This window comes from Flagellimonas hadalis (assembly GCF_007785775.2).
In the GTDB taxonomy this organism is placed as follows: Bacteria; Bacteroidota; Bacteroidia; order Flavobacteriales; family Flavobacteriaceae; genus Flagellimonas; species Flagellimonas hadalis.
Genome location: NZ_VNIK02000006.1, coordinates 1 through 57671 on the forward strand (window position 1 = coordinate 1; position 57671 = coordinate 57671).

The window sequence follows — 57671 nt, forward strand, 5'->3', positions numbered from 1 at the left end:
CCGTCGTTGTCATCATCGTCATCGGCATTGTCACCAATACCGTCACCATCGGTATCGGTATCCTCGGAGGGATCTTTCGGGAAGTCGTCCTCATCGTCGGGAGTGCCGTCGTTGTCATCATCGTCATCGGCAGTGTCCCCTGTCCCGTCACCATCGGGATCGGTATCCTCGGAGGGGTCTTTCGGGAAGTCGTCCTCATCGTCGGGGGTGCCATCATTGTCGTCATCTTCGTCCTCATCATCTGCAATGCCATCGCCATCGGTATCTTGTGCAGCTGTGATGGTTGCGGAATAGGTGTCATTGCTCAACGCATTGGAACCATCCTTCACCTTGAACGAAAAGGAGGCATAGTTTTCACCATATTCACCTTCTTCGGTGGTATAGACAAGAAGGGCAATGTCATCGATCATGTCATTGAGGGAAACTGGATTTCCATTGTAGGTGAATGCGCCTTTGGCGGGAAGGGAAACGATCTGTATTCCATTAAAGCCATCACCTGGATCCACATCGCTGAAGGTAAAATCACTTACCATAAAGGCATATCCCAAATCCTGTATTACCTCCACAACAATGTTTCCACCTTCTGGGACATCGTTCATTGGATTGATGGTCAGCGTAACGGTCACGGTCTGGGAAAATGATACGGCATCCTCAAAATTATAGGTAAAACTATCGGATGTGGTTTCGCTTCCGTCATGCTCATAGGTAAAGGTCCCATCTGGGTCGAAGGTGAACGAAGCGGCATGGGAGGGCCCATCGATAAGATAGTAGATCAGCTCATCCCCATCAATCTCTACATCGTTGGTGGAGACATCCTCGTTGAGGGTCCCATTTTCATCCAGATTGAACGAATCGGCATTGGCAACGGGCAAGTCATCCTTTGGCAGAATGGACAAGGTGATATTGGCCGTTACTTTTTGCCCCTGGTCATCCAGTTCGTATGTGACGGTGTCCGTTCCATTTGCATTTGCATTAGGTGTATAGACCACTTGGTTGCTTCCGTTCACTACGGCATTCCCTTTTGTTCCCTGCACGGCTATGGTGACCGTTGGGGTAAATGCAGTGTCATACACATCATTGAACAGTACATCTATGGGGTTGGATGTGGTATCCTCGTCCAAGATGGCAAGGTCATCATCTGCACTGACCACCAAGGTGACAGTGTAAGGTCCAAAGCTTGTTGTTCCAACATTTCCGGCATTGTCCTTTACCTCTGTATGGATGTACCAGCCCGATCCTCCAGAAGAGAAAGAGGTCGTCTTGGACTGACTGTTGCTCCAAGAGGTCCACGCGGCATTGCCCGTTGCGGGTGGTGTGGCACTTTGTACTTTGGCAAAGCGTTGTACGTCGAAGCCACTGCCCCCATTTTCATCCTGGAACACGAGAAGAATGTCATCGGTCGTATCCAGGTTTCCGTTGGATGGGTTGGCCGTTACTGTTGGAGCGATGTTGTCGTCAACAATGGTCAATGTGCGGTAAAATGGAAGTGACCATACGCCCGAATCGGTCTGCGTCCTTAGGCTTATAATGTAATCGGCTGTTTTGTTGTTGTAGGCCGAGAAATCGGTCATAGGGGTCCCGCCACTGTAAATTTGCGTATTGGTCGGGTTCCCTTCGGAATCATAGGTGCGTTGTGTCACGATCCATTCCTGTGTGGACAAGGTTCTTCCGTAAGGGTCCACAGAGTTGTCCTCTACGGCAATGACCATATTCCCGGAATAAGTGTTGAGCATGTCGGGGAGGATGTTGAACTGTGCAATGGGCAGGTCCTCGGTTCCCCCTGAGCCGGATGTTTTCTCCACATAGATACTGGACGGCTTGCTCCAGGTGCCTTGGTGGTCCTGTACCTTCAGCATGACCAAGTATTGGCCTTCGGGAACTGCGCTTTTGTCAAATTGGCCAGCAATCCAATCATTGGTGGAGGCTGCATCCACAGATTTCCATTGCCATTCGGCCTGGGCTATGCCATTGTTGGCACCTCCGTCCAAATCGTAGGAAGTGTCGTTTATGAACCCGGTATCCGCGCTATAGGTAAAACTGGCCACTGGCTTGCGGTGAAAGTACAGTGTTGTGGGCGCAGTGGGCAGGTCTTCAAAGGTGAAGGTATATTTTCCGGTCTTTTCGTAAAACTCGGGCACATCCTCCAAATAAAGGCCGTTCCAGGAAACTTTACCAGTGTTGTTGGCGAAATGGGTCTCATCATGGGTTATCCTCCATCGCCCGCTTGGGTAGCTGGCATTGGCGGTATTGTTTTTCAACTGGGCTGGATCCACGTCAATTTCCACAGAAGTGCCCGCTATGAAAAATTCACCGGCGGTGACGGTGCCAAATTGATATTGCTCATAGATGTATTGCGCTATGTCATCGATCCACGATGACCAGCTGCCATTGCTCCTGTTGACAAAGGTTCCCTGGCTATTGTTCTGGGTTATAAAACGATCGAACTGGGTCTGGTTGGCATTGGTTCCCCATCCAATATAATGGATGTCCTCATTGATGGTACGCATCAATATTTCGGAAAGGTCGGTATCCACATCAAAATCGGCCACTTCGGCATCATCAAGGTTTACGTTGAACCTAAGGGCACTGTTCCTCCATTGTGGCTCACGTAGCACATCCTTGAAGGCTCGGAGCTCCAATTTTTCTATCTCGATATCCTTGAAATAGGCATTTTGTTGCTCATGCACATAGAAACCATAGCTTCCGGAGGAGAGGTTGGTGTCGGTTATGTCGAAGGCCTGTATCCAATCGGTTCCAGCGTTTCCACCACCGCCCCTGCGGGATACTTTGATGTTGTCGCCACTCATTTCTATTTTAAAGTCGATGCTCTGGCCGTTGAAGAAAGGCCCGAACATATCACCTCTATTGGTGTTCCAGCTAGCTGGTTTTCCTGTTGTGCCGCCAGTGGCGTTCACCGCCAAAATGGAGGTCACCCCATTTTTGCGCATCAAAATGGCCTCCGCAGGTGTGCCCTCTGCGCCGTATCCTGTTAGGTTGCCACAAGCGGTGTGGTTATCTATGAGGTATGCATAGAAATTATTGTTGTCTATCTTTCTAAAGATAAATCCTACCTCGGCATGCTGGTATGGATTTCCCGAAAGACCAAAAGTGGCGGAAATGGTGCCGTCGGCCACATCTCCCGTAGGGTCATACATGGCAACCCCGGAATTTCCCGCATTCCTTGCCACGGGATCGGCCAAAATCCGGTTGGTACCCGAATCAAATGAAAAGTAAGGACCAGTGTATGTGCCAGACCCGGTTCCACTCAAGTAGTTGTGTGAATTGGGCGGTTCGGCCCCATTAAAGTCCATGACGTTCCAACTGTTGAAAATGTCGCTGGCATCAGCTTGGTCCGATGATATGGAACTTCTTTGGAAAGCCTCTACCCTTAGTTTGCCCAAAGGAATTCCTTTGAGGTGCATGGCCTGTTCCAGGTCCTGTTCAAAGGTGGAAAGGTCCAGGTTGGCCGCACCCACGGTTACCATGACATCCACATTGGGCCCTTGCTTTACGGTCATGTCCACCGTTTGGGCCATTGCTGTCCCACATAATAAGAACAACAATAAAAATGAAAATAAGTTTGTTGAGATCTGTTTCATGGTTTTGCTATCTAATAAAAATTGAATTGGTTGTCGTTTGGTTCATTGTGGTATGGTCAAATACCAGATCACTTCCAAAAATTGAGTTACAATGGGTTGGCACCGCAATGTTGAAGTATGCCCTTTCACTGATTTTTTTGAGTAGCGACAGCCCCTCTGGATTGGAGCCCAAGTTGCAATCGTAGATCAAAAGCTGAATGTTGTTTCCTTGGTAGAGTCCTTCCAGCATGGGAAGCTCTAGCTCTTGTTCCGCTTCTTCCAAAGCATAGGTGGTGTTCCCCAATTGGAGTGCATTGTAGCTTGCATTTGCAAAAAGATGGATGGCCACTGTGGAACGGTTTTGTTCCATATATTCCCGGATTTGCTGCCACGGGTTCCCTTGTGTGCCAATCTCAAATACGGCAGTGCCCAAGGGCAAATTTCCCAGGACTTGCTGTTTTTGGGAATACTTGGAGTCGATCATTACCACCAAGTCATTGGATTGTGCAATCACTCCGCTGACCATCACGGTGCATAGGAGGAGAAAGATCGTAAAGGTTTTTCTGTAAAATGGATTTTTCATTGATTTGTTGATTTTGGTTTTTATACTGATTGAAAAGTCAATTCGGTTTTTGGTTTTCAAGTGGTTTGGGATTGGGCAAAGGAGGGTCAGGCCAGCAAAATAGTGGCATTTCACTTTGTTGTCCCTTGTTCCTTATTTGAGGTGTCCAGGACTCCAATACATACTTGAATGGATTTTTCCGGGGGTACTTCTGGGTAACTTTATGTCATGAAGCGAAAACTTTTTGGATTCATTTCTTTTGTTGTGATGGCCCTACTGTTTTCCCACAGGCATACCATCTAAAATTGTACAATTTTTCTTATTCTAAAGCTAAGAAACGGCGAGTGGATATTCTTATTTTATGGAATCGTTCGCAGAATTGACAAATATCAATTTCACATCATTTTCTTACAATAATATGTAGATATTATGATAGGGAACTTTGGGAAGTATAGATTTTGTGGGGATTTTTGGGTATGGTGAGAGTCTGTTGATTATTGGTTGAAAATCTAAAATTGTAAGAATTTACTTGTTCATTGGAAGTGGGGATATGCGTCAGAATTTTTCTTTCATCAATCTTGATAGTGTCTCAGGCCTCATTGCCAAGTAAGAGGCCAAATATTTTCTGGGAATCCTATTGACAATTTGGGGCTTACTGTTCTCCATGAAAAAGGTGAGCCGTTTTTGTGCATTGGGTATCCTGGCCAGATATACCCTATGTTCGGCTAGAATGTAATATTCCTCCAACATGATCCTATTGATCTGCCGCATTTCGGGGAAATTGTCCAAACAGTATTTGTAATCGTCATATTCCAAATAATCACAGTACGTGTCTTCCAGGCTCTGGATGTATTCACGGCTCTTTTCTTTTCTGAAGAAACCGGTTATGGACGTGAAGATCTCATTTTCAGCGTCGATCCAGGTAGTTATTTCTGTGGATCCACTGATGAAAAAGCCCCTTACCATACCTTGCTTGATGACATACAACTTGTTGCAGATTTCTCCCTCTTTGCTGATGATCTCATTTTTGGCAAAAGAACAGCTCTTTATCTTTTGGATCAAAAAGGCCTTCAGGCTGGGGCTGAGCGGGTAAATGGAGTTCAGGTAGAGTATGATGAACAGGTTTTTCTCAATGTTTTGGTTTGCAGACATGAAATGGGTCGGTTTTCTTGTTTGGTTAAATTGCCCCACAAAAATAACACATAGAAGTGACCTAGGGTTTGTATTGGACTCTGTAGATGAAAATTAAGGGATTTCTTCTTCAGGAATTTCAAAAAAAAGGATGATACAGCAGTTTTTATCACATTATCCATACATTTACTTGTTCAAAAGGGGGCTGGTTTGTCGGTCCCGATTTAGAAAATCGGAAAAAATAATTTTTTTGATTTGAAATACTCCAAGGCATTTTTTCAGGTAACGTTCTACACCAGTATTTTCGGGATATTGCTCTTCATTGCCGATTTTGGCTTCGATAAGCCCCGGGATGTACAGGAAGTATTCAACACAGTCTACTTTTTTGTGATCGGTCTGGGCATTGTCTCCACCGTTGTTCGGTATTTGGAGCGCCAAAAAGAGATGAAACGTTCCGTCATCATTTTCGATGCGGTCACCATTTTGGCCACACTGGTGATACTTTATGCCCATTTCTTGGGAGAAGAGGCCCATCGGCACATTTCGTTCCTTTATAATGACAATTGGGTGAAATTTGCCATAATCCTCACCTTCATCAGGGAGTTTTCCGAACGGAACATCAACTATAGGCGTACATTGCTCAACCCGGCGCAGTTGTTCATCGCAAGTTTTCTGGGTATCATATTTGTGGGTGCACTGCTGTTGATGTTGCCCAATGCGACACAGGAGGGGATATCTTTTTTGGATGCCCTTTTCACCTCCACCAGTGCGGTCTGTGTCACGGGCCTTATCGTTGTGGACACCGGAAGCTATTTTACCACATTCGGCCAATCCATCATTCTGTTTCTCATTCAGGCAGGTGGTATCGGCATATTGACCGTGGCCAGTTATTTCAGCTATTTTTTCAAGGGAGGGGCTTCTTATGAAAACCAGTTGACCTTGGGCGATATGACGGGGAGCAATAAGTTGGGAGAGGTGTTCTCCACCTTGAAACGTATTCTTGTCATCACGTTTTCCATAGAGTTGGTGGCCGCTCTATTGATCTATCTGAGCTTGGACAAGGGTCATTTCGGTTCTTTTTTTGAACGTTTCTTCTTCTCGGCGTTCCATGCGGTGTCCGCTTTCTGCAATGCAGGGTTCTCCACTTTGCCCAACAGCCTTTACGAAACGGGTTTCCGCTTCAATTATGCCTTGCAAGGGGTCATTCTATTGGCTTTTGTATTGGGAGGACTGGGTTTTCCCATTGTGGTCAATATCATAAAATACATTAAGTATTTTGTCCTTAGAAAATTGTTTTATTTGGCCGGGCACGAACAAAAGTACAGGCCTTGGGTGCTGAACTTGAACAGTCGCATCACGCTTGTCACCACGGCCACATTGACCATTTTGGGCACAGTAATGTTCTATTTCAACGAATATGACAATACTTTGGCAGAACATAGGGGAATCGGGAAGATAGTGACGGCCCTGTTCGGTGCCGCCACCCCACGAACGGCAGGGTTCAATAATGTGGACATGACGGCCTTGGATTTCTCCACTGTGATGATGATCTTTCTGTTGATGTGGGTCGGGGCATCACCGGCCTCCACTGGCGGTGGGATCAAGACCAATACCTTTGCCATTGCCACGCTCAATTTTTTGAGCTTGGCCAAAGGAAAATCGAAAATAGAGATCTTTAGAAGGGAGATTTCCGAGATATCGGTAAGGCGTGCCTTTGCTGTCATATCTTTGTCCTTATTGGTCATTGGGACCGGTATTATCTTGATTTCCATCTTTGATGGCGATAAAAAACTGTTGGACATTGCCTTTGAATGTTTTTCGGCCTATAGCACCGTGGGACTCAGTCTGGGCATAACGGCACAGTTGAGCGCTGCCAGTAAGTTTGTCATCATCGCGATCATGTTCATTGGAAGGGTGAGTATGCTCACGCTGTTGATAGCGATGTTCAAAAAAGTCAAGCAAAAACAATACAAATATCCTGTGGAGGAACTTACCATAAATTAAAATACAGCACATGAAATACATTATAGTCGGTTTGGGCAGTTTTGGGGCATCATTGGCAGAAAAATTGACAGAACAGGGAAATGAGGTCATTGGAATAGACACGAACATGGACAAAGTGGACAACTACAAAGAGCGCATTTCCCATACCATTTGTATGGATGCCACGGATGAGTTCACGGTTTCCGGTCTGCCCCTGAAGGATACCGATATTGTGGTAGTGGCCATAGGGGAGGACAAGGGAACCAGTGTGATGGCAACTGCCCTGTTCAAGAATTTTCAGGTAAAAAGATTGATCAGCAGGTCCATTGATGAGCTCCATGAAAAGGTATTGCATGCCATAGGAGTGGACGAAATTGTACATCCCGAGGAAGAGTCGGCCGAGCGCTGGGCCAAAAAATTATGTCTAAAGGGTGTGGTGGACTCGTTTGAACTCAATGATGATTATAGCATCGTGGAGGTCAGTGTTCCCCCACGTCTGCATGGAAAGACCATCAGGGAGAGCAATATCAGGGAAGGGTATAACTTATTGGTGTTGACCACCATTGCAAGCACACAGGAAAAAGCGCTGATTGGTAAGGTTAGGAACGTGACCCGGGTAAAAGGAGTGGCCCACCCCGATAATATGCTCAACAAAGCAGATATCGTCGTGGTCTATGGGGCCAACAAGGACATAAAAAAATTCTTGAAGGACGTTTGATCTCTGCCGACCTACCAATCTCTGTTCACCACGACCCTGAAACCGATGTCCTGTCTTCGCAGACTTTGAGGGAACTCTTTTCGAGAATCTACTTTGACATTATTGGCATCTTCAAAAAAACTGCCACCCATTACGGAAGGCCCCCATCGGTTTTCCAATTCCTTCAGTGTCCACTCCCAAACATTTCCGCACATGGCATACAGCCCCATTTCATTGGGTTGCATACAAGTAATGCAATTCGGTTTTTCCTTGCTGTTGGCGATATAGACCACGTATGGGTTGGGTAGTTCCGTATGGTACACAAAATCCTCGGTATCGAAGTTTCCGGCCCGGGCAGCGTATTCCCACTGTGCAACGGTGGGCAATGTAAAGGGAATCCCATATTTTTCCGTGAGCCAGGCACAATACTGAAGCGCATCGGAATAGGTGACGTTCACCACCGGCAGTTTGAGATCTCCCCAGCCCCAATCAGGTTCTGGTGGCATCTTGCGGTCGGTTTCCTTGCAGAATTGTTTGAAATCCTGGACACTCACTTCCGTATTGCTCATATAAAAGCTTCGGATGTCATGGGACGGATAGGTTTTGGTCATGTTGGTGATACTGTCATAGGTCTGAATGCCGTAGGTTCCCCCTTCTACATATACCATATCTACTGGCAGGTTGTTCTGGGCATGGAGGACCATTGGCAAAATGAAGAGAAGAATCAATAGTTTTTTACAGGTTTCCATGATGATTGTATTAGTGGTTCTGGTTTTCCATGAGTTGTCTTACAAGTTGTTCCAGTTCTTTGGCCAAGGAAAGTTGGGATGGGTCAAAACCGAAGGGAAGGCCAATGTAGGTGATTCTTTCCGTTTCCAGGGCGCCCTCTTGTTCGTATTCAAAGTTTTGCAGACAACACAAAACAATCTGATGGGTATCCTCATCCACAGTGATTGGAAAGCCTTCAGGAGGTGTGTCCCCATATCCCATGTAAAATTCCTCAACTTGCATATCATGCTCGTAAATGGTGATGTCTTCATTGGGCAGAAGTACCTTAACTATGGTATTGGCCCTGTTGATGTGCAATGTGGTCTCAAAATCATGGGTATTGGCCACAGGCCTGAAGCCTATGTTCATATCCTCCATGTCCTTGCTCACCACAAATCGTGTTTTGGGTGAAAGGTCTTTAGCCCGCTCTTGAAAATCACCTCCCTTGATGACAAAATAACGGTCATTTTCCTTGGGTTCGGAGGTTGAGGTCCATTCCCAAACGTTGCCCAACATACCATATAATCCATTTTCATTGGGCTTAGTACAATCTACGCAACGGATTTCCTTTGCCTTTTTGGGTGTGGTTGTCCCTTTGGCGGCCAATTCCCATTCGGTTTCGGAGGGCAGGCGGAAATGGGTGAGGTAGGTGTCCGAAATATGCTCCAAATACCTTTCTGCATCTTCTTTGTTCACCAAGACCGGGAGTTCTCCCTGTTCGTCGGTCAGGTTTTTATGTTCGCCCCAAAGTTCCAAAAAATCATTGTATTGCTCTCTGGTTATAGCATATTTGCTGATGTAGAAATGATGTTCTCCCGACTTTATTTCAACAAAATCGTTTAAGAGGCTATCCTGTTGAGCCATGGCATTCAGGCTTATGAAACAGGTTGTGAGGTACATTTTTACTTTGCTATTCTTTAATCTAAAAGTCATATTTCGTTTGTCATTCGGTCAAACAATTTTTTTATTCCAGCCCAGTCGGTTCTGTATTCTGCTTCCTGTTCTAGTAGAGCAAGGGAGAAATAAAACTCATCTATTCTTCCTTCATGTTCCTCAACCAACCATTGCTTGTCTAGCTCCACTTTTCCCCAATCCTTTTCAACGGCCAACCTGATTTGTTCTCCCATTTCAGCAAAGAAAGACTGGCCAAATGATTTGATTTTCTGCACAAACCCAGTATATTCCATTTCAACACTTCCGCTTTTCGCTGTCCAGACAGGTGTGCCATTTTTAAGCCTATGTTCTGTATCCCAAACAACCCTCACTTTATTGTTATATCTGAAAAAGGACAATTGTGGCCCGTAGTTTAAATGGGAAGAACTTAATGTTCTTGCATGCACCCATGAAATCAATGTATCATACACATCAAAATAAAAATCGTTGCCATTATCCTTATCCGTGTAGTGTTTGTCGAGCCATTTTTTTGTCCTGGATTGAAATTTTTTTAAATCTGTGGACAAGTTGTAAAACGCTTCGGGAATTGGTTCCCTTATTTTGTCAAAAAGCTCCGTAAAGTCTTCAATAAATCTAGATAACGGGTAGTCGTTGTATGGTGATTGGTTTCCCCAAAGGTCAATGGCTTCTTTGGTGTATTCATAAATGGTTTCATTCCCGAATGTAAGCCATAAATCCCCATCCGTGAGCCCAAACCAATGTAGTGACAGCTCCGGCTCTTGCCCCCAAGGTGAAATTTTGTCCAGTTCCTTTAATTTAAAGTTTATCATTGCCATTTTTTTAGCTCATTTATATGCCCTGAATGCCTAACGGTTCACTGATATTTGGAATGAAATTCATGGAACAATTTTCATGGCCATAGGGTATGTGTGCGCACTCCGGCAAAGCCCTTGCATTGGGTGGGAATGGCCAAAATGATCACTTTGGCATTCGGCAGCTTCATCGGTTCTGGTTGATTGAATTGTTCATGAGTATTTCTTCCCTAAGCCTCATTTGAACGTCTTTTTCCATTTCATGCAAATCGTCCTGTTCCAATAGTTCATACATTTTGGATTCCTTTACCTGTTTTTTGAAAACCGATCGGTAGATTTCCAAAAAGGTTCGGCCTTGGTAGCAGCAAATAAGGGTTGAGCAATAAATGGTCAGACAATGTCTGGATGGTTACAGGCTCTTTATTTTATTTTTTTGCCCTTTATGTCTATATAAAACCCTGCCCCTTTTGAATCCTTGACCCATGCCTTACCGGAATGAAAATACCCTGCTTCCTGAAACTTGAAGGGGATCACTGTTTTTCCTTCCCTATCAATGTAGCCCCATTTTCCATTTTTTTTGGCTGCGGTCACGCCCTGACTCCCAATAAATGCATTTCCATCCTCAAACTGATTTCGGATAACCATTTGGTTGGCGATATTGATATACCCTACCTTTCCATTCAATCTTACCTCCGCCAAGCCGTTGTAAAAAAAATCCGCTCTTTCATACATGAACGGAGTCTTGATGTTGCCATTATTGTCAATGTGTCCATATTTTCCGTTCAATTTTGCCACAATATATTGATTGTCATATTCATCCATTCTTAGTGCTTCATATTTGGGTGGGATGGTCTCCACCCCATTTTTATCCAAGGCTCCGTATTTTCCGTTGAGCCTTACGATTCCTTTTGCACCTCTGCCCACCAATTCGATGGACTCGTACTTAAATGGGACCACGAAATTGTAAACGGAATCCAGTAGGGCCATCTTGTCTCCCTTAAACGCAAAATAGTAACCTTGCATTTCCATATAGGGATTGGTCCTCATCGCTTTCGATATTGCATCGTATGGGCTCTGTTCCTTTCCATCTTGAATGGTTTCGTTGGTTTTTGCAACACTGGGATTTTCTTCTTCAAGAAATGAATAAAGGGCATCATGATCTTTCATGAATTCGGGGAAATGGCGCAGGAACAATTTGAAATTATTGTTGTAATACTCCATAAATCCCTCCTCGTCAGCCTCTTCGTAAGCTTCTTGAAAAAGGTCTTTGGCAAGTTGTTCATTTTTAGGCAAACCTTTACCGGTAAAATGGGCAACCGCCAAAAAGATATTGGCCTCGGGATATTGCGAAGATTGTTGCTCCCAAATGGCCACAGCCTTGGCATGGTCTTGTGGAACATCTTTTCCATCGTAATGATAAAAACCCGAATAGATTCCATCTTTATGGATATCAAAGGCTTTTAAGGAATTTTTCTTTTCCAGATAGCACAATCCCAACCTATCATCCACATCATACCCTTTTTCCTTTAAGATCAAATATTGTTCCATCGCACGATCTATGGTGGCGCCACAATTCTTTGTCCGTTCATGTTTGAACAAAATGGCATCGGCCATCACAACACGACAATTGTTTCTTTTGTCTTCAGGTTGTTCAGGGTTGTTGATGACATCTTGCAAAGGAGGAATCAAACAGGAAGACCATAACCCGACATCCACACTCACCATGGCGTATTCGTAAAAGGCTTCCAGTACCTTTTGATCGAAAATCAGTTCACTGAAATAGTCCCTCGATCTATCGGTGATTTTTAAAAAGCCGTTTTGTCCATAAGCGAAGGCCTTGGCCAGCAAAAGTTTGAACCGGTTTCTCACATCCATGGGCTGTTCCCCATTGTTGGTCACCTGCACCATCATCTTTTCGGCCAAAAGGGGACGGTTATTGTTGAAATAGTAAAGGGCCAGATCGCTTTCTGATTGCAGATCGCCCAATTCCACTGCCTTCGAAAGATAGGTGATGGCCTTTTCGGGGTTCTTTTCCGAGCCAATACCTGAAAAATACATTTGGGACAAAGTTCTTAGGGAATATACTGAACCATTTTCAGCGGCTTTTTCGAACCACTTTTTGGACTCGGTGTAGTTTTTTTGCAGATAGTGGATGTATCCAATAGCCTCCATGTCCGTGTTCATGAAAAGCCCCTTGTTAAAATTCCCACCATTCTGCTTGAGACCTTCCTTGTAGATCCTGAGTGCTTCGGGATAGTTTTTTTGATTGAAAAGCGTGGCGGCCTTTGCAAATAGTTGGTTAATGGGTTTCATGGCCTCGTTTCCCCCATAAACCACATTGGCGTTCTCCCCTTGATAATATAGCGATTTTGAATAGAGATCAAGGGCATTTATTTTGTTCTTGAACGCTGTGTAAGCTGAAATGGCCTCGGATTCGGATTGGAAATAGCCCACGATGTCATGATAAACATTGGTGTATTTTCGGGGGTCAATGGAAACTTTATAAATGTCTTCCATGATTTCCTTGCTATCGGGCCAACTGCCATCGGGGTATTGGCCAATGGCAAAAACATTGGATACGTTGATGTTTTCCAAATCCCTCAGCCCCCCGGTGTAGTGATAGAAAAAATAATAAAGTTTGTTATGGGTTGAATTGATTCCATTATAAGGCAATTCATTGCTGGGCAGGGCATAAAAATACGCTGCCCTTTGTTTGGCAAGCGCATCTTGTCTGGCATTCTCTTCTTGTTGCCTTATCCTTGCCAAGCGTTGCCTTCTTTGTCTTTCCCGCCATTCCCGATCTAACTGCTCCTCGGTTTTTCGATCGCGTTGTTCAATTTGGTCTATCAGTTTATTGAAACTGTCCCATGCGCCACTTTTTTCCAAATAGTATGCCCCCGGATTTGTGGCATATTTTAGTTTTTCACGCTGTTGCCTTATGTATGCCTCCCTTTCATATTCCATTTGCCTCAAGGTCTTGCCTGCCTCCTCGGCCTTTTTGTAAACATCCTTCGAAGCACTGTTGGATTTTGTAGAACTTTGGGGTGAAGGGGTACTCTTTCTTTGGGAAGTAGCGGTTTTGCCTGTTGTGGTGGACGTTGAGGTCAAAACCGGACCGATGGAAGATGAACTTTGGGAAGCACTACTGGTCGAATTTTGGTTAGCTGCGGCTTCTTTTTGCAATCGCTCCTGTTCTGCTTTATGGGTAATGGCCTTATCGGTATCTTCAATCAGCTTTAGGGTATTGGGGTTTTGGGTGAGGGCATAGGCTTTTTGGTAGTGTTCCTTTGCCTTTTTGTAGTTGCCTATCCCATATTCCACATGCCCGTAGCGCAAATGGGAATCTGCTTGTGCGCTGTTTTCCTTTTTCTTTTTATCGGCCTTTAGGGCAGAGGCAACTTTAAGGCTTCTGTCGCCAGTGGCGTCTCCCCTCAAAACCACTACATTGGTCAGCCGAAAATTGTTGACATTATTTTTGTACTCTTCTTTTTTGGGATCCTTCCCCACTTGTTTCAGGACATCAAAGGTTTCCCCGAAACAGCCTCCAAAATTCCCCACGATGTAATTGAGGTTTACTTTTCCAAAAAAAGTGTTCCCATAATACAGGTCGGCCTGCACTTCATCTATACTGACATTGGATGCAGAAGGCCAAATACCCGGAGCTATTTCATCAACCGTGCCTTTGTAATAGCGTTGGCCATCCATCATGAGGGCCGTGAAATTGGCATTTTTCGTATAGCCTATGCCCAGTTGCACATCGCCGCCACAGTTCACGAACTGGTACCGGAACTTCACACCGGAAAACTCAAATCCGGTTGCAGGACCTGTGTAATTCAATGACCCCCTGTTGACGTCCAAAGTCTGGCTTTTGACATCCCCTTTCTGGGAAAAGGTTTTTGTTCCTATCAGGACAAGGAACAGAAATGATAACAATCTTAATTTTATCATGCTGATGATACTGGTTTATTCCTTGATACACCTACAGTTCAACCCGCCCTTTGTTCCCGAAGGGGCAATGGAGAGTTTGGAGGCGTGCCATGCAATGGGCACGGAATACAGTCCGTAAGCGGCATCGGTATGTGGGGTTGATGTCCAAAAATAAGCCGCTTTTTTATATTCGTTGAACCCTCCATAACCGCTTTTTACACCGCCGGGCAATGCATTGAAACCAGAACTGTTGGTGCTGCTCCCATCGCTCCAGCCCTCTAGGCTTTTTAGTGCTTTGGGATCATTGCCCACATGACTGAAAAGGGTTTCCCAATCTTCCTTGGTCGGTACACGAAACCCTGCCGGGCAAGGATTGCCATTGGTCATAGCATGTATATTGTACAAATGCCCATATTGCTTTCCCGTGGTCTCGTCATAATACCATGCCCATGCAGGCTGCCCGTTATCTGTGGCCTGTTGCCACGCTTCCATACTTTGAGCATGCAAAATGGCGGTACCGTTCTGCATGGTCGATGATTCCAGGTTTTTGTCCATCCAAACCTGCGAACCTATGGTCACGGTCTGGGCATTGGCAATAAAGGAAAGTACAAAGGGAAAGAAAAAAGAAAACTGTCTCATAATCAGGATTTTTAAGTAAGAATTTAGGTTTCTTAACAAAAATAGCCCCATGCAGGTGTTGCCCGCAATACCCAATTTTGGGTATTTTGGTCGTGTTGGATAACGCTAAAAACGGTTGTTTTAATTTAGATGTACCCTTTCCTTATACATTCCGCGACAAGCTCGGAAGAGTTCTTTGCCTTGGATTTACGCAAGATGTTCTTTCGGTGGGTAAAGACGGTTTGGATGGAGATGTTCAATTCCTTGGAAACTTCATCCGTGGACAGTCCCCTTGCCAACAAGCGTATGACCTCCAGTTCCCTTTTGGTGAAGGATGGGCTGTATGCGTCAAAGTCATAGGGAACAAAATTTTCAAAAACTTGGTCCTCGAAAACATCGATTTCAAGAAACGAAGGTTCCCCGTTCAGGCCGATCAGCGACAGTTTTCGGTTGTTGACGGAAGTGATGTGGTTGATATCCGTATGGGTGCCGAAAACTTTCAGCAGCGCACCATCTTCCGTGGTCCTCAAGGTGATGGTCTGCATCAGGAACAACCGATAGTTCCCATTGGCCACCCTTTCCCTGAGACTATAATTGATTTTATAGTTCACCATTTTTTCCGGGGAGACGCAGTTTTTTAAAAAATAGGCCACCACATCCTCGCACCGCATAAAAAAATCAAGGTCGTCTGGGTGTATCAGATCAATGAACCTGTCCAGGGTAAGATCTTTCGGTTCGATGCCCAACAAGTCCCTCGTAGATTCACTCACAAGGTCCAGTGTCAGGGTAGGGGAGTCAAGAATGTAGTAGTAATAAGGCCCGGGACAAAAAAGATTGGCCATATAGTCAACAACGTTGACCGCTTTCAGTTCCACCGATTTCTTGGCCAGATAATTGCTGTGCGACTTCCAAATGTCCACAACGACTTCGTGGTTGGTTTTCATGCGTTTATGGATAAAATAGACTCTGTCCGTTCCATAAAAGAACAGGAAATGGTTGGTTTTTAGTATGTAATATAGGATAAAAAAGGCAAATTTTCGGTCCTCTTTTTGTGCTTGCCCTAGGCGTAATGTCTATGTTTTTATTGGGGTATTTTTTCTACCAGTACCTCATTCCCTTTTTTGTCATAATAGGTACAGGTCATTTTTTCCATGGACACGGCCCATTTCTCGATGCCCATTTCGGCACTCATACTTATAAAAGTGGGGTAATCCGTATTCCCTTTTTGGTGCTCTTTCAACTCAATCATGAACTGTTCCGAGTTGCATTTATCCGCAATGGCAACAGCCCCATATTTGGCAGGTGCCGTTATAGTGTATCCATTTGCACCATAATAATCTACGTGTCCATCTGTTACATAGGTTTCGTAATGGATGACCCCCATGGCTTTGATTTCCTGTATGTAAGCAGGGAAATCTGCTCCCGATTTTACTTTGCCATGTGCGGCTTTGATTTGTTCTACTGTAAACATGGTCCTCTATTGTATGGTTTGCGTGGTTTCTGTAAATGTAGTGGAAAAAGCAATTGGTAAAAGACCATCAAAAATGAAAGTATCCATTGGAAACCGATCCATTGACACAGTTTAATTTTGTTTCACCCACAAACAATCCACATTGGGGTGGAGCCATAAAAAAGTTACGGGAAACCGGGGAGTGACTTTTTCTTTCAGGAGCATGGTAGCAGCCTCTTCCTTTCCGTTCCCACAAATCAATAGGATGATCCTTTTTGCGGACAGGATATTTTGTATTCCGAGGGTCATTCCATATTCTGGTCTTTCGGGCAGTTCGCTTACCATGCCGTGAGCTTTGGATTCCTCTGACAGTTCGGCCACATGGCAAAAAGGATGGAGCGCTTCGGCAGGTTCATTGAAACCGATATGCCCGTTCTTTCCCAGGCCTAGAATGCATAGGTCTATGGTTTCTTTTTTTTCGATGAGCCGTTGAATCCGTGCGCATTCGGCTTCAGGATTTTTGGGATTGGGAAGAAAACCTGTATACCGATCGTTGCTTATTTTGAGGGGATTGAGCAGCTGTTCTTGCAAGTAGCGTTCGCAGGAACTTGGATGATCTGCAGAAAGTCCTCCCCATTCATCCAATTTTAGGACATGCAGGCCCTCAAAAAGCTTGGGGTCGTCCAGAAAGGCATCTGCCAATAGCTGATAGGTCCCCGTGGGCGAATTGCCCGTTGCGGTACAGAGGGCAAGGTCTTTTTTTCGTTCCAATTCATCCATGATGATCTTGGCGGCATGGGCGCTCATTTGCCCATAATGGTCAAAAGTGTGTATGTTCATTAGGCCCAGGCATTTTCACCATTGTACGGGATGCAGCCTTCAAACCTGCCCGGTACAGGGTTGTATCGAAGGGCCTTCGTGGCGCCGGGCTCAGAAGAGAAATACCCCCACAAGGTGAGTTCTTTCAGCATGCCAAAGAAATGGGGTTTGCCCGATGACCGGTAATTTCTTGCCTCATCATCAAACTGGGTCAACAGCTCCAGTTTTTGGTCCTTGTTCAGGTCAAGAAACGCATTTCCGTATATTTCTTCAGATTTTTCGGCTATGGTTTCGAGGCCGTTGATGAAGATGGAAGTCTCATCAAGATCATAACAATCGTTCACCATGGTTTTGATGAATGTCCCGACATGGGCCGCCTTGGCTCCAGGCGATTGGTCCGTGTCTGGGAGAATGGTCTCGCCGATTTCATCTAAAAATGGCACATCGGTATCTGTGATCAGTTGCGCTCTTTTTTTGGGAGGAGCGGAACAGCCCGACAAAAATAGTTCGGCTCCTATGATACTGCTGCCCAGCACAATGGTTGTGAGTTTTAAGGCTTCTCTTCTTTCCATGGTTTGTTCTTTATTGCTACTTCTTCCATAATTTATAAGGCTTGTCCACTTTGGTCTTGAAGGGCAGTTCCACTTTTTTCCCAGAACCTGCCGATTCGTAAGCTGCAAAAATGACCTCTAGAACGGCCTTGCCGTCCTCCCCGGTCACCAAGGGTTGCTTGTCGTTTTTGACACAGTCCACAAAGTGTTCAAACTCTTGGGGAAAGCCGTAGTTCCAACTTTCCTCATACATGGTGTAGCTCCATCCGATGGTATTACCCGCTTTTTCCACTGCGTAGCCAACCCCTTTGTTGCTGTAGGTCTGTATGGAACTGCCTTGGAGCAGGTCGGCATAGGCGACACCTTCCGAGCCATGTATTTCTGCCTTGTCATCCATGCCGCCTAGTTTGGTCCAACTTTCCTCCATCATGGCCACAACACTATCCTCAAATTCCAAAATGATGATGGCATTGTCCTCACCTTTGGTTTTATCGGCATGGACACTGGTCATCATTTGCGCATATACCGATTTGATGGCCTTTTCGGGGTGCAACCAGCGAAAAAACTGGATGGCATGGCAGCCCATGTCCATAGTGACCCCACCACCGGAACGCTCCACGTCCCAGAAATGGTCGGCATGTGGCCCATCATGCTTTTCGGATTGTTTGAAGAGGACAGGTTTTCCTAGGGCACCTTCATCCAAAAGTGCCTTCATGCGGACGTATTTTGGAGCAAAGCACAGTTCCTCTGCATACATGAGCTTCACATTGGCCTGTTTGCACGCATCGATCATGAGGTCGGCTTCCTTCAAGTTCATGCAAAGGGGCTTTTCGACCACAACATGCTTGCCCGCCTTTGCAATTTTCAGAGTGATCTCGCAATGAAGATAATTGGGCGCCCCGATGACCACCATGTCAATTTGCGGCATGGCCAGCATCTGGTCCAGGTCGGTAAAGTGGTTGGGGATATTGAATTTTTCCGCAAAGTTCTTGGCATTCCCTTCGGTGGGGGACATGACCGCCAAGATTTCCGCATCGGCCACCCTGCCCAATGCGTCTGCGTGTATAGTCGATATAAATTGTGAACCTACGAGTCCGATCCCTACTTTCTTGTCCATTGTTGCATTTTTATATTATAAGATACCGCTTTTGAATTGTGCCACGGCATACGTGGCCGCTCTGGCCGTAAGTGCCATGTACAAAATGGAAGGGCTTTGGTTCCCTGTGCTGGTCATGCAGGCACCGTCCGTGACAAAGACATTCTTGCAGGCATGCAATTGGTTGTGCTCGTTCAGCAGGGAAGTTTGTGGGTCTTTGCCCATCCGTACACCGCCCATTTCGTGGATGTCGAGGCCTGGGGCCTGTTTGTTATCGAGGGTCTCAATGTCCGTACAACCCATTTGTTCCAACATTCTTTGGCTTTCGATCAAAAAATCATTGACCATTTTGTCATCATTTTCGTCATAGCCCACATCGGTCACCAATAGGGGAATGCCCCAATCATCAGTCTTGTCAGGGCTGAGATATACCCTGTTGGAAGCCTTGGGAATGGTCTCGCCCTGCATGTACATATAGATGCGCCAATCGCCCGGCTTGCTGATCCGGTGCTTAAAGTCTGCCCCAAGTTGAGGGACATTATCGGGCACTTCTTCGGTCCTGTTCCGATAGCCCCCTGTGAAAATGGTATAACCGCCCACAAAGTCGGTATCCTGTTCCTTGAGGTTGCGGTAATTGGCGATGATGCATTCCGAAGGTCTTGAGCCGTAGTAGTATTTATCCTCGAATCCACTGATTTTTCCGCCAGCACTGGCCCTATAATTATGGAAGCCGACGTACCTTCCCAAAAGGTCATGGTCATTGCCCAAGCCGTATGGAAAGCGTTCCGATCTTGAATTGAGCAAGATCAGGTTGGAATTGAGCGCCGATGCATTCACAAATATGATACGGGCATTGTAGACAATCTCCTCTTTGGTGTTCGTGTCGATGACCTTGACCCCTGAAGCCTTTCCGGAAGCATCATCATAGATGATGGAATGCACTACAGAAAACGGACGTATGGTCAGGTTCCCGGTTTTTTCCGCCCAGGGCAATGTGGAGGCGTTGGAACTGAAATATCCTCCAAAGGGGCAGCCCCGCATACACTTGTTGCGGCATTGGCACTTGCTCCGACCTTGATCCAGATGGATTTGCTCCGGCTCGCTCACGTGGGCCCATCGGCCTTGCGCCAAGTACCTTCCGGGAAACTTTTTTTCAAGGACATCCTTCATGTGCTCTTCCACACAGTTCAGCTCGAAAGGGGGAAGAAATTCGCCATCGGGCATGGCTTCGATGCCGTCCTTGTTCCCACAGACCCCTATGAATTTTTCCACATGGGAATACCATGGGGCAATGTCATCATAACCAATGGGCCACGCTATCCCGTAGCCATATTTTTGGGGCGCCTTGAACTCATAATCGCTCCAACGCTGGCAGGCGCGACCCCAGATGAGTGACTTTCCGCCCACTTGATAGCCCCTGATCCAGTCGAACGGTTTTTCTTGGATGTAGGGATGGTCGGCATCCTTGATGAAAAAATGGGCCGTGTCCTCGCCAAATCCGGAAGCCTTGGTAATCAGGGGATTTTCTTGATAGAATTCCTTGGTCATCCTGCCGCCATGGGCAAAATCCCAAGGGTCCATGGTCATGGTCGGGTAGTCCTTGATGTGCCTTACGTCCCGTCCCCGTTCCAACACCAGGGTTTTCAGTCCCTGCTCGCAGAGTTCTTTGGCCGCCCAGCCCCCGGATATGCCCGATCCGATCACGATGGCATCAAACTGGTTTTCCATTGGAGATATGTTTGTGGTTGTTTTAAAGTTATAAAACCTTTTGTTCAATTTCAGGTTTTTCCTATCCCATACAAGTCTATTTATGAGGGATTTCTTGTTCGGCAGTTTATGGCCAGATTTCCAAAGGTGGTTGTTTCATCCGATACTCTTTTTGTAAATTACTCCATATTTTTTGTAAAATCGTGATGGGACAATGATCAAAGAGGCAGATTTAAAGCGCTTTTACTTTGAACTGGATGAGGAGACACCTGTGCAGGTGCTTCTGAACAGGCATGAAGATGTTGGTGAAGGCTGGTTCGATATGCATTATGAACTGGAACTGGGGGTAGTTGTCGAAGGAAGGATGGTCAGGGAATACTTTGGTCACAAGATGGAAATTGGGCCCGGGGACATCTGGCTTTGCAATATGTGGGAGCCACATGGTTTTGAGATTGTGGAGGCTCCCTGTGAAGTGGTCGTTTTTGTAGTGGACCCAAAATATGGTGCCACATCCCATTTTCTGAACAAGGACATTTCCAGGGCATTTATGGCTTCACCTGGTGAAAGACCCAAAACATTACCCGATTCAAGGGAAAAGATGAGAGGTTTGGCCAAAAAGGTCCAGGTACAGTTCTCCGAAGATGATGATCCTGATTGGGCCAAGCTTTATTTTTTTCAGACCATGCTTTCATTGATTGAAAAATGGGAACCGCAGAGCCCAATGACCAGTTATGGTTCCCGAACATCCATTCAAGGGGCCCTTCGGTTGATTTTCAGGGAAAGACGATTGATCACCACCAAAGAGGCCGCATCGGCCTGTAATATGTCGGTAACCAAGTTCACGGCACTGTTCAAGGATCTTATGGGGTCGACCTTTTCTGATTTCGCCCTCCAATATAGGATTAAGGGTGCCGCTTCCCAATTGAAGAACTCGGAGCTTACCCAAGAGGCTGTGGCATTGAATTGGGGATTCACCGATGCAAGCCATTTGCACAAACACCTTTATCATGCGGTGGACAAAAAGTGTTGAGCCATTTGGCTGGCACTTGTTTTTTCACTCAAAAATCTCACCAATGGGCCTTCTGTCCGAAGCATCGGGCAGGGGAATATCCAAAAGCATCGACAAAGTGGGTGCTATTTGTGTAATGGTGTGCGGGGCAATGCTCAAGCCTTGTTTCACACCCCATCCGTACCAGAGCATGGGCACGTGCGTGTCCGTGGTGTAGGCCGTTCCGTGGGTGGTCCCGTAATCCCGTTGGTCCATCCAGCCAGGAAAGGAGTGGAGGAGAATGTCCCCGGAGTTTTTGGAATTGTAGGCATTGCGCACAAACTCACCTATGGTACTGTTCATCAAGTTCCATTCGTGAAGGGCAGGAACAAAAACCTCTTTCACGCTGTCCAAGTTTTGCAGGTATAGGGCCGCTTTTTTAAGAAGTTCCGTATTCGCCCTGATTTCTGGAGCCAAATAGACTTGGGTGTTATCGATAAACAAGACACCGTTTTCAATTCCGGATTCCTTGGAAAGGTATTCATTCAGTTTTTGGCCCATCTGCTCGGGATCATAACTGCTTCCGGGAAGTCCTTTTTGCTCCAAGAACCCGGGATGGTCACTGGCAGCATGGTCAGCGGTAAGGAACACCAAATAGTTGCCTTTGCCCACGGTTTTGTCCAAATGGACCAATAGCCGGGCCAGTTCCCTGTCCAGCCGCACATAAGTGTCCTCCAGCTCTTTGGAGCGAATCCCAAAATAATGTCCCACATAGTCGGTGCTGGAGTAACTCAAGGCTAGAAAATCCATGTCCTTGCCTTTCCCCAGGCCTTCTCCATCTATCGTGGCCATGGCCATTTCCGTTACTATGGTATTTCCGAAGGGCACCTCGGTGAGCATGGCAAAATCGCCATTTTGTTTTCTCAGTTTTTTCAGGTTATAGGGAAAGGTACTTTTCTTGTTGCCCTTGTAGATTTTTTCAAAAGGGGAATCGTCAGGATTGCTGTTTTGATAGCGTTCCATGGGTAAAAAGGGAGCCCAGGTCAGGTTCATTAGAGAATCGGAAAGTTTTCTTTTGTTGAAAGCGATGAGCCAATCCGGCAATTGTTCCCCATAATATGAACTGCTGATGAAATTGCCATTCCCCGAATGGTACCAAAAGGCATGATCGGCCATATGGCCGGAAGGGAAGATGGCGGAACGGTCTTTTAGGGAGACCCCGACCACCTTGGACCGTCCATTCGTGCTTAGTTTCAGCTCGTCCGTAATGGTATTGGCCATTAGGTTCTTTGGAGATCGGGAGTAGTTTTCCTTTTTGTTGGGATCCATCGAAGCTGGGTCGTCCACAAGCGAAACCTCCATATCCTCGGCACAATAAACGGTCCTGCTCTCCGCACGGCTATACCAATTGTTGTTGACGATGCCGTGGTTGGCTGGCGTTGTTCCGGTATAGACGGAAGAATGCCCTGCCCCAGTGGTGGTGGGGACGTAGTTATAGTGCATGTTCTTTACATTGAACCCTTTGCCCATCAAGCGTTTGAATCCACCCTCTGTATAATTGTCTTGAAAACGGTAGAGGTATTCGGCCCTCATTTGGTCCACCACGATGCCGACCACCAGCTTTGGTTTGGATTCTTGTTGGGCGGACACTATATTCAGGAAACATAGGGACACCATAAGGATTTTGGGCAAATGGCCCATGTTGAAAAAAGATTTCATGTGTTTGGATTTATTGATGAAAAATGGATTGTATGGATAGGGGACTTAAAATATATTATGTACGCTAATATACGGCCCTAAATACTTTCATACAATATCTTTTTATTTCATTTTGTTATTTTTACCGACCCATATTCGTGATTTTGAGATCTAATCCTTCCTTTTTGAATTAGATAAGGATAAAATCCTTCTGCATTGGGAAAAGTGCAAAATGGAAATGGGAAGAGATTGGGCGATGCAAACATTTGCTCCAGAATGTATACCTTTAAGCAATTCAGTCATCATACATGACACACTAACTAACCATTATTGAATGAATACAGTAGAACGGCACAAACATATCCTCGAGAAAATTCAACAAGAGGGACAGATCAAGGTTCAATACATTTGTGAGACCATGGATATTTCGCCGGTCACGGCACGGAAAGACCTCAAGTTCTTAGAGGAAAAAGGGTTGGTGTATCGGGTGCACGGAGGGGCAACATTGATCAATCCCTACACCATCGACAAGCACGTCAATGAAAAAGAGAAAATCCACTACGATGAAAAATCGAAGATTGGTGCAGCTGCCGCAAAGTTGATCACTCCCAATGATTCCATCCTTATCGCATCAGGGACAACGGTGCTGGCCTTGGCCAAGAGCATTGTGCCCCAGGAAAACCTTACCGTGATTACCTCTGCCTTGAATGTTGCCCTGGAACTCAACAAGCATTTGGAGATCGAGGTGATACAGTTGGGAGGTGTGCTTCGCAAGCGCTCCTCTTCTGTGACGGGACTTTATGCGGAATCTATTTTGCCCGACTTTTCTTGTAGTAAATTTTATTTGGGGGTCGATGGGATCGATCTTGATTTTGGATTGACCACGGCCAATGTGATGGAGGCCCACCTGAACAGGGAAATGATCAAGGTTTCGCAGAAAACCATCGTTCTGGCCGATTCCACCAAGTTCAGCAAACGAGGTTTTGGCCGTATCTGCGGCTTTGAGCACATTGATGAGATCATCACCGATCAAGGGATTTCCAAATTTACCCAAAACGCCCTCGAAGAGTATGGCATCAAGGTGACCATCGTCTAAGCTATACCAAAAATAAAGATGATAGCAGGGTTTCGAAATTCATGAAAATCCTTTTAGGAAGGTTCCGATAAATTTCCTTATATTTCGATTGCTTTCTAAAATTTGATTTTAAAATGAAATTTCCAGTTACCCGAGTGATTCTATATACTGCCCTATTGGGAACCGCGAGCGTTGTGGCCCAAACTGAAGAAATCAATAGGGATTATCGTCCCCGAACCTATGATGTCCAGGTGCGTCAGTTCAAAATCTATCCCGATACCACGGAAGATATCGTCTTCCTGGGCAACAGCATCACGGCCCGAGCGCAGTGGAACGAATTGCTGCAACTTCCACAGGCCAAAAACCGTGGAATTTCAGGGGATACCACCTTTGGTATCTTGGAACGTTTGGATGAGGTGACCGAAGGACAGCCTGCCCAAATTTTCTTGTTGATCGGAATCAACGATATTTCACGGAATTTCCCTGATGAAGAGATTATCCAGAATTATGAAACTATCATCACAAGAATAAAAAAAGAGTCACCCAACACCCGATTGGTGGTACAGACCATTCTCCCCGTAAACAGCAGTTTTGGGGAATATGAAAGGCATTACAATAAGGATGGACATATTGCCAAAGTCAACGAAGGGATCAAGCAATTGGCGAAAAAGTACGGGTTGACGTTAATTGATCTACATCCCTTGTTTTTGGACGATTCGGGCAGTTTGAAAGCTGAATATACGGATGAGGGCCTACACCTGAATGAAAAGGGATATTTGCATTGGGCAGAAATCCTACGTCCTTATTTTGATTAAGAAGTTCAGAATTCTGCCCGGAATCAAAAATCAGAATTGCTAACTATTTTTGTGCTGACAAAAGGTCAAAAAGCCGCTCTGGCTCATTGGTGGTAATGAAGTCGACCTTTTTCTGGATCATGTCCATCATGTCTTCCTCCGTATTTACGGTCCAAACATTGACGGTCATGTTTTCCTTGTGTGCCTCCTCGATCCATTCAGGATGGTTCCGATAGACTTTGATGTTGTAATCAATGCTGGTGTATCCCGATTTCTTGGCCTCGGAGGGTGCCAGGTCGCCATTGAGATAAGCCACTTCGGACCCAGGTGTCAATTGGCTGACCAAAACCCCTGCGTCAAAATCAAAAGTGATGTACTCCACCTGATCCTCACCCCCCAGTTGCTTTACCAAGGCCACGGCCTTTTCGGTCAGTAGCAGGGTGTGTCCCTTGCCCGAGGGGGCTTTCTTGATTTCCAGGATCATACGGGTCTTGTCCTGTTGGAGCCCTTCCTTCAGATAAGCTTCCAACGTAGGGATTTTTTCACCGTTTGGAAGGGAAACGGACAGCAAATCGGCATAATTGGTATGCTCAATGTCCATCCCCATAAAGTCTGCATCATGGTTTACGACCGGAACACTGTCCAAGGTCATGTGGACGTCAAACTCGGCCCCATAATAGCCCAACTCGATGGCATGTTTCAATGCGGCGATGGAGTTTTCGGGCAGACCCTGTGTTTTCCATGCTCCCCTGTGGGCGATGACACGGGTTTCCGCACCCGTTTCTTGTGAGCAGGATATGTTTGAAAGTAGGAGGGGGAGCATTAAAAATGCCCCCCGTCTTATCAATTGAGAATAAATGGATGTTAATTTCATAATGATTATTGAAATGTCTGTAATTTAATCAATGCGAATGGATTGGATCAGGTTATGGCTGTTGAAAATGCCTTTGGGCGTTCCATACTTTCGGTATAGACCCTACCAAAACGATCGGTCACCCGAATCTCCAGAGTAGTATCTGGTGCTGATGCCCGAACCTTGAACAGGTGAGCCGTTTCATTGGTCGTGAAAGACCCTGTGGGTTGTGCACCAACGTTCAATCTCTTGGCTTCATAGGAAATGATGTGCAGCGGATCCAACGTTTTGACCCTGGAAATATCCAAAGGTTGCCCGTTCTCGCTTACCTCGATTTGCCATTGGTCATCATAGCCCCAGATATTGATCAAAACCTCATTGCTGGAGTTGGGCTGGGCATAGGGTCCGGCATATTGGGCCATATCATCTTCCGAAGCGTTCGGTGCAAACTCGGCCGCCGTAATGTGGATTGTGTTCAAATCGTAGGCACGGAACTGATAATCGGTATCAAAACCAATGCTCTTGTATTGCCACTGCATTTGGTTGCCATTGATTTCCCAAATCCCATATCCTCCCGGGCTCCCGTCCTTGCAGATATGGTTTCCAGCATAACCTTCGCGGCCTGTCCACCACCAAGTGGCGCAAATGGCGGCGGTGTTGTGCTCCATAATGCCAGGTTCTTCCTCAACAGTGAAGTTGATATGGGTGTGACCCGTAAGAATGTGCACCGTTGTGAACTCTTGAAGGCTGGCCATGAGTTCCGGTGCATTGTCCAATTTATAGGCGTTGACCTGATTTCCGCTACCGTCCAGTGAAGGGTTGCCATACACAGGCGTGTGTGTTGCAATCACAATAGGAGTGCTCTTGTCGGTGATCATGGCCAGATCCTTTTTCAGCCATTCCAACTGTTCGGTGGACAAACGTTCCCTATAATTGCGGCTTCCAACGGTTCCCTGTGAACCGCCCGAGTTCAAATATTCCACATCATCGAGCACCACATAATGGATCTGGCCCAGATTGAAGGAATAATAGGTCGGGCCCAAAATGTTCCTGTACCGATCTTCGGCTAAGCGATCGTTGGCGAAGTAGGGGTCATAATCGTGGTTGCCGATCACGTTGAACACGGGGGAATGCAATTGGTTCATGTATGGGATATAGTCGTTGAGCCCAAAACCATTGCTGTACCAATAGAGGTCCCAGGTCATGTCGCCAAGGGTGAGCACATATATTTTTTTACCTGCTGCGGTGTGCGAATCGATCATGGCATTCACATCGGGCAGCACCATATTCTGGAACTGTTCCAAATCGTTGTTTCGGTTGGCCAGATGCCAATCGGCCATGGTCAATACCACATGCTCTGCATTGTCGGTCTCGATCAACGAGAAATCGTGCTGTTCCACTGTTCCGGTACTGGTGGTGAGCCGTTTGAAGAATTGGGGCGCATTACCATTGGCAGGAACTTCGTAGTTTCCAGGCACGGAGATGAAAACAAATCCAGATGCTTTGTTGGAAGGCAGATAATAGATACCATCCTCGTCTGTAGTGGTGACCTCATGGCCATCGGAGACCACAACGCCGGATACTCCAACGCCGTTGCTGAATACAATTCCCTTGATGGTCATCCCTTCAATATCCGGAATGTCGGACTCGGCTACGATGTTCAGTTGAACGGTTCCCAATGCCAAGGTTTCCCCACTTCGGGAGAGTACCAAACGGTATCCGCCTGATGGCATTTCGGTGGGCAGCGTAAAAGTCGCTGATGCTTCAGTGGTGGAGCCAATGGACGTGGTGAAGGTTTTGGAGCCATCCAAAGTGGAGATCCATTCAATCTGGTCGCCGACCTTGAATCCTTTTCCATTTAGGGTGAACTCACTCCCGGCCGAGGCATTGATCACCGGAGGTACGGAGACCCCGGTGATGCCCAGGCCATTGTTCGGGGGGACGTCATTATTACTATCGGAACTGCAGGCAATCAATCCAAAAAAAGGGATGTTTAGAGTGGTGATGGAGGCGAGACCTCCAATACCGGTTTTTACGAACTTTCTACGGGTATGCTTCATTGGATATGCCTAGTTGATGATTACTACTTTGATGTCGTCGATAAAGATCCTGTTCTTGCCCGCTCCTACACCATTCAGGTCAAAGGCTCCTCCAAGAAAACGCAGTTGTGTCTCGGCGGTTGCTCCTGTAATGGTGAAAGTGTAGGTGCTGCTCTCGTCTTCCCATATCAGGACACAATCGGGATCGGCATCATAATCAGGGTAATTGCTGACGGTGAAAGAAGGAACGCTGGTAGTCCCAGGGCCTACAACACCCACTATAAGATTATTGTCATCTTGGGTTCCACCTGCCGTCTCATACGGAACGGCCTTGAAGGTGACCTGTACGTCGGTAGGTCCATCCAGTGCTGCCAGTGGGGGAGAGATAAGGTCGCCACCATAGTTGGTCTTGCCGAGTTTCACAAACCCTGGACGTGCATAGACCACTTTTTGGTTGCTGGTAAAGGTGTTCTCGGTACTTGTCCAGCCTCGGGCTAATTCTTCCTCGGTCCACCCATCATCAATACGCTTTTCACCTGCCGTCTCATAAAAAATTCTGTTTCCATAGGTAAGCCAGCTGAAATCTTCTTCCAGGATAACATTGCCGGCAGACTGCGTGATCTCTACTTCTTCCAAAAGGCCATTGGTGGTTGATTGGATGGTGAGAGTGATGCTTCGTTCCAAGCCTGTATTTTTCTCCGCTTGCAGTATCAAGGCGTTTTCGGATTGTTCCACCCCTGTGATCCAGCTTTCATCGTCCAGTATGTACGTCCATTCTACATTAGTCTCCAATGCAATGTTCACCTCGCCTCCGGCTGATGGCACAGAGATGCCATTCTCGGCATTGAGAATGGTGATGTAGGGCACATTGGCCTCTTGGTCTATCCGGAACAGAACGGGCTGTTCTTGTCCGTCTACCACAAAGGCGAAATTGGCGGTCCTGTCTTCGAAAGAGTCATTGGGGTCCACATTGAACCTGAATATACCGTCATTGTCCCCTTCGTTGGGAAATGCTTCTACCCAATCGTTATCGGATTGGGCCACCACTTTCCAATCCCTGTTGGAACGTACCACATATTTTTGGCTGATGCCCTCCACACTCACGGAAAGGGAGGTGGGGTCTTCCTCGATCATAAAATAGGGTTCGCCCATGCTTTCTCCTCCGTTGTCGTCATCACAGGACACGGCAACGAAGCAGGAAACGACTAATACCCAAAACAACTTCGGGAACGATTTCGCTATACTATTTTTATTATACATCATTTTGAGATTTTATCTAAATGTTTGTTGGCTGTTTATTTTACTGTTCAATGGCTTCCTTGCTCCACCATACGGGTGTTTTCATGTTGTTTTCCCCGCCCATTCGGCTCAATGCTTCTTGGGCATTTTCGCCATTGGTGGCCATGGTCGTGTTTGGGTAGGCGAATCGGGTTGGCAATATAAAGTCGTTGTAAATGGCCCCGTCACCTATGGTGAGTTCGGGATAGCCAGTACGTCTGTATTCATGGTAGGCTTCCATGCCCACCCAGAAGAGGGCGAGGAACTTTTGGTTGGCGATGAGCTCTTCCTTGTTCCCCAAACTGTCCCATGATGCCAAGTCCGATGCCAAAAAGGCGGTGATGTCCTCATTGGAAATGGTCACAGGTGTTTCGCTATACTGGCCAAGTGGCGCCCATTTTTCGATGGAAGCCGTAACGGCCGATTCATAATATTGTCGAGCCATTGCTTCTCCACCGGGAATCAAACCTTTTAGCGCGGCTTCTGCAAAGATGAACTGTACTTCGGCATAATCCATGAAAAAGCCAGGGGCATCGGCACGGCAGAAAACGGCCGCATTGAGCCAGGAAGTACCTCTGTCCACATCACTTTGTTCAGACTCTGTACAGCCGGCCACGGTGCCCTTCCATACAAAGGGAAGATTGGGGTCTGTGTTCGGATTTTTCTTTCCGTAAATCGCCAATCGGGGATCTTCATAGATCTGCTCGTCAGTTTCATTGGTCAGAACGGTCATTTTGATGAGTTGTTCCGTGAGCTTTCTTCCTGAGCTGGTAAAGCTACCCTCATTGGTATTGTTGAATTCACTTCGATATGGGTCACTTCCTGAGAAAACAACGGTGGCATTGTCATCATTGGAAGTAAAGACAGGATACCTTGATGGATTGTTCAGGATTTCGGTCATTTTGCTCCCTGAGTTCATGGAGCTTCTTCCACTTACACGGTTCAATAGGCGTAGGTAGAGGGAATTGTTGAATTTACGCCACTGGTTCATGGAGCCGCCATACATGCCATCCAAAGCGGGTTTGATGAACGTTGGGTTGGTGGCATAAATGCCATTGGCCTCTTCCAGTTCGGCGAACATTTGTCGGTACACCTCTTCTTGGGAATCGAACTTGGGTTTGATCACCCCTTCATCCGATAGGGCCAAAAAGGCCTCGGAGTAGGGGATATCCCCAAAGATGTCCGTTAGGTTGGATAGGTACAATACTTTCAATGTGATGGAAATGGCTTCCAAGGATGGGTCTTCCTGCTCAATGCTCAAATCGTGCATGTGCAATGCATTGTTGGCATATCGTGCATAAAAGTTCCATACGCTTTGCCAGTTGGCATCACTGATGAAATAACGGTGCTCTTGGCGGGTGGTCCCGCCGGTGAAGGCCGTGAACTGGATGAGCTCATTGTTCCAGAACCAGGTATAGTTCTGCCAGGCATTGGCCCCGTTGTACAGAAGGGGCTCAAACATCCCACTGGCCTGTATGTCCCCTACATTGGTCCTGTTGGGGTCTGTGTTGGTTTCTTCAAAATTGTCGGTACACGCCCAGGTGAGTACCAAGATTCCTATAAGTAGTGCTGTTTTTTTCAACGTTTTCATGCTTTATGATTAGAATGAAAGTTTAACATTTAGACCGTATGTACGGGTCATTGGAAAGGTCACGGACTCGATACCCATCATGATGTTGGATCCGTTCAACATCCCTGTTTCAGGGTCGTATTGGGGGAAATCGGTCCAACAAAACACATTGGTCGCAAAGATTCCAAAGCTCATGTCCTGAAATATGCCTGTACTCTCCATTATTTTTCGTGGCATCTGATAGTCCAATCGTAGCTCCCTCAACTTCAAGAAGTCTGTGCTGAAGGTGTTCATCTCTGTATTGTTCCTGTTCCAGATGTAGGCGTTGTAATAGGTTTGGATGTTTTCCGTTACCGTTGTGTTCTTGGTATAGGTAACGGTGCCGTCCGTGTTCTCCACTACATTGACCCCTTCATGGACCAATCCGTCATACCGACCTTCCAAGGAGTTTTTTAGTTTTCCTTGATACGAAAGGGCAAAATTGGTCACAGAATAAGCGCTTCCTCCCATCTGTGCTGAAAAAGATGCGGATAGGGAAAGGTTTTTGTATCTGAAACGTTGCGTCATACCGCCTCTCCAATCGGGGTTTACTTTTGCGATCTCACGGTCTGGAGATTCATCCAGGACAGGGTATCCTTGGGAATTTACAATGTGCATCCCGGAAGCATCAACTGTTTCCCCATTTTCATCGATATAAGTGGCTCCTTCTGGTGCTCTTTGAAACCCACGTCCATAGATGTTGTGCATTTCCCCGCCCAAATAGGAGTAGACATAGACCCTGCCACCAATGGTCGTACCCATATCGGTCTGTAGGGGTTCCTCAGGATCCCAACCTTCCTGCAAGCTTACCAACGTGTTGTTGTTCTTGGACCAGTTGGCATCGAATGACCATTCAAAATCCTTGGTACGTATCGGGACAAAACGGGCAGCAATTTCAATACCTTCATTGGTAATTTCCCCGGCATTGATGATCCTGCCGGTCGCACCGGTAATTTGGTCCACATTAACGGACACAATCTGGTCTGTGGTAGAGGAATAATATTTTGTGATGTCAAATGACAATCGGTTTTTGAAGAACTTGGCCTCAAGTCCCACTTCCCAACTTTCAATGTTCTCCGGTTTGATGAGTGGGTTCCGAATGGTTCCTGGTAGTACATATCCTCCTGGAAAAGAAGTATTTCCGTAAGGTTGGGACAACGAGTAGGCTCCGGTATCGTTACCCACGTTGGCCCATGAAAAACGCAACTTGGTGAAATCTATCCAAGGGGCGTTGGTCTGGAAGTCAAGGACTTTGTCAACAAGGACACTTGCCGCCACAGAAGGATAGAAGAACGACCAATTGCCTGGGGACAAGGTGCTGGACCAGTCATTACGTGCGGTAACATCCAAAAAGTAAGTGTCGTCCCAGCCCAAAGACAACATGCCGTAAAAACTGTTCACGACCTTTTTGCTCCTATAGTTGTAGTTGTCCGGGTTGACCCCTGTGGGCAAGTTGGTGGTGTGGTAGATGCCTTCTTCACCCAATTGTTCCAAGGTGATCCTGCTGTTGTAATATTCGTTCACCCTATTGTTTCCGCCCACAAAGGCAGAGAGAGTGAACTTTCCATCAGCCATGTCGTTGTTCTCATAACGCAACATGAAGTCGTTGTTGTTCTCCAAATAACGCACAGTTTGTTCCCTATAAAAACCATTTGGATAGTCGGTTGTGTAAAAAGGCCTACGTTGTGTCCTAAACTCCGTGGACCAGTCCAGACCTGAGCGTAGGTCCAATGAAAGGCCGTGCCCAAGATCAAAGTTCAGGCCAATGTTCCCGAACACCCTATTTTTATCATGGGCGCTAAGGGCCTCATACAGGGTACGGTAGGGGTTGTATGAATTTGCGGAAGGGAATACCAGACCTTGTCCATTTTCTCCCTCCGAGGACCAATTCACAAAATTGTACCGGCCATCAAAATATTCGTTTTTCCAATCATCCATACTGTTCACGTTGAAGCCCCAGATCAAGGCATACATGGGATTGGATTCATCATAACCTCCCCCGGGCATGTTGTCACTTCTCTTTCGGTAGTAATTGACCTTGGAATTCAAGGAAATCCAATCATTGATCGGTGTATTGAACGCCAAGGATACCGATTGACGATCAAACCCTGTGTTGGGCATGATCCAATCATTTTTGAAATCGGTGATGGAAAGTCTACTGGAAGTCCCTTCGCCGTTGTTTCCATTGATGCTCACGGTATTGATGGTAGTAACTCCTGTTTGGAAAAGGCCGGTATACCAATCGTCTTGATATACCCAAGGTAGTTTGGAGAATGTCCCGGTCTCCCAGTTTTTGGAAGCGTACAGGTAGCGCATCTTGTTTGGGTCGAACCGCTCTCCAAAGGTATATCTGGAGTAATGTCTGTTGGTTGCCACGCCATCAGGGACCATATCTTCTGTCAATTCCCAAAGGGAATACGGTTGTTCGCCCATATCGGAACCATTTCCATATTCTGTTTGGAAATCGGGGAAGAACCCGGCTTGTTCAAAGCTGACGGTGGTATTGATGGTAATGCCCAGTCCCTTTCCTTTTTTACCTGATTTGGTGGTGATCATGATGGCTCCATTCGCTGCCCGTGAGCCATAGAGGGCTGCTGCTGCAGGACCTTTGAGCACTGATACGGACTCAATGTCCTCGGGGTTGATATCGCTCAACCCATCGCCAAAATCCACAGGAGCATCGGCTTGCGCATAGTTACTTACGGCACGGGTGGCTGTCATACCTGAGCTGATGGGCACCCCATCCACTACAATAAGTGCCTCGTTGCCGCCATAGTTCAACGACTGGTCGCCCCTGAGGGTAACTCGGATGGAACCACTTGGGCCAGATCCCGCTTGGGCAAAGAACAGTCCCGGCACCTTGCCGGACATACCGTTCATCCAGTTTCCGGATACGGATTTGGTGACTTCCTCACCTTCCACTTTGGCAACGGCATACCCCAATGATTTTTCCTCACGGGTTATGTTGAGTGCTGTGACCACAACTTCATCGAGCTCGCTGGCATCCTCTTCTAAGGTGATTTCTTGGAAAGAACCCGCCCGTGCAGAAACCTCTAGGGTTTTGTACCCGACATAAGAAATCTCAAGGACGATCTGGTTTTTAGAGGGAGTTAGACTGAACTGTCCATCAAAATCGGAAACGACACCATTGGGAGTGCCTTGTTCAACTATCGAGGCTCCGGGTAGGGGCACACCAGTTTGGTCGGTCACTACACCCTTGATTTGATTTTCTTGGGACCAAACCGAGAAAGAGAGCAGGCTGCACAAGAGCAAATACACATAACTTTTTTTCATTGGATTCCTAAAATTTAGTTTAAGTAGTTGGTTTTTTAAATGCTTAAGATATTATTAACGATTACGAAAGTAACAAAAAAAAATAAAAACAAATACAATTTTGGCAGTTTACGGATTTTTTTTTGCATTTCTGTTATTTTAACGTTGTCTTTGTGTTACATTTGTTTCGATTTATTTCTAATTATACATGAAAAAAGAACCAAAGGAAACTTTCTTTGACCGAAGTCAATTGTTGGAAAAAATAGAGAAGGAACAGCAAGTATGGGATGTTCTGGTCATAGGCGGAGGGGCTACCGGACTTGGTGTGGCACTTGATGCCAGCTCACGCGGTTTGAACACCGTACTCTTTGAACAGTCCGATTTTGCCAAAGGAACCTCTAGCCGAAGTACCAAGTTGGCGCATGGTGGAGTGCGCTATCTGGCCCAAGGAAACATTAAATTGGTGTTCGAGGCTTTACATGAAAGGGGGCTTATGCTAAAGAATGCCCCGCATCTGGTCAGCCCCTTGTCCTTTATCATCCCTAGTTATCGTTGGTGGGAAAAATATTTTTACGGCTTTGGGTTGAAGATATATGACTGGATGGCCCGAAAGTTCAGGATGGGCGGCACCTCCCTGCTCAAGCGACACACCATGCTGAAACAGATGGACAATTTGAATCCGAAGAAATTAAATGGCGGTGTGCAGTATTATGACGGACAGTTCGATGATGCCCGTTTGGCCGTCAATTTGGCGCAGACCAGTATTGAACAAGGAGGAGTGCTGCTCAACTACATGAAGGTCGAACATTTGAAAAAGGATATAGAGGGAAAGGTAAATGGCGTGGTGGTCACCGATGTGGAAACAGGGAAGACTTATGATGTGCGGGCCAAGGTTGTCATCAACGCCACAGGGGTTTTTGTGGATGATATTCTAAAAATGGACAACCCTGAAGCCAACACACTATTGAAAGTAAGCCAGGGAATCCACTTGGTATTGCCCCAATCCTTTCTTAAGAGTGAACATGCCCTTATGATTCCGGCCACTTCCGATGGAAGGGTGCTTTTTGCCGTTCCTTGGCATGGCCATCTTTTGGTGGGCACTACGGATACGCCTTTAGATCGTCATCAATTGGAACCAAAGCCATTAAGGGAAGAAATCGATTTCATTTTGGACACCCTCAAGGATTATCTGAAACAAGTACCCACGGAAGATGATGTACTCAGTGTATTTGTTGGTCTTAGGCCCTTGGTGCTTCCAGAAAACAAGGAAGTGGGCACCAAGGAAATTTCCAGGGACCACAAACTCAAGGTCACTGCTTCCCAATTGATTACCATTACAGGAGGAAAGTGGACCACCTACAGGAAAATGGCCGAGGATACGGTAGATGAGGCCATAGCGGTGGGTGGCCTGTCAACGGGACCGTGCCAGACAAAGGCATTGAAGATACATGGGTATTCCAATGCACCGGTTGAAGATGGCGCAATACCTTTTTATGGATCTGATGCGAAAGGAATTGCACAACTCAAAAGGGAGAACCCAGATTTGGATTATCAATTGCACCCTGACTTTTCCTTTACCGCTGCGGAAGTGGTCTGGGCGGTCCGCTATGAAATGGCCCGGACGGTCGACGATATATTGGCCCGCCGATTGCGTATCCTGTTCCTAAATGCCAGGGCAGCCATGAAATTGGCCCCGCTGGTCGCCAATATTATGGCCGAAGAAATGAACAAGGACAAGGATTGGGTGGACGGACAAATACGGGATTTCCAGGGTATAGCAAAAAATTACCTCGTGGATCCCAGGCTGGGTGAGGTTTTGGCCTCCGGCAGATTACAAAAGGTTGAATAGAACATACATAAATAACTATCAAACATGTCAAACTATATTCTTGCCCTTGACCAGGGCACCACAAGTTCACGGGCTTTGATCTTTGATCAGAATGGGAAAACCATCAGCATAGCCCAAAAAGAGTTTAGGCAGATATTCCCCAAACCAGGATGGGTGGAACATGATGCCAATGAAATCCTATCATCACAAATTGGAGTGGCCGCGGAAGTGGTCTCCCTGTCCAAGATCAAAACAGAGGACCTGGCCGCCATAGGGATAACCAACCAAAGGGAAACCACGGTCGTTTGGGACAGAACAACAGGTGAGCCCATTTACAATGCCATTGTGTGGCAGGATAGACGGACATCAGACTATTGTGATGAACTCATTGCCCAAGGCCATGAACCGATGATCAGGGAAAAGACCGGTCTGGTAATCGATGCCTATTTTGTGGCGACCAAAGTGAAATGGATCTTGGACCATGTGGAAGGTGCCCGTGAAAAGGCGGAAGCAGGGCAATTGGCTCTTGGTACCATCGACTCTTGGTTGATATGGAACTTCACCCAAGGAGAAAAACATATCACCGACAGCACCAATGCCTCAAGATACCTTTTGTACAATATCCACACCCTTTCATGGGACGATGAGTTGTTGGAACTTTTCGGCATTCCAAAAAATATGTTGCCAGAAGTATGTGATTCCAGTGGTGCTCTGGCCACTACCTCAGGGGCAATATTCTCTAGAAAAATTCCCATAACAGGTGTTGCTGGAGATCAGCATGCTGCCTTGTTCGGGCAAATGTGTACCGAACCCGGAATGGTAAAGAATACCTATGGAACAGGTTGTTTCATGTTGATGAACATTGGTGACAAACCCATCATTTCCAGGAACAAGCTGCTCACCACCCTCGCGTGGAAGATAGGGGATGAGGTGGTATATGCCTTGGAGGGCAGCATCTTTATAGCTGGGGCCGTGGTGCAATGGTTGAGGGACGGATTGGGTATCATCCATTCCGCGCCAGAGATTGAAGAATTGATAAACAATACCGAGGATAATGGTGGCGTCAGTTTTGTCCCCGCTTTTACCGGATTGGGCGCACCCCATTGGGATCAACATGCCCGTGGAACCATTGTGGGCATAACTAGGGGGACCACATCGGGCCATATTGCCCGTGCGGCCTTGGAAAGTATTGCCTTTCAGACTTATGATGTGTTGAAGGCCATGGAGGCGGATGCGGATATTGAGATCAAAGAGCTTCGGGTCGATGGCGGGGCAACCGCCAATCGTTTTTTGATGCAATTCCAATCCGATGTATTGCAATGTGGTATCGTAAAACCGGAAACCTCGGAGATTACGGCATTGGGTGCGGCCTATTTGGCGGGATTGGGCATTGGTTTGTGGGACGATGTGGAGCAGATCAAAAGGCAATGGAACGTGAAAACTGAATTTGAGCCCAATGGTGACTTTAATGTGAAGGAGCACGTTGGGCAGTGGCACAGGGCCATCAATACCACCAGTTACTGGTCTAACAATAAGTAAAACGATATTCAAATGACAGCATTTATAGCAGAGGTCATCGGGACTTTTTTTCTGATCCTCATGGGTAATGGGGTAGTGGCCAATGTGGTCCTACAGGATACCAAAGGAAACAATAGTGGCTGGATCGTGATCACCACGGGCTGGGCCTTGGCAGTTTTTATCGGTGTGGTCGTGGCCGGACCCTATAGCGGTGCCCACCTCAATCCCGCCGTTTCCATTGGCTTGGCCATCGCAGGTAAATTTTCATGGCAATTGGTGCCCTCCTACATCTTGGCCCAAATGCTAGGGGCGATGTTGGGAGCTTTCATGGTTTGGGCCTTATACCGCAACCATTACCGTAGGACTGATGATGCCGGAGGCAAAAGGGCCACTTTTTGTACGGCTCCGGCCATCAGGGATTGGCCGTCCAATTTATTGAGTGAGGTTGTGGGCACCTTTGCCCTCATTTTTGTCATCTTTTACTTCAGTGATCCCCTTTTGGGTGAAGGAGATGCCCAAGTGCCCATGGGAATGGGGTCTTTGGGAGCTGTTCCCGTATCCCTTTTGGTGTTTGTGATAGGACTTGCCCTTGGTGGTACCACGGGCTATGCCATCAATCCTGCACGTGACCTTGGTCCTAGGATCGTGCATGCCTTGCTTCCCATTAGAAAGAAGGAAGGGAGTGATTGGGGCTATTCTTGGGTTCCAGTGATAGGCCCGATTATGGGTTGTGCCCTGGCAGCCCTTTTGTATGGTATTTTGTCCTGAGTATAGCACACTATTATTTGAATCAAATTCAGCCGATGGTTTACATCGGCTGTTTTGTTTTTATGTGTTGGGTCTTCTTTTCCATTTCTTCGAAAAAAAGTTGTTTGACCGATATACGTCAATTGCCGTATTGAGTCAATTTCCATTTCCCATTAGGTTTGTGCCATAACCATTTTAACAACCAATACCATGGGAAAATTGAAATTGATCTTGGCCTTTGTAGCACTTTCAACCTTCGCTGCAACTGCCCAACAAAACATAAAATGTGTCAAAGGCGATTGCCAAAACGGTTATGGCTTTGCTACACTTTCGGAAGGCAACAAGGAAATTGGATATCAGGTCGGTTTCCACGAAAATCAGCTTTTGCAGGGAGTTGGAAACCAGACCGGCGACTTTGGTAAGTATTGGGGCATTTTCAAAAATGGAAAGAAAGAAGGTTTCTTCAGCTACGAGAGCGAAGGGAACATGTATGCCTTTGGGTTGTTTGTGGATGGTAAACGGGAAGGACTGCATGTGATCAGGAACAAATCGGGATATGAGTTCAGGGATTACCAAAATGATACGCATGTCAGCAACAGTCCGTTGGTCACCACGGGCGTTTCGCCATGTGTGATGGGCAACTGCGAAAATGGCAAGGGGGTCAAGGTCAACGGCAACGATGCCGTTTACAGCAATTGGAAAAATGGCCAAATGAACGGGATGACCATGGAATTCTTGATGACCGGAAATAAAATAGTCTTTGCGGAATACAGTGAAGGAACGATGGATGGTCTCCAAATGATATGGCATTTTGATGGAAGCAGGGAAATCATGCAAATGCAAAAGGGCACCCTGAGCGGTCAATACCTGAAAAAGAACCAGAACAATACCCACGAGGCCGCCATCTATAAGGATGGCCAATCAACGACTTCCTTTTAACCCAAACAACCATTCTTTTAAACCAAACAAATCATCATGCGAAATTCCATCTTCTTGGCGTTCTTGTTCATCCATGTCCTAAGTTGGTCCCAAGTGACCATCCCACCAAGCGATCCAACCGCACATCCCAGCTATGCCGCCTATGTGGAGGCAGGAAGGGTAAAAAACCTTAATGCACGATTGGTATCCGCAGGGGAACTTTTGGAGGTATATCCTGAAAATTCCAAAACCTTTGGTTGGATGGCCAGTGCCCTCTATGGAAACAATAGACCCGATGATGCCGTGATGTTCTCACAATGGGCCATGGCCTTTGACAGTTATAACCCCGAAACGGGCTTTTATGGGTTCACCTATTCCGTATTTGCCAATAGGCCAACTGAGGCCAAACTCTTTTTGGAAAACATGCAGGCCGTGGGCCAAGATCAGGCAACCATGCAACGGGACCAACAGGCATTGAGCGACTATGTGAATTCCTTGGCCAAATACCCCCAATTGTCCACAACAGTGCAGCTGGCGAACGGATTTCTATCGGACTATAACAACCGGAGCATTGCACGGGCCAAGGCCACTTTTGAAAACCTGGCCACCAGTCTAGGTGCCACTTATGAAGACATTGCCCAGAATGCAACTGCTGAAAAAATACTGGCCGATTGGGTAAATGCCGAAAAAGCAGTGGAAGAAGGTTTGATTTCCAGAGCGCTTTATACCGAAGCCTTGGTTTTTATGGCCCAGTTGTCGGAAAAAGTCAATTTTTCCTTTGGACAAAAATTGGAACCGCATCTCGAAAAGATCGTTTTTGACCAGAAAAATTATTCCTTGCCCTTAAGGTATAGGGCTTTTTTAAGATTGGCACGGGTGCAGGCGGCTTTAAAACGGTGGGATAAGGTGTTGTCATCCAGTAGCTTCATGATCGATCAGCTCAAAGGCAAGGCGCCCTCCACCGCCGTGTTGGCAAAAACCTATTTCTACACGGTCATGGCCCTGACCGAGCAGCAAAAATATGACGAGGCAGCCCAAATTGCGGATGGCTACATCAATCTATTGCCCAAGCTGAAATCGCCCGAATATGTCGCCGAGGCCTATTATGTGTTGCTACGTGCATACGCCTTCAACAAGGATGTGGAAAAAGGCAAGGCCATACGCAAAAAGGCCCAGGAGTTCCTAAAAATTCCCGGGATTGAAAACCAGACTTATGCTGCTTTTGTGACGGACGGGCTGTCCACCACGGAAAATATTCTTGGTGAAGGGGCTGTGGTCTTATCGGGCAATGCCTATAATGACGGATTGACATTGGTGGGACTTAAAAAATATGCGGAGGCCGCCCTACAATTTGAAAAAGCCAGGGAAGAGGAAGTTAAAATACTGGAAGGCCTGTCCATCTTGGCCCAAAGGGGCTATTTGGACAAGTTCCAACGGATAAACGGTAATTTGGCGGCCACCTATTATGAGACCGGGCAGTTCGATAAAATTTACGACGTCATCGAATCCAACCGATCCTATTCCCTTTTGAACGATAAAAGGAGCACGATAAAGCAACTTCCTTTGAAAGAGCTTCAGTCCGTTTTGGGAGCCAATGAAGCCTATCTATCCTTCATCGATGTCTCCAAAGGAAGTACCTATGAGGGTACCTATTTGATGTGTTTGGTACGCAAGAATGATGTCACCGTAAAATACAATAGATCTGCTGGGGCCTTTACCGATCTGTTGTCTGATGACAAGGAACTCATCGTATTGGAAAAGGAAATGGCCAAAAACGAATTTCGCCGACCCAATCTGGATTATTTCACGGGGGCCAAGGCAAGAAAAACGGGGATGTTTGGCCAAGGGGAGTTCAAATTGATGACCCAGTATCTTCGTAAGCACATGGAGGCAAAGGTAGTGGATGGGCAATATGTGTTCTATCAAAAAGAGAAGGTGCCGGACCTGCTACGTCGATTTTATATCACTTTTATTGATGGTTTGGAGAACAAATTGCAGGGCATCACCAAGCTCACCATCAGTCCCGAAGGATTGACGGGCACCATTCCTTTTGATGTCTTGGTGGATGGTCAGGGCCGTTACTTGGCCGAGCGTTTCGAGATGGGTTACATTCCGAATGCCTCTTTGCTGTACAGCCTCAGAAAGCAACCCAAAAAGAAGTTTGAAAAGAATGTTTTGGCCTTTGGAGGGGCCACCTACGAGCTACATGCAGCTCCCAAGGCACCTTTAAGCTCCATCGGCGACCTTGAAAAGTTGCGGTATCGGGTTCGCGAAGACCTGGAAAAAGGGCTGCCCTTGGACTATGCCTTTGCTACCTTTCAAGGGAAAGAACCCATGAGCTTTTTGCAGGGAGGAAGAAACGAGGTGGTATTGATTCAGAAACAAGTACCGCTTACGGACACCCGACTCGATGATATGATGACGGAGAATGAACTCAAACGGATGAGTAAAGCCAATGAATTGGGCAAGTATAGGGCACTCCATCTTTCCAGTCATGCCAGTGTGCACCCCTATGTGTTCGATCTGAGCGCCTTTGCCATGACGGTGAAACCTAATCCTGTGGATGGCGAAGATGGCATGCTCGTCGTGGGCGAAGTGGAAAAACTGAACCTGCCCATCGATTTTGTAATGCTGAGCGCCTGCCAGACAGCCTTGGGCATTGAGTCACCGGGGGATGGCATCAAGGGACTCAACCAAGCGCTTTTCAACGCCGGGGTGAACAGCACATTGACCTCCCTGTGGAGCGTGAGCGATTCGGGAACCATGTTTTTGAGCGTGGAACTCTATGATAGGATGTTCAACAAGAGCATGGCAACACCCAAGGCCTTGGCCGAAGTGAAACGAAACTTTATCAAAGGGGTGTACGGCGACCAGACCCACCCTTATTTTTGGGCACCTTTCATCTACACCGGGTATTGATAACATCCCGCAAAGACCTATTTCATGCCCCTAAAGGAAAAATTACCGCTAGAGCCCGCTGATATCAAAAAACTCAGGCGACAACTGTTTGCCATGCTGGTATTCCCTGTGGCCGTGATCGGGATGTTCCTGCTGTTCATTTCCTTTGTGTTCAAGGATTTCAAGAACAGTTTTGCCGGAGATGCCATTGTGCTGTATGTGTTCATTGGTTTTTGCCTGTTCTTTTTTGGCATCATCGCCTATATGATCGGGACCACAGCTATCGACCTAAGACGAGGGATAAAACATCGCATCTCGGGAAAGATAACGGACAAAAGGCTCAATGTACAGACCACGGGTAGTGGATCGGGATCGGGAGGAAAAGCCAGGACCACTAGACACTATTACCTCTATGTGGATGATGAGGAGTTTTCGGTGGACTATCGGGAATATACCAAAGTAAAGGTAGGGATGCATGTGGTGATGGACAGGGCGCCCAAATCCAAAAAGACCCTGAGCCTTGAAACGATCCCTCGACCCGATGCTGAAATGGTTCCCGCTCCAAACAGTGAAAGACAGCGTTTTCTGGAAAAGCGGATTCCACATACCCGATACTCTCAAAAGGATATTGAGGCCCTCAAAAGAATTTGGTACGCAACTTTGAAACGGCGTTTGTACGTTGCCGCCCCGTTTGTTTCTGTGGGTATTTTGTTATGGATGAGCGGCCTTTGGGGGTTTGCGGTATTTCTCTTTCCACTTTGGGTGGTGCCCTTGTACCAAGGCTATAAACTCTTTAGGAGCCATGGAAACTATCGGAGGGATACCTTAAGTGCACATAAAAAAGGAGTGGCGGCCTTGGTGGAGGACAAACTCACCATCACCTCCAACCGCAGGACCAACGCCAATAGAATACGGACAACGGCTGGAACCTTGGTGGTGAACACCGTGCTGTACGATAAACTTTCGGTGGGGGACGGGATCACCATTTTCAAGACCCAATTTGGGGATGTGCCCCTCAGTCTGTTGACCATGGACCAAGAAGAATGCTATTTGGTATAATGCCACACCGACCAAACCGATGATTTATGATGGGGATTGTTTTATTGTTGATTGCATTGATCGGGCCCATGTTGTTGCTTTCCACTTTTCTGTATTTCCGCTTTCCCGATGAATCCGTGGGGCGAATGGACCGCTATATTCCCCCGCTGACCTCGGCTTTGGCCACTTGGGCATTTTGCACTGGTTGGTTATGGTTCTATCTCTTTAACCTGTACATCAGTTTGCCGGTATTGGTTTTGGCCATCGGTTTGCAGGGGTACGCCATATCCAAAAACCTGAACCCGAAGTTGCGCCGCATCAACGCCATTTTAATAGGTGCATCATTTGGGATGGGTATCCTCAGCTATTTTTATTTTGATGTCTGATCGGGGATTATGGGGCACTTTACGGCAATTGCCGTATTGACTGCCAAAGGGTTCGGGTCTATGTTTGTCCTTAATATGAAATAACAAGTCAAACTAAAAAAAACAAATGATGAAAATAAGATGTTCGATGGTACTGTTCCTGTTTGCCATCCTTACCATTTCTGCCCAAAATGTGGGTGAAGTAAAAATCAAAACATTGGGCCCCGCCAATTTGAGCTACAGAAAGAGCCCCAAAAGGATAGTGATTTCCGATTTCCAGGTGAATTACCAAACGGCCCTTAGTCTTGAAGACTCCAAAAAAGGGGGCAAGCTATGGAGAGGAGGACTCAAGGGCGATGCAAAGGCATCCCTCACCTTGGTGTTGGATGGCCTTGACCCCGACGACCTCCAAAAATTGACGGACCAGCTCTTTCAGGACTATGTGGCGGATTTGAAATCCAAAGGTTTTGAGATTGCCCCTATCGAAGAACTCTGGAACAACAAAGCCTATGAAAAGAACCGTGAGAAAAGATGGGAACTCACAGCAGGCCAAGGACCTGAAAAAGGGAAGGAATTCGGTACCATCCTCACCAGGCCCACCACCCAGAAGTTTGTGGTCCCGTTCAGGACCATGGGCAAGGATGCAATACCCCTTGCAGGCTTTGCCGATTATGCAGGGAACACGGAAAACAGGGTAGTGAACCAAAAAACCGATTTTATCTTCAACAAGGTCGTTCTGGTGGTGAATGTTTTTGAGGACAGTCAAAGCGAGGTTTCAAGAACGCTGAACCGTCATGCCGGAAATGCCAGGGTAAAAGCGGAGACAACCTTTGTCATCAGTGAGGAAAGCAGCATCATGTTCGATATGGGCCATTTTGTCCCACGTGGAGGGGTCGAGGTCTCCGGGGTCATGGAGCGACAAAAATTCGATGTGGCCCAAACCCCGGACAGGGACAAATTGGGAACCGATATGGGCGTGCTTCGCGTGTGGAGTGTGGACCATCAGGAAAAGGCCAATTATTCCATTGTAAAGTGTGATCCCAAAAAATATTTGGAAGGTGCCGAAAAAGGGTTGAATGCTTACTTGGATGCCGTGGTACAAAAACTGGCGGACAAGGCCGATTAAATTTGAAAAAATAAGTACGTCTGGCCTGAAAAATTATGCTATTTTTAGAAAATGTCCTCGATAAAACACATTTATACGCTACCGCTTGTACTGGCATTGATGCTGACCTGTTGTGCACCGCTTTCGGCCCAAAGCTTGGAAGAACAAATACAGGATTTAAAGGCCGAACTCAAGGAAAAATCGGGCGAGGACAAGGTAATGGCACTGAAAGATATAGGGATGAAGTTTCGTTCCATAGATTATGACAGTGCTTGGTATTATATTGAATTGGCCCATACCGAAGCCGAAAGACAACAAAATGAATACCTGAAGGCAAGGATGTTGGTATCGTTCGGGATACTCGAGAACGGGAAAGGCAATTCTGATCAAGCCCTAAAATACTACCAAGATGCTTTGCCGCCCATTGAAAGTTCAGAAGACCATTTTGCCATAGGGGCACTTTATACCAATATGTCCAATGCTTACGAAAAAACAGGTGAAGTGGACAAATCGGTTGCCTATCAATTAAATGCGCTGAAAGAGTTTGAGGCTTCCCAAGATTCCATTTGGATAGCCGGAAGCCTCAATAATTTGGGCAGTAGATACCAAGCTGTCAATGAATGGGAACTCTCAAAGGACTATTTTCAGAAGGCCCTGGAACTATACCAGCAATTGGGGCATGAGTATTACGTGGCACTGACCTATAATAATCTGGCCAGTGTTTATCTGCACTTTAAAGATTACGAAAAAGTCATAGAATACTCCGATAAATCGTACCGCAGTTTTAATGCATTGGGCGCGCCATTTGAATCAGCGGCACCACTTTATAATTTGGGATATGGGTATCAAGGTCTGAACGAATTGGACAAAGCGAAGGAATACTTTGCTCAGGCCCTGGAAATACAGCAAGAAAAGGGAGATTGGTATGTGGTCGTCCATCTTAAAAATGACCTGGCCAAAACACTCATGATGCAGGGTAAGTACCAAGAAGCAGAAAACCTCGCACTGGAGGCCTATGACCAAGCATTGGAGCATGAACTTGTTTTGGCACAGGTGGAACTATCGAAGACCCTGTCATCCGTAAGTGAAAGTATGGGAAAGTACAAGGATGCGTATGGTTACCTACAAATACATAATGAGGTGCTTGACAGTCTGCAGGGTTTGGAAAGGGCCAAGGAAGTGCTCAACCTGAAGGAAAAGTACGAGACCGAGCAAAAGGAAAACGAAATCCTTCGCCAACAGAACGAACTGGTCGAAAGTGAACTGTCCATTAAAAAACGCAACAATATGCTGATCGGCAGCGGCGGTCTTTTGGCAATACTGCTCATTGTAGGATTTGTGGTGTTCCGGGAACAGAAGATCAGGACAAAAAACTTGGCAAGGGAGACAGCCCTGGAAAAGGCCATGGCCGAAGCCAAGGCCCAGGAGAACCTAAAGGAACAACGCATCCGGATTGCCCGCGACCTGCATGATAATATTGGTTCCCAGCTCACCTATTTGACCACTATCACCGATTCCGCCAAAAGAGGAATCGATAAGGGCGAAGTTTTCCTTATGGAAAAGCTCACCCAAATGAAGCAATTTTCCCTGGTGACCATTTCCGAACTGCGGGATACCATTTGGGCCATGAACAAGGACGAAATCAGTTTGGAAGACATCCGGGAACGCACCCAGCAATTGGCCGCGACCGTCCATGAGGCCACGGATGATAAGATCAGGGTGCGCATCGAGGGGAACCCGACCAATAAGGTGCTCAATGCCTTTGTGGGGATGAACCTGTTCAGGATCATTCAAGAGTCGGTGAACAATGCAGTGAAGCATTCGGAAAGCACCGAAATCGCCGTCACCTTTGTGGAACAGGACAATCAGGTGGAAATTATGGTCGAAGATCAGGGCAAAGGTTTCGATATGACGAAAGAATCAACAGGGAATGGTCTCCAGATCATGCGCAACCGTGCCCAGAAAGCAGGGATTGATTTTAAACAGACCAGTGAACTGGGGAAAGGGACCAAGGTGGAGCTAAAGGTGAACGTGTAAACCCAAATTTAAAGACAAATCTATGGGCAAGATCAAGTTGGCAATAGTGGATGACAATACATTTTTGGCAAGGGCCATCCGTGAAAAACTTGTCGAATATACCGATTTGGACATCAAATACATGGTGTACAATGGCAGTGAACTTTTGGCCAAGCTGGAAAAGAGCCATAATCTGGACCTAGTGCTCATGGACATTGAAATGCCCATTTTGGACGGGATAGAGACGGTCCATATCATGAAACAAAAATACCCGCACATCAAGGTGCTCATGCTGACCGTTTTTGACAATGACGAGAACATTTTCAATGCCATTCGCGCAGGGGCCGATGGCTACTTGCTCAAGGAAGTGGAAGCGGACAAACTGTATAGCGCCATCAAAGAGACTATTTCGGGAGGTGCGGCGATGAGTCCCTCCATTGCCGTAAAAACACTAAGATTGTTGCGCTATCCTGAAAAACAGGAATCGTTGACCATAACGGAAGACTTGGTCGAATTGAGTGTTCGGGAGCGGGAAGTGCTGGAACAACTGTCCGAAGGGCTCAGCTATACGGTCATTGCCAGCAACCTTTTTCTTTCGCCCAGCACGGTACGAAAACATATCGAAAACATCTACAAAAAACTCCAAGTGCACAACAAGCTTGAGGCCGTGCAAAAGGCAAGGCGGCAGAGTTTGATTTGAAATTTTTTTGAACTTCGGAATTTTTGGGAACCAAAAACTGCTTCCAAACATAAGGGTGGTCATAAAGGGTCAAAACAGATAGGATAAACCCCTCCGAAGATTCAATCTATGCGTATCTTTCAGACATGTTTTTTCAGGCTAAGGGGAAAAGTGACCCAAAACTTGTTATGGAGGGAATTTTTCTATGTTAAAAACCGTATTTGGCCCTCAAGATTTGTTTTAAGTAGGCCACTTTAGGTATTTGATTGGCAATATGGGAATCGAACCTTGGCCAAATTTATTATTTCTATTGCATGGGAGAAGATACAGCTGATATATATGAGGTTAGGGCCATAACAGATGGGACAGTGAAAGATGGATTTTGGAAAAGTCTGCCGATTTTGACCGATTTCAAACAGCCCTGGAATTCTGGATTTATTCAAAAAACGGCCTTTAAAGCCTGTCATGACAAGGACTGGCTTTACCTGAATTATCGGGTAGAGGACAGCTCCGTCCATGTGCAAAAGATATCGGGCCATAAGCTGGAGGTGGTCCATGGCGACCGTGTTGAAATCTTTTTCAAAACAGATGCATTGTTGAAGACCTATTACTGTTTGGAAGTCGACCCTGATGGTAGGATACTGGATTATACGGCGGCCTTTTATAGAAAGTTTGATTACGAATGGTCGTGGCCGGAAGGTCACCTATCTGCCAAAGCTGGTCGAACGGATTCCGGGTATTGGGTGGAGCTGAAAGTCAGTTTAAAATCCTTGCAAGATCTTGATATTTTGAAGAATGGAGCTATTGGGGCTGGAATTTACAGGGGAGATTGCCGGAATTTGGGACATTTCCCGGTCAACGAATCGGAGTTTGTTTGGATCACATGGGTAGACCCTATGACGGAGGAACCGGATTTTCATGTGCCCAGCTCGTTCGGGAGATTGAAATTGCTCGGTCTCTGATCAACGACCATTCTTGATATTTTCACAAAAGATGATTTCAATTGAAATGAAACTTTTTGTTTTTGTGGCTCAGGCGTTTTTTCAAGTCTGCTAAACCTATACGTACTAAAATTTTCAGTTCTGGATTTGGATTTTGGCCAGAGGTTCTTCATCCGTTAGATTCAAAATCTAAACCCCAAGTCGAGTTTTATTCGACCTCTATTGAAACCAATATTATTATCTGCACTAATGTTCTTTGTATAGGATCTGGCAAATTGATTGTAGACCTGGATAAAAGATTTATGGCTAAGTCATAGTTGCCCCAAACAACCCCATCAATACTTTCCTAGAATTGTTTCATCCGGATACTATGCAACAATTGAAATGTATTGGGATGGGATTTAGGTAACTCAATGCTTTCTAAAAAGTGGCATTTGCCCAACTTCAGGGCATCCAATTTGTTCCATCACCTGTTTCAATTGCGTTTTGAGCAAGGCAATGGTATGGTCGCCTCCTTTGCTTCCCATGGCTGCAACGCCATACATAAAGGACCGCCCTAAAAAAGTAAACTGTGCCCCACTGGCCATGGTTCGGGCAATATCAGGTCCGGAGCGCACACCGCTATCCATCATCACAGTGAGTCGATTGCCATATTTTGCTGATATTTGGGTCAATGGTTTTATAGTGGATTCCCCGGCATCCAATTGTCTTCCCCCGTGATTGGATACAATGATGCCATCCAATCCCAAGGCAATGGCTTTTTCAGTATCAGCTTCCGTGGCCACTCCCTTTAGGACCAACTTTCCTTTCCAAAGGTCTCTTATTTGGGCAATTTTGTCCGTGTCCATACGCTTACTGAAGGTCTGGTCCATGAATTGTCCCAACTGTTTTAGGTTGAGCCCTTTGGGCATGTAGGGTTTAAGCACTTCAAAATTGGGCTGTCCATGCCGTATAGTCTCAAAGGCCCATTGGGGCTTTCCCAATATCTGAAGGATGTTGGAAAAGCTCATTTTTGGGGGCATGGAAAGTCCATTCTTTATTTCTTTGGGACGAAAACCGAAAACCGGCGTGTCGCAAAGAAGTACCAGTACGGGACAACCTGCAACTTGGGCCCGATGGATCAGGTCATTTCGAACGGATTCCTTTGTGGGGTGGTACAATTGAAACCATGCATTTCCCTCGGTGATCTCGCTGATACGTTCGATGCTGGAAGTGCCCACCGTACTCAGGATAAAGGGAATATTGTGTTGAAATGCGGCCCTGGCCAGGATCTCGGGGGAATTGGGCCACATGAGTCCTTGGAGACCGATGGGGGCAATCCCAAAAGGCGCAGCGTAACTTTTTCCAAAGATCTCAGTGGTCATGTTCGCCTCTTTGTAGGTGTCCAGATACCGGGGCAACAATTCAACCTCCCTGATTTCACTGGTGTTCTTTCTGAGGTTCACTTCCTCATTGCATCCACCGTCCAGATATTCAAAGGCGAACTTGGGAATACGCTTGCGGGCCTTCTCTCGAAGGTCTTCGATGGACGGATATTTGGGATTGAACATGATTTGTTTTTGGTTGCGCATACGATTACAACTTGAATATTTTTTTCATGGGCATCCATTTTTCACCTTTTTGGGCAAATGGAAGCGGTTTTTGGAACGTCCACATCAACTTTTCCCATTCTTGCACCTTGGGGTTTTGGGCATCGGCCTGTTGTTTTTTCTCAAAAGAAAACGAATCATCCACCTCCATGATCATGGACAACCGATTGCCTATCCGGTATATTTCCATGTTTTGGATGCCGGACTCCTTGATGCTCTCCAAAATTTCGGGCCATACTTTTTTATGATGCTCCTCATAGGCCGCAATGCTTTGTTCGTCATCCACAAGATCTAGTGCCAAGCAATATCTTTTTAGATTTCCCATACGTGTTCATTTTTTAAAGTGTCAAAACCGAACCAAGCAATGTAGGCGAAACAGAATAAGGGAAGGGTAAACGAATAATTCACCTCGGCCACCCCCATGATCTTGATGTCGGCCACCCCATGGCCCCCAATATCAATGATCATTCCCTGTAATTTGGGCATCAGGGCTCCCCCAACAATGGCCATGACCAACCCGGCCGCACCCAATTTGGATTCCTCCTCGGTCAATCCGTTCAAAGCAATTCCATAAATGGTCGGAAACATGGGTGACATAAAGAACGAAATACCCACTAATGAAAGCAATCCCAAATGGCCTTCAATAAAAATGGCGGCCAAGGAACAGATCCCTGCCATGAGGGAAAACCACATCAACATTTTGCCCGGACTGAGAAAACGTAACAGATAAGTGCCGATGGCCCGCCCGACCAAAAACAAAATGAACGCCGCAAACTGGTAATTTGCGGCTATATCGCTTGCCATACCCATGGCTTCGGCATATTGATAGATGTAGGTCCAGCACATGATCTGCGCACCAACATATAGAATCTGTGCCAATACCCCCAACCTGTAACGGGGCCTTTGGAACAGTAGCCTGCCCGTTTCTTTCAAGGATGGAATTGCTCCATTTCCTTTGGCCTGGGGCATTTTGTTGACCAATATGAGGACGAATACCACCAGAATGACCAGTCCCAGAACCACATACGGGTCCCTGATCACCATGAGGTCCGAGGTACGCACCAAAGCTTTTTTGACAGGATCCAAGGATGAATAATCAGCGATATCATCCGATTGCAGTTTTTTGAGCACAAATTGTTGTGCAATGAGCAATCCCAATAGCAACCCTACCGGATTGAACACTTGGGCCAGGTTCAGGCGCTGCGTGGCTGTTTCCCTGGCGCCCATGGCCAAAATATAGGGATTGGCCGTTGTTTCCAGAAAGGCAAGCCCAAAGGTGAGCACATACAGACCGAGGCAAAAAAACCAGAATTCCTCCATGATGGCCGCAGGATAGAACATGAGCGCCCCTACCGCATAAAGGGCCAGCCCTATCAGTATCCCGACCTTATATGAGTATTTCCGGACAAAAAGTGCAGCGGGAAGGGCCATGCAAAAGTAACCGCCATAAAATGCCATTTGCACCCATGCAGCCTGGGAATTGGAAAGCTCCAATACCTTTTTGAAGGCCTGTACCATAGGGTCCGTAACGGCATTGGCAAAACCCCAAAGCGCAAAAAGGGAAGTAATCAGGACGAAGGGCAAAAGCGCTTTTTTGGATATAATTTTTGGTCTGGTCATGGCTCTATGTTAAAGTGAACGATCCAGATGGGTGTAGCCCCCATCCACGAAAATCAGTTGGCCGGTAGTATGGCTGGATTTTTCGGAAAGAAGAAAGGCCACTGTGTTGGCGATCTCTTCAGTAGTTGTCATTCTATTTCCCAATGGAATCCGCGCAATGATATCCTTGAACTTTTCATCCGAATTGTCAAAGGAACTTATCCATCTTTTATATTGAGGGGTCATCGCCTCGGCCACGATCACGGCATTCACCCGGATGGAATAGGGAAGAAGTTCCAGCGCCCATTCCCTGGTAAGTGAATTTCGGGCCCCGTTCGATGCCGCATAACCCGAGGTATTTCCCTGGCCCGTTACCGATGTTTTGGAACCGATGTTCACAATGCTGCCTTTGTGTTTCTTCAAGTATGGCAAGGCATGGTGGGCCATTAGATAATAATGTCCCACATTGCGCTCCAAGGAACGTTTAAAACCGTTATAATTGCCATTTTCGAGCCCCACCCCGTCATTGATCCCCGCATTGTTGACCAATCCATCTATTCTTCCGAACTCTTGAAAGGTTCTTTCAATGGCATTTTTGCATTGCATAGGGTCGGTAAGCTCAGCAAGGGCATAAAAGGCTTTGCCTCCCTTGGCCTTGATTTCTTCGACAGTGGAAAGCACGTCGGCCTCATTTCGCCCAATAATGACCGGGATTGCCTTTTCTTCTGCCAAAACACAGGAAATCCCTTTCCCAATTCCTTTGTCACCCCCTGTGACCAATATGACCTTGTCCTTTAATCTTAAATCCATGTATCATTGATTTGTGGTGAACACACCGATTTCCGCAAAGGAAGTCCTGCCATCACCATTGTGTTTTTCCAAGGCTTTCAATTTTATATATCGGGCCAATGTTGGAGCGAAATTTATTTTTTGTTCAATGCGATTGTTGACCACATTACTGAATTCCCCTTTCGATACCGACTTCCATGTCCGGTTATCCTGACTTACCAAAAAATCATACTTGGTGATGATTCCAAACGGATAGCGTTCTTGGATGGGCCAATAGCTAAATCCGGTAAGTGTATGGGATGCTCCCAAATCTATGGTGGTTTCATTGCTGTTCGAAGCATTTTCATCCGTTGCCCAAAAAGTATTGGGGTCATCATCCATAAGTTTAACGAGATCGGCATCATTTTGAAGGGCCCCGACCACTTTCCAATCTTTTTTGGCCAGGTCAAAGTATTGGCCCACCGTTTGTGTTTGTTGTCTATTGTTCGGGTCCACGGCAATGGCCTTTACGTTTGTAGGGGTCAAGACAGGAAATGGGCCGTCATATTTTTTGGAGGTCGTTGTTGGTTCCATCCCATCAGTGGTCACATAGACGTCCACTTCATCATCAGGTATCTCAATGGAGACCATTCCATCCCTATTTCGGGTGATTTTAGGGTCCACCAAAAGGGGAGGGGCATTATAGAGCTCAAGCGTGGAGAGTGTAATTGGGCCTTTGGCATCCAAAATATCCACCTTGACTTGGGTAGCGGTAACCGTTTCGAACCGAAGGATGCGCTTGTACCCCACTGTGGTCTGCTCGTCCAAAACTTGCCATGTGCCATCGACTTCGGCACTTACCATGAATTTTTTGATGCGTTGTCCCAAAGGAATATACTCTTGAAGGAGTATGCGGTTGACTTTGGTGGGCTCATTTAAACTGATGGTGATGGAAGCCTGTGTTGTTCCGTCATCAGTGGCCCAGTAGGTTTCAAAGTCCCCATCGATGGCCTTTTCGGCATTGAAGGTGGAACTGTTGCCACGGACATTGGAGGCACTGGCAGGATTTCCCTGCGCCAGTTCTTGGGCAAAATCGGTATCGATTTGTGCCTTCAGGGCCATCAATTGTTGTACATCGTTTTCATGGACCAATCCTCTATCGTCCACCGGAAGGTTCAACAAAAAGTTTCCGTTCCTACCGATGGATTCGTAATAGGTTTGCACCAAACGGGGCAAGGTTTTTACCTGATGGTCCTCACCGGGGTGATAGTACCACCCAGGACGTATGGAGGTGTTCACTTCTGCGGGCAGCCAATGTGTCCCGTCTTCATGGCCCGAACGCAATTCTACATATCGTGGCCAGCCAGGATGGATCTCATCCCTCCGCATCACGCTCCAGTTGGTCTCGTTGGCCCAACCTTCCTCGTTGCCGACCCAGCGTATGTCCGGTCCGCCGTCACTGAAAATGACCGCATTGGGTTGTAATTCCCGGATCATTTCGGTGGTCTTTTCCCATTCGTAATAGGTTTTGTTGTCTATTTTTCGGGTTTCGTTGGCGCCTCCGTAATATCCGGAACCTCCATTGGCACCATCGAACCACACCTCGAAGAGTTCCCCGTAATTGGTCAACAGTTCCCGTAACTGTTCATGGAAGATCTCCACATATTCCGGTTTCCCATAATGTTCGTTGTTCCGATCCCAAGGGGAAAGGTATAACCCCAATTTTAGGCCATATTCCTTGCAGGCATCGGCCAATTCTTGGACCACGTCTCCCTTTCCATCCTTCCATGGCGAGTTTTTAACGGAATGCTCCGTGGTCTTGGTGGGCCACAAACAGAATCCATCATGGTGCTTTGCAGTTAAAATGATCCCCTTCATTCCGGCATCTTTGGCCACTTTTGCCCACTGTCGGGTATCCAGTTGGGTAGGGTTGAAAAGGGCAGGGGATTCTCCTCCTGTGCCCCATTCCATATCGGTAAAGGTGTTCATGTTGAAATGGACAAAGGCATAATATTGCAGTTCATGCCAATCCATTTGCCGTTGCGAAGGGGTTGGGCCAACAGCTTTGGGTGGTTCCACAGTCTGGCAAGCTACAAAGAGCAAGACCAGGGGCAAGGTTAGGATGTGGGCTTTTCGAATCATTTTTCAAGTTTTTTTTAAGAAATACAATCTTCTCTGCCACCAATTTTTAGGTGTGGAGCAGGTTGTTTTCAGGGTTGGATTTTTGATTTTCAAAAGGATCAAATTGTTGCACAACAGCATTTTCCGAAGCATTGCGCAGCATACAATTTATTGAGATCACCTTCACTTTAATTACTTTCAATTACAGAACCATCTTCTCGGTACAACTCTATTTCACCATCCAAGAGCACGGCCAGCACAGTCATGTTTTCGTCCAAAACGTAATCTGGGACTTGGATGTATTGGATGCCCGGATAATGGCTCCAATAGATTTTTCCCACCACTTTGTGGGAGAGTTTGGTGCCATCACCCACGACCCATATGCGATTGATTTTGTTCTTTATTCCACGGAGTACAATTTCCCCGTTCGGATTTCCTTTTACGAAAAGGTACAGGATGCTTTTATCTTTTGAAAGGGTAGTGGGGCCATAGAAATGTTCTTTGGGGATGCCGGCAACGGTTCCAAAAATGGCCTCTTTGTGCTTTTGGGTCCAACGTCCCAAACCGGTCAACAGTTCTTCCTGTTCCTTTGGGATGGAACCATCTCCCTTGGGGCCAATGTCCAACAACAAGTTTCCACCTGATGAAATGACATCGGTGAAAATACCGATCAACTGATCCAGGCTTTTGTAGTCATGGTCATTTTTTTGATACCCCCACGAGTTGTTTAGGGTCATGCAGAGTTCCCAATAGTCGTCCTTGGGGCGGGTGACGGGCATGCCTTGCTCGGGAGTGGCATAATCCCCATGTCCCTGTAATCTGGAATTGATGATGGTGTTGGGATTTTGATCGAGCAGCATTTGCCGTACCTTGGGGGCTTCCCACTCCGCTGAGCTATGCTCCCAGTCCCCATCAAACCACCAAAGGTCGGGATTGTAGGTTTTTGAAAGCTCTTTCAGCTGTCCTTGGTAATAGTGTAAAAAGGTGTTCCAACGTTTGGGGTCGTCCGCGGGTTTGTACCGCATGGAATCCCGGGTGTGGTGGGTGTAGTCTTGATAGGACCAATCGGGAAGGGAATAATAGATGCCTACCTTTAACCCATCCTTTCTGAGGGCATCCACAAAAGGCGAAAGCACGTCCCTTTTGGCCGCCGAGGCTTTTTTGGCATTGAAATCACCAAACTTGCTGTCCCAAAGGGCAAACCCGTCATGGTGTTTTGAGGTAATGACGGAGTAACGGGCGCCACTTTTTTTGATGAGATCGGCCCAGGCCACAGGGTCGTAGTTTTTGGCCGTGAATCCATCGGTCTGTTTCAGGTAATCATTATGCGAAATATATCCGTTGAAAAAAGACCAAGACTCATCGATCCCATTTACGGCGTATAGGCCCCAATGGATGAAAATACCCAATTTGGCATCTTGGAACCACTGCATTTTCTCTTCAGTTTGCGAATTGCCCTGTGCAGTTCCGGGGAGTGATTTCAAAAAGAACAAGATGATAAGGGCCGATGGGATCAACTTGTTGGCAACTTGGACAGTGTTCTTTTGAAATGGCAATGTCATGTTATATCGGGTCATTTAATCGTTCGTTTTTTTAAGCTTTGCATTTAGCTGGGTTTCCTCATTGGCCTTTAGTTGTAGGTCAACCATGGACGAGCCATATTTTACGGCAAAGCTCGTGTCGGATGGGGAACGAAAAGTAACTTCCCCCAAGGTACCATTCTTCCAACTTATATCCACTTCAATATTGCCCCTGGCCTTTAGGCCAGTTATTTTTCCGTTCTTCCAGTTGGGAGGGAGGGCCGGCAACAATCGGACAATTCCTTCATGCGATTGGATCAGCAGTTCTGCCACTCCGGCGGTATAGCCAAAGTTACCATCGATTTGAAAAGGGGGGTGCATATCGAACATATTGTCCGCCAAAGAGATCTGGAAAAATTTGTTGATGTTCTCCTCTGCGGAGGCACCATCCAGCAAACGGGCGTTCATATTGATCATCCAGACACGGCTCCAACCGGTTCCGGCACCGCCATGCTCCAATCGGTAATCAATGGTTTTTTGGGCAGCGGCAAAGGCTTCGGGATGGTTCTCCGTAATGTCATCACCTGGGTGTAGGGCATAGAGGTGAGACACGTGGCGATGTCCTTTTTCGGGTTCGTCATACGGCTCGTTCCATTCCAAGATGCGACCATCAGTTCCAACGATTACCCCAGGGTGAAGGGAAGCTTTCTTGGTTTTTACCTCTTCTACGAGTTTGTCTTCGATACCCAATATTTGGGCCGTTTCCAGGAAATTATCAAACACCTCTCCAATAATTTGATGCCCCATGGCACTTCCCATGGAAACCGCTGCAGATTTGCCCTCTTGGTTGTAATAGGAATTTTCCGGGGAGGTTTCCGGGGAGGAAATCCATTTTTGGCTTTTGGTGTCCCAAGTCAACCAATCCAGATAAAAGGAAGCAATGTCCTTCAGGACAGGATAGGCCCGATGACGTAAGAAATCCTTGTCTTGGGTGAATTGATAATGCTCCCAATAATGTTGGGCACACCATCCGCCCCCATGGATCCACGATCCCCAATAGGCTCTTTCGGCCCTCATGAAAGGGGTGGCCCATAGATCTGTGGTATGGTGGGCCAGGCTGCCCCGAGTAATGCCATATTGCTCCTTGGCGGTCTTTCGTCCTCTTTCCAGTACCCTGTCGATCAGATTGAAAAAAGGTTGGTGGAGTTCACTGAGATTGGTGACCTCGGCCGGCCAATAGTTCATTTGCAGGTTGATGTTGAGGTGGTAATCGGCATTCCAGGGCGCTTCAAGATGTTCGTTCCAAATCCCTTGCAAATTGGCTGGATTGGTGTTGGGGCGCGAAGAGGAAATCAGCAAATACCTTCCATATTGAAAAAGAAGGGATTGCAATCCTAAATCAGTGCCTCCATCCTTACAGTGTTGTAGGCGTTCATCCGTGGGAAGATGGGCCATGTTGCTTTCTCCCAGCTCAAAATTGACCCTACGGTAAAGTTGTTGGTAGTCCGAAATATGTCGGTCCAATAGCGATTCAAAGGACTGTTGGGTGATTTTGGAAAGGGTTTCCTTATTTTTTTCAGCAAAGCTGTCCCCATGATAGAACGAAGTATTGCCCACGATAAAGATCAAAACCTTTCTTGCCCCTTTAACAGAGACCTTACCTTCCTTGGCTGTGATCTTTCCATCCGGGGCCACTACTTGTAGTCGTACCTCAAAACGTACCCCATGATCAATGGGCAAGGGTTTGGAGAACCGCTTTCCGCCATATTGGGTCACTTGCCCCACCATGCTGATTTGATTTTGGGAAGGATTGGAGACCTT

43 protein-coding genes (1 of these 43 running past the window's edge) are annotated in these 57671 nt (G+C 46.6%); 16 read left to right on the forward strand and 27 right to left on the reverse strand.

The window, feature by feature from the left end:
- The 3 genes from FOT42_RS10050 to FOT42_RS10060 all read right to left on the reverse strand — a co-directional run.
- Nucleotides 1-3599: Ig-like domain-containing protein (locus FOT42_RS10050; RefSeq protein WP_226789854.1), on the reverse strand; the 3599-nt coding region annotated here is incomplete at its 3' end.
- 7 nt (nucleotides 3600-3606) lie between these two features.
- Complete coding sequence (locus FOT42_RS10055; RefSeq protein ID WP_151890445.1) at nucleotides 3607-4161, reverse strand: DUF4347 domain-containing protein; 555 nt, start codon at nucleotides 4159-4161, stop codon at nucleotides 3607-3609.
- A gap of 534 nt (nucleotides 4162-4695) precedes the next feature.
- On the reverse strand, nucleotides 4696-5292 hold the full coding sequence (locus FOT42_RS10060; RefSeq protein ID WP_151890446.1) for a Crp/Fnr family transcriptional regulator: 597 nt from the start codon (nucleotides 5290-5292) through the stop codon (nucleotides 4696-4698).
- A 234-nt stretch (nucleotides 5293-5526) separates the two neighbouring features.
- Here FOT42_RS10060 and FOT42_RS10065 point away from each other — a divergent pair, with 234 nt between their 5' ends.
- The gene (locus FOT42_RS10065; protein ID WP_151890447.1) at nucleotides 5527-7275 is read left to right on the forward strand and encodes a TrkH family potassium uptake protein; all 1749 of its coding nucleotides are present in this window, start codon (nucleotides 5527-5529) and stop codon (nucleotides 7273-7275) included.
- 10 nt (nucleotides 7276-7285) lie between these two features.
- A complete protein-coding gene (locus tag FOT42_RS10070) occupies nucleotides 7286-7972 on the forward strand; it encodes a potassium channel family protein (RefSeq protein WP_151890448.1) in 687 nt (228 codons plus the stop codon).
- Between the two features lie 11 nt (nucleotides 7973-7983).
- Here FOT42_RS10070 and FOT42_RS10075 read toward each other — a convergent pair whose 3' ends face one another.
- The 11 genes from FOT42_RS10075 to FOT42_RS10125 all read right to left on the reverse strand — a co-directional run bounded on the left by FOT42_RS10075 (nucleotide 7984) and on the right by FOT42_RS10125 (nucleotide 20614).
- Entirely contained in the window at nucleotides 7984-8700 is a 717-nt protein-coding gene (locus FOT42_RS10075; RefSeq protein WP_151890449.1) for a formylglycine-generating enzyme family protein, read from the reverse strand.
- A gap of 10 nt (nucleotides 8701-8710) precedes the next feature.
- Nucleotides 8711-9583, reverse strand: coding sequence for a formylglycine-generating enzyme family protein (locus FOT42_RS10080; protein WP_192938369.1), 873 nt, complete (start codon nucleotides 9581-9583; stop codon nucleotides 8711-8713).
- Nucleotides 9584-9648: 65 nt separating this feature from the next.
- A complete protein-coding gene (locus FOT42_RS10085; protein ID WP_226789855.1) occupies nucleotides 9649-10449 on the reverse strand; it encodes a DUF5984 family protein in 801 nt (266 codons plus the stop codon).
- Nucleotides 10450-10845: 396 nt separating this feature from the next.
- A complete protein-coding gene (locus tag FOT42_RS10090) occupies nucleotides 10846-14373 on the reverse strand; it encodes a WG repeat-containing protein (RefSeq protein WP_151890451.1) in 3528 nt (1175 codons plus the stop codon).
- A 15-nt stretch (nucleotides 14374-14388) separates the two neighbouring features.
- A complete protein-coding gene (locus FOT42_RS10095) occupies nucleotides 14389-14991 on the reverse strand; it encodes a fibrobacter succinogenes major paralogous domain-containing protein (RefSeq protein ID WP_192938370.1) in 603 nt (200 codons plus the stop codon).
- Nucleotides 14992-15116: 125 nt separating this feature from the next.
- Entirely contained in the window at nucleotides 15117-15914 is a 798-nt protein-coding gene (locus FOT42_RS18450; RefSeq protein WP_151890453.1) for a LuxR C-terminal-related transcriptional regulator, read from the reverse strand.
- Nucleotides 15915-16051: 137 nt separating this feature from the next.
- Nucleotides 16052-16441, reverse strand: a complete 390-nt coding sequence (locus tag FOT42_RS10105) for a DUF1398 domain-containing protein (RefSeq protein WP_151890454.1) — start codon at nucleotides 16439-16441, stop codon at nucleotides 16052-16054.
- 111 nt (nucleotides 16442-16552) lie between these two features.
- Entirely contained in the window at nucleotides 16553-17260 is a 708-nt protein-coding gene (locus tag FOT42_RS10110) for a galactosamine-6-phosphate isomerase (RefSeq protein WP_151890455.1), read from the reverse strand.
- Nucleotides 17260-17811 carry a gluconate 2-dehydrogenase subunit 3 family protein gene (locus FOT42_RS10115; protein WP_151890456.1) on the reverse strand — a complete coding sequence of 184 codons (552 nt, stop codon included), beginning with the start codon at nucleotides 17809-17811 and terminating at the stop codon, nucleotides 17260-17262. Before FOT42_RS10115 ends, FOT42_RS10110 begins: the two co-directional genes overlap by 1 nt.
- Before the next feature lie 16 nt (nucleotides 17812-17827).
- Nucleotides 17828-18907 (reverse strand): Gfo/Idh/MocA family protein, encoded by a 1080-nt coding sequence (locus FOT42_RS10120; protein WP_151890457.1) that lies wholly within the window; start codon nucleotides 18905-18907, stop codon nucleotides 17828-17830.
- A 15-nt stretch (nucleotides 18908-18922) separates the two neighbouring features.
- On the reverse strand, nucleotides 18923-20614 hold the full coding sequence (locus tag FOT42_RS10125; RefSeq protein ID WP_151890458.1) for a GMC oxidoreductase: 1692 nt from the start codon (nucleotides 20612-20614) through the stop codon (nucleotides 18923-18925).
- A gap of 193 nt (nucleotides 20615-20807) precedes the next feature.
- Between FOT42_RS10125 and FOT42_RS10130 the strand changes: the two genes are divergently transcribed.
- Complete coding sequence (locus tag FOT42_RS10130; RefSeq protein ID WP_151890459.1) at nucleotides 20808-21623, forward strand: helix-turn-helix domain-containing protein; 816 nt, start codon at nucleotides 20808-20810, stop codon at nucleotides 21621-21623.
- Between the two features lie 24 nt (nucleotides 21624-21647).
- Here the strand turns inward: FOT42_RS10130 and pafA are convergent, their stop codons facing one another.
- Nucleotides 21648-23300 (reverse strand): alkaline phosphatase PafA, encoded by a 1653-nt coding sequence (gene pafA, locus FOT42_RS10135; protein WP_151890460.1) that lies wholly within the window; start codon nucleotides 23298-23300, stop codon nucleotides 21648-21650.
- 313 nt (nucleotides 23301-23613) lie between these two features.
- Here pafA and FOT42_RS10140 point away from each other — a divergent pair, with 313 nt between their 5' ends.
- Together FOT42_RS10140 and FOT42_RS10145 are read left to right on the forward strand one after the other, a co-directional pair.
- Complete coding sequence (locus tag FOT42_RS10140; RefSeq protein WP_151890461.1) at nucleotides 23614-24375, forward strand: DeoR/GlpR family DNA-binding transcription regulator; 762 nt, start codon at nucleotides 23614-23616, stop codon at nucleotides 24373-24375.
- Between the two features lie 113 nt (nucleotides 24376-24488).
- A complete protein-coding gene (locus FOT42_RS10145; RefSeq protein ID WP_151890462.1) occupies nucleotides 24489-25169 on the forward strand; it encodes a GDSL-type esterase/lipase family protein in 681 nt (226 codons plus the stop codon).
- Nucleotides 25170-25212: 43 nt separating this feature from the next.
- Here FOT42_RS10145 and FOT42_RS10150 read toward each other — a convergent pair whose 3' ends face one another.
- From FOT42_RS10150 to FOT42_RS10170, 5 genes are all read right to left on the reverse strand, one after another.
- A complete protein-coding gene (locus tag FOT42_RS10150; RefSeq protein ID WP_151890463.1) occupies nucleotides 25213-25971 on the reverse strand; it encodes a glycerophosphodiester phosphodiesterase in 759 nt (252 codons plus the stop codon).
- Between the two features lie 98 nt (nucleotides 25972-26069).
- Nucleotides 26070-28061 carry a calcineurin-like phosphoesterase C-terminal domain-containing protein gene (locus FOT42_RS10155; protein ID WP_151890464.1) on the reverse strand — a complete coding sequence of 664 codons (1992 nt, stop codon included), beginning with the start codon at nucleotides 28059-28061 and terminating at the stop codon, nucleotides 26070-26072.
- A 9-nt stretch (nucleotides 28062-28070) separates the two neighbouring features.
- Complete coding sequence (locus FOT42_RS10160; RefSeq protein WP_151890465.1) at nucleotides 28071-29303, reverse strand: BACON domain-containing protein; 1233 nt, start codon at nucleotides 29301-29303, stop codon at nucleotides 28071-28073.
- A gap of 37 nt (nucleotides 29304-29340) precedes the next feature.
- The gene (locus FOT42_RS10165) at nucleotides 29341-30909 is read right to left on the reverse strand and encodes a SusD/RagB family nutrient-binding outer membrane lipoprotein (RefSeq protein ID WP_151890466.1); all 1569 of its coding nucleotides are present in this window, start codon (nucleotides 30907-30909) and stop codon (nucleotides 29341-29343) included.
- Between the two features lie 9 nt (nucleotides 30910-30918).
- Nucleotides 30919-34221 (reverse strand): SusC/RagA family TonB-linked outer membrane protein, encoded by a 3303-nt coding sequence (locus FOT42_RS10170; protein WP_151890467.1) that lies wholly within the window; start codon nucleotides 34219-34221, stop codon nucleotides 30919-30921.
- Between the two features lie 187 nt (nucleotides 34222-34408).
- On the opposite strand from FOT42_RS10170, the gene FOT42_RS10175 reads away from it, so the two are divergent.
- The 11 genes from FOT42_RS10175 (at nucleotide 34409) to FOT42_RS10225 (ending at nucleotide 48274) form a co-directional block, all read left to right on the forward strand.
- Complete coding sequence (locus tag FOT42_RS10175) at nucleotides 34409-36049, forward strand: glycerol-3-phosphate dehydrogenase/oxidase (protein WP_151890468.1); 1641 nt, start codon at nucleotides 34409-34411, stop codon at nucleotides 36047-36049.
- A gap of 24 nt (nucleotides 36050-36073) precedes the next feature.
- The gene (glpK, locus tag FOT42_RS10180) at nucleotides 36074-37567 is read left to right on the forward strand and encodes a glycerol kinase GlpK (RefSeq protein ID WP_151890469.1); all 1494 of its coding nucleotides are present in this window, start codon (nucleotides 36074-36076) and stop codon (nucleotides 37565-37567) included.
- Nucleotides 37568-37579: 12 nt separating this feature from the next.
- Complete coding sequence (locus FOT42_RS10185; RefSeq protein WP_151890470.1) at nucleotides 37580-38314, forward strand: MIP/aquaporin family protein; 735 nt, start codon at nucleotides 37580-37582, stop codon at nucleotides 38312-38314.
- A 189-nt stretch (nucleotides 38315-38503) separates the two neighbouring features.
- Nucleotides 38504-39232, forward strand: a complete 729-nt coding sequence (locus tag FOT42_RS10190; protein ID WP_151890471.1) for a hypothetical protein — start codon at nucleotides 38504-38506, stop codon at nucleotides 39230-39232.
- 36 nt (nucleotides 39233-39268) lie between these two features.
- A complete protein-coding gene (locus tag FOT42_RS10195; RefSeq protein ID WP_151890472.1) occupies nucleotides 39269-42130 on the forward strand; it encodes a CHAT domain-containing protein in 2862 nt (953 codons plus the stop codon).
- Between the two features lie 24 nt (nucleotides 42131-42154).
- Nucleotides 42155-43168: a hypothetical protein gene (locus FOT42_RS10200; RefSeq protein WP_151890473.1), complete on the forward strand. Its 1014-nt coding sequence runs from the start codon at nucleotides 42155-42157 to the stop codon at nucleotides 43166-43168.
- 26 nt (nucleotides 43169-43194) lie between these two features.
- Nucleotides 43195-43533, forward strand: coding sequence for a hypothetical protein (locus tag FOT42_RS10205; protein WP_151890474.1), 339 nt, complete (start codon nucleotides 43195-43197; stop codon nucleotides 43531-43533).
- Between the two features lie 109 nt (nucleotides 43534-43642).
- Nucleotides 43643-44638: a hypothetical protein gene (locus tag FOT42_RS10210; protein ID WP_226789856.1), complete on the forward strand. Its 996-nt coding sequence runs from the start codon at nucleotides 43643-43645 to the stop codon at nucleotides 44636-44638.
- 51 nt (nucleotides 44639-44689) lie between these two features.
- Entirely contained in the window at nucleotides 44690-46654 is a 1965-nt protein-coding gene (locus FOT42_RS10215; protein ID WP_151890476.1) for a tetratricopeptide repeat-containing sensor histidine kinase, read from the forward strand.
- Nucleotides 46655-46676: 22 nt separating this feature from the next.
- Nucleotides 46677-47333 carry a response regulator gene (locus FOT42_RS10220; protein ID WP_151890477.1) on the forward strand — a complete coding sequence of 219 codons (657 nt, stop codon included), beginning with the start codon at nucleotides 46677-46679 and terminating at the stop codon, nucleotides 47331-47333.
- Between the two features lie 293 nt (nucleotides 47334-47626).
- On the forward strand, nucleotides 47627-48274 hold the full coding sequence (locus FOT42_RS10225) for a carbohydrate-binding family 9-like protein (protein WP_151890478.1): 648 nt from the start codon (nucleotides 47627-47629) through the stop codon (nucleotides 48272-48274).
- 389 nt (nucleotides 48275-48663) lie between these two features.
- Here the strand turns inward: FOT42_RS10225 and FOT42_RS10230 are convergent, their stop codons facing one another.
- The 7 genes from FOT42_RS10230 to FOT42_RS10260 all read right to left on the reverse strand — a co-directional run.
- On the reverse strand, nucleotides 48664-49803 hold the full coding sequence (locus FOT42_RS10230; RefSeq protein ID WP_226789857.1) for an alpha-hydroxy acid oxidase: 1140 nt from the start codon (nucleotides 49801-49803) through the stop codon (nucleotides 48664-48666).
- A gap of 25 nt (nucleotides 49804-49828) precedes the next feature.
- A complete protein-coding gene (locus tag FOT42_RS10235; RefSeq protein WP_151890480.1) occupies nucleotides 49829-50167 on the reverse strand; it encodes an L-rhamnose mutarotase in 339 nt (112 codons plus the stop codon).
- Nucleotides 50155-51462: an L-fucose:H+ symporter permease gene (fucP, locus tag FOT42_RS10240; protein WP_151890481.1), complete on the reverse strand. Its 1308-nt coding sequence runs from the start codon at nucleotides 51460-51462 to the stop codon at nucleotides 50155-50157. Before fucP ends, FOT42_RS10235 begins: the two co-directional genes overlap by 13 nt.
- Before the next feature lie 9 nt (nucleotides 51463-51471).
- Entirely contained in the window at nucleotides 51472-52251 is a 780-nt protein-coding gene (locus FOT42_RS10245) for an L-fucose dehydrogenase (RefSeq protein ID WP_151890482.1), read from the reverse strand.
- Nucleotides 52252-52254: 3 nt separating this feature from the next.
- Nucleotides 52255-54351: an alpha-L-fucosidase gene (locus FOT42_RS10250; protein WP_151890483.1), complete on the reverse strand. Its 2097-nt coding sequence runs from the start codon at nucleotides 54349-54351 to the stop codon at nucleotides 52255-52257.
- 167 nt (nucleotides 54352-54518) lie between these two features.
- A complete protein-coding gene (locus FOT42_RS10255) occupies nucleotides 54519-55907 on the reverse strand; it encodes an alpha-L-fucosidase (protein ID WP_226789858.1) in 1389 nt (462 codons plus the stop codon).
- Nucleotides 55908-57671 carry the 3' portion of a glycoside hydrolase family 95 protein gene (locus FOT42_RS10260; RefSeq protein ID WP_151890484.1) on the reverse strand. It continues 642 nt past the right edge of the window, so only the last 1764 of its 2406 coding nucleotides appear in the window; its start codon lies off the right edge, out of view — the gene reads right to left on this strand; the stop codon is at nucleotides 55908-55910.

Excerpts from the sequence above, each read along its gene's own strand:
- FOT42_RS10055 (WP_151890445.1), bottom strand. The coding sequence starts at position 4,161 with ATGAAAAATCCATTTTACAGAAAAACCTTTACGATCTTTCTCCTCCTA.
- FOT42_RS10060 (WP_151890446.1), bottom strand. The coding sequence starts at position 5,292 with ATGTCTGCAAACCAAAACATTGAGAAAAACCTGTTCATCATACTCTAC.
- FOT42_RS10070 (WP_151890448.1), top strand. The coding sequence starts at position 7,286 with ATGAAATACATTATAGTCGGTTTGGGCAGTTTTGGGGCATCATTGGCA.
- FOT42_RS10075 (WP_151890449.1), bottom strand. The coding sequence starts at position 8,700 with ATGGAAACCTGTAAAAAACTATTGATTCTTCTCTTCATTTTGCCAATG.
- FOT42_RS10080 (WP_192938369.1), bottom strand. The coding sequence starts at position 9,583 with ATGGCTCAACAGGATAGCCTCTTAAACGATTTTGTTGAAATAAAGTCG.
- FOT42_RS10085 (WP_226789855.1), bottom strand. The coding sequence starts at position 10,449 with ATGGCAATGATAAACTTTAAATTAAAGGAACTGGACAAAATTTCACCT.
- FOT42_RS10090 (WP_151890451.1), bottom strand. The coding sequence starts at position 14,373 with ATGATAAAATTAAGATTGTTATCATTTCTGTTCCTTGTCCTGATAGGA.
- FOT42_RS10095 (WP_192938370.1), bottom strand. The coding sequence starts at position 14,991 with ATGAGACAGTTTTCTTTTTTCTTTCCCTTTGTACTTTCCTTTATTGCC.
- FOT42_RS18450 (WP_151890453.1), bottom strand. The coding sequence starts at position 15,914 with ATGAAAACCAACCACGAAGTCGTTGTGGACATTTGGAAGTCGCACAGC.
- FOT42_RS10105 (WP_151890454.1), bottom strand. The coding sequence starts at position 16,441 with ATGTTTACAGTAGAACAAATCAAAGCCGCACATGGCAAAGTAAAATCG.
- FOT42_RS10110 (WP_151890455.1), bottom strand. The coding sequence starts at position 17,260 with ATGAACATACACACTTTTGACCATTATGGGCAAATGAGCGCCCATGCC.
- FOT42_RS10115 (WP_151890456.1), bottom strand. The coding sequence starts at position 17,811 with ATGGAAAGAAGAGAAGCCTTAAAACTCACAACCATTGTGCTGGGCAGC.
- FOT42_RS10120 (WP_151890457.1), bottom strand. The coding sequence starts at position 18,907 with ATGGACAAGAAAGTAGGGATCGGACTCGTAGGTTCACAATTTATATCG.
- FOT42_RS10125 (WP_151890458.1), bottom strand. The coding sequence starts at position 20,614 with ATGGAAAACCAGTTTGATGCCATCGTGATCGGATCGGGCATATCCGGG.
- FOT42_RS10130 (WP_151890459.1), top strand. The coding sequence starts at position 20,808 with ATGATCAAAGAGGCAGATTTAAAGCGCTTTTACTTTGAACTGGATGAG.
- pafA (WP_151890460.1), bottom strand. The coding sequence starts at position 23,300 with ATGAAATCTTTTTTCAACATGGGCCATTTGCCCAAAATCCTTATGGTG.
- FOT42_RS10140 (WP_151890461.1), top strand. The coding sequence starts at position 23,614 with ATGAATACAGTAGAACGGCACAAACATATCCTCGAGAAAATTCAACAA.
- FOT42_RS10145 (WP_151890462.1), top strand. The coding sequence starts at position 24,489 with ATGAAATTTCCAGTTACCCGAGTGATTCTATATACTGCCCTATTGGGA.
- FOT42_RS10150 (WP_151890463.1), bottom strand. The coding sequence starts at position 25,971 with ATGCTCCCCCTCCTACTTTCAAACATATCCTGCTCACAAGAAACGGGT.
- FOT42_RS10155 (WP_151890464.1), bottom strand. The coding sequence starts at position 28,061 with ATGAAGCATACCCGTAGAAAGTTCGTAAAAACCGGTATTGGAGGTCTC.
- FOT42_RS10160 (WP_151890465.1), bottom strand. The coding sequence starts at position 29,303 with ATGATGTATAATAAAAATAGTATAGCGAAATCGTTCCCGAAGTTGTTT.
- FOT42_RS10165 (WP_151890466.1), bottom strand. The coding sequence starts at position 30,909 with ATGAAAACGTTGAAAAAAACAGCACTACTTATAGGAATCTTGGTACTC.
- FOT42_RS10170 (WP_151890467.1), bottom strand. The coding sequence starts at position 34,221 with ATGAAAAAAAGTTATGTGTATTTGCTCTTGTGCAGCCTGCTCTCTTTC.
- FOT42_RS10175 (WP_151890468.1), top strand. The coding sequence starts at position 34,409 with ATGAAAAAAGAACCAAAGGAAACTTTCTTTGACCGAAGTCAATTGTTG.
- glpK (WP_151890469.1), top strand. The coding sequence starts at position 36,074 with ATGTCAAACTATATTCTTGCCCTTGACCAGGGCACCACAAGTTCACGG.
- FOT42_RS10185 (WP_151890470.1), top strand. The coding sequence starts at position 37,580 with ATGACAGCATTTATAGCAGAGGTCATCGGGACTTTTTTTCTGATCCTC.
- FOT42_RS10190 (WP_151890471.1), top strand. The coding sequence starts at position 38,504 with ATGGGAAAATTGAAATTGATCTTGGCCTTTGTAGCACTTTCAACCTTC.
- FOT42_RS10195 (WP_151890472.1), top strand. The coding sequence starts at position 39,269 with ATGCGAAATTCCATCTTCTTGGCGTTCTTGTTCATCCATGTCCTAAGT.
- FOT42_RS10200 (WP_151890473.1), top strand. The coding sequence starts at position 42,155 with ATGCCCCTAAAGGAAAAATTACCGCTAGAGCCCGCTGATATCAAAAAA.
- FOT42_RS10205 (WP_151890474.1), top strand. The coding sequence starts at position 43,195 with ATGATGGGGATTGTTTTATTGTTGATTGCATTGATCGGGCCCATGTTG.
- FOT42_RS10210 (WP_226789856.1), top strand. The coding sequence starts at position 43,643 with ATGAAAATAAGATGTTCGATGGTACTGTTCCTGTTTGCCATCCTTACC.
- FOT42_RS10215 (WP_151890476.1), top strand. The coding sequence starts at position 44,690 with ATGTCCTCGATAAAACACATTTATACGCTACCGCTTGTACTGGCATTG.
- FOT42_RS10220 (WP_151890477.1), top strand. The coding sequence starts at position 46,677 with ATGGGCAAGATCAAGTTGGCAATAGTGGATGACAATACATTTTTGGCA.
- FOT42_RS10225 (WP_151890478.1), top strand. The coding sequence starts at position 47,627 with ATGGGAGAAGATACAGCTGATATATATGAGGTTAGGGCCATAACAGAT.
- FOT42_RS10230 (WP_226789857.1), bottom strand. The coding sequence starts at position 49,803 with ATGTTCAATCCCAAATATCCGTCCATCGAAGACCTTCGAGAGAAGGCC.
- FOT42_RS10235 (WP_151890480.1), bottom strand. The coding sequence starts at position 50,167 with ATGGGAAATCTAAAAAGATATTGCTTGGCACTAGATCTTGTGGATGAC.
- fucP (WP_151890481.1), bottom strand. The coding sequence starts at position 51,462 with ATGACCAGACCAAAAATTATATCCAAAAAAGCGCTTTTGCCCTTCGTC.
- FOT42_RS10245 (WP_151890482.1), bottom strand. The coding sequence starts at position 52,251 with ATGGATTTAAGATTAAAGGACAAGGTCATATTGGTCACAGGGGGTGAC.
- FOT42_RS10250 (WP_151890483.1), bottom strand. The coding sequence starts at position 54,351 with ATGATTCGAAAAGCCCACATCCTAACCTTGCCCCTGGTCTTGCTCTTT.
- FOT42_RS10255 (WP_226789858.1), bottom strand. The coding sequence starts at position 55,907 with ATGACCCGATATAACATGACATTGCCATTTCAAAAGAACACTGTCCAA.